The organism is Alteromonas sp. 14N.309.X.WAT.G.H12 (assembly GCF_036697315.1).
Lineage (GTDB): Bacteria > Pseudomonadota > Gammaproteobacteria > Enterobacterales > Alteromonadaceae > Alteromonas.
Genome location: NZ_JBAHZB010000002.1, coordinates 195,055 through 252,725, shown reverse-complemented (window position 1 = coordinate 252,725; position 57,671 = coordinate 195,055). Strand labels below are relative to the sequence as shown.

Here is a 57,671-nt window from a genome sequence, read left to right as displayed (position 1 = left end):
TTCATCCATGATGGCACCATGAAAACTGTGTTCGAGAAAAATCTCCACAGCCTGTTGCAGTATGTTATCTATATCGTACTGAGCGCTTCTGGGCATAATAAAAGTGTGCGTAGTTATTACTCATTAGCCTAGCGTAAACCTAGTAAGTATCAAGGCTTATGTTATACACCTTGCTTAAATGAGTGTCTGGGGTAACATGCCTGTGATTTATTAGCCTAACGAAGATAGTTATGATAAGAAAAATAATATTTTGCAGCTTATTGGCTGTTTTTGCATCAGGGGCGTTCGCTCAAAACGAGACAACCTCCCGCAGTCAGTTTTCCCCGGATACTAATCGTATAAAATCCCATCTGTTTTTCCTTGCCGATGACTTACTTGAGGGGCGGGATACCGGTTCTCGAGGTCATGATATTGCGGCGCTGTATATCGCTACAGAGTTTGCAAAATATGGCCTGACCCCGATGGGAACGGAAGGTTTCTATCAGAAGGTGCCATTCCGTAAAGCGAGCTTGGTGCAGGACTCTCCCAAACTTTCTTTTCAGTTTGATGGTGACACAGTCACCCTTGATTACCCAAAAGATTATATTACTGGGCCGGATCTTTTATCCGCCATGTCCTCGGTTAAAGGGGAAATGGTCTTTGCTGGTTACGGAATTGTAGCTGACGAGCTAAATCACAATGACTATAAAAATCTGGATGTGTCAGGCAAAGTGGTGGTGATTTTATCTGGCAAGCCATCGTCATTCCCCAGTGAAGAAGGGGCACATTTTGCCTCGAGCTACCAAAAGCAAAAATATGCGGCGGAGCATGGAGCCACGGGAATGATCACTATTTCAACTCCCGTAGCAGAAAAAGTCAGACCGTATCAAAACCTGCTTAATTATATTCATACGCCACGTATGGCATGGTTAAACAGTAAAGGAAAGCCAGCCAATACCTTTAGTGAGATTAAAAATTCGGCATATCTTAGCCGGCCTGCCGCAGAGAAACTTTTTGCTCATGGGCCGCAATCTCTCGACAGTATTTATAAAATGCTTGAAGAAGATAAAGTGCCTGTTGGATTTCCTCTTCCTGGCACCGTAGAAATGTCAAAGCAGAGTTTGCACTCTCAAATCACCAGTCCCAACGTGGTGGCCATGATTGAAGGGAGTGATCCCAAATTAAAAAATGAATATGTGGTGTTTTCTGCGCACTCTGATCACATCGGTTTTGCCAAAACGGTGAAAAAAGACAATATCAATAATGGTGCAATGGATAATGCTTCAGGCACGGCAGTGATGCTGGAGACCGCGCGGTTGTTTAGTGAATTACCTGAAAAACCCAAACGATCGGTGTTATTTGTTTCTGTTACCGGCGAAGAGAAAGGCCTGCTAGGGGCGGATTACTTTGTTCACAACCCCACCGTCCCAGTAAAATCTATGGTGGCGAACGTGAATCTTGATATGCCTATTTTGACTTATCCTTTTGCGGATGTTATTGCCTTTGGTGCCAGTCACAGTGACATGAAAGCCTCGGTAGAAAAAGCGGCGGGTAATGCAGGTATTTCCCTAAGTCCTGATCCTTGGCCGCAGCAGGCTTTGTTTACTCGTTCTGATCACTATGCTTTTGTAAAACAGGGGATCCCCGCTGTGTTTATGGTACCTGGCCTGAAATCGAAAGATCCAAACATTGATGGAAGTAAGGCATTTGGTGAGTTCCTCGCATCCCATTACCATAAACCTAGTGATGATACGAGTCAGCCATTTAACTGGGAAGCGGCGAAAACGTTCACTCAGGTGAATGCCGAAATCGGGTTTACGCTGGCCACCCAGGATAAAGCGCCTCAGTGGAACGAAGGTGATTTTTTCGGTGATACATTTGGGCAGTAAGCTCATATAGAAAGGTAAGGGCATTGTTACCCTTACCTTTCATGAAGTTGCACCCATGGCGAGGTTATATAAAAACCTGCTTTAGCAGATGCCACTGTTCGTTGAATTGTTCAGTGGGTTTTCGGGTAAACCCGCTTCGAATAAATTGGTTTATTCGCCCATCAACATAGCAAACCATAAGATTGGCGATAACGCCTTCCTCCGCAGCGAGAGACTTACCTTCTCGTAACTTACGCTCTCGCAATATTTGCTTAAGCTGGGTTTCCAAACGTTCAAATAGCTTGGCTATTCGTGCCCGTAGGCGATCTTGTTCACCCATTAATGCATCCCCATTTAATATGCGGGTAATGCCTGGGTTTTTTTCTGCAAAACCCAGTAATAGATGCAGGATGAGTTGGCAGCGTGCCGCCGCATCCTTTTCTTCGTTCAGAATCTTATTGATACGGGAAAACAACGTTTCTTCAATGAATTCTATCAGACCTTCAAACATACGGGCTTTACTGGGAAAGTGCCGGTAAAGTGCCGCTTCTGATACTCCCACTGTTTCTGCGAGTTTAGCTGTTGTTATTCTTTGGCCCTGGTGAGATTCCAGCATGCCAGCCAACGCTTGCAATATTTGCGCGCGGCGATTTGTTTTTTTAACTGCAGGCATAACGCGAGTAATTCCTCCGTTTCAGGGCGTCAAAGCTACCCCATTCCATATAAAAGTGGTTGGTGTACGGTTTTTATCTCAAGTAAATAAGGTTATCGACACCATAACCATTATGTTGACAGTTTATTGTACTGTTCTGTTATTAGTGTAATCAGCGACCTGGCAATATTGACTTTGCTGTCGGGTGGCAGGTGCCTATCACCATCGTGCCAAATAACATGAAGGGCATTCTCTTCACTGTTAAACCCTAAGCCTTCTCGGGTTATATCATTGGCCGCAATCATATCGAGCTTTTTGTTTTTTAATTTTGCTCTGGCGTACGTCTCCACGTCTTGGCTTTCGGCTGCAAAACCAACTGTAAATGGTGCTTGGGGTAATGCGGCGACGCTCTTAAGGATATCAGGGTTCTTAATAAAAGTAAGTGTTAACTCATCATTGGATTTCTTTATTTTATTTGGGGCTATCTCGGCCACCTTATAATCGGCCACTGCGGCAGCGGCAATGAAAATATCCGCATCTTTTATTTCTTCCATTACTGCGCTGAGCATTTCTGCGGCAGTGTTGACGTAACGACAACGAATGTTTGGCAATGGCGATATCGTCACAGGGCCAGAGACGATAATGACCTCGGCGCCGGCCTGATAGGCAGCCTGAGCCACTGCATAACCCATTTTCCCTGAGCTATGATTGGACAAGTATCGCACCGGGTCAATGGGCTCGCGGGTAGGGCCTGCGGTAATAACGACCTTTTTGCCTGATAAATGGCCGACGGATTCTTGATTGATTAGGGTGTGCACAATGTCTTGAGGTTCTGACATTCTGCCTGGGCCAGTATCGCCGCAGGCTTGTTCGCCTTCAGCCGGACCAATAAGCTGCACGCCGTGAAGTTGCAACCGGTTAAGGTTATTCTGGGTGGCTGGCGCATGCCACATTTGTTGATTCATCGCGGGTGCTAACAAGACTTTTGCGGCGGTGGCCAAATAAAGAGTTGATAATAAATCGTCTGCCAGCCCATTAGCTAATTTGGCTATACAGTGCGCCGTCGCTGGGGCAATAAGTAAGATATCTGCCCATTTTGCCAGTTCAATGTGTCCCATCCCGGCTTCGGCTTGCTCATCTAGCAGTTTGCTGTGCACCACGTTGCCCGATACGGCCTGCAAGGATAGCGGGCTAACAAATTCTGCTGCACCATGGGTGAGGACGACGCGTACATCGGCCCCTTGGGCTTTTAATTTACGTACTAAATCAGGTGTTTTATAGGCCGCGATCCCTCCTGTTACACCCAATAGAATCTTTTTATTGAACAGTTGCATAGGCTAGTATTTGAGCAATTTGATAATAATAAGATTACCAGATGTTTAGGTTCACTGATAGCCGCAACAACAGATCTGGTAATCAAGACAGTAGAGACGGGCTAGTGATATTTGTAATCTGCCAGCAGTGTAAAAGGAGATGCTATGACAGAGTCACATTGTTGGCCTTTATCTGAGCGGCCGCGGGAAAAACTACTCACTAAAGGCCCGGAAAGCCTGTCCGATGCAGAAGTGCTGGCCGTTTTGTTCGGCAATAGTGTGGGCAGTCAAGGGGCGCAAGCTTTGGCCAATACCCTTGTTGATCGGTTTGGTTCTTTGCGCCAGGTGATTCATGCTACCCGGGTTCAACTGTGCGATATTCCGGGTATAGGTGAAGCCCGTTACGCACAAATTGCTGTGGTTTGGGAAATTGCAAAGCGCGTGTTAGAGAGTCCGCTAAAGCGCCAACCGGTTTTTCAGCAAGTCAGTGAGGTAAAGTCTTTTTTACAAAGTACGTTGCGGCATGAGAAAAAAGAACATTTTGGCATTTTGTGTTTGAACAGTCAGCATCACCTCATTGCCTTTAGGTTGTTGTTTTCTGGTACCATTAACGCCGCGGCGGTTTATCCTAGGGAAATTGTGCGGCAGGTTATCGATGATAATGCCGCGGCGATTATTTTGGTCCATAATCATCCTTCTGGCGTACCAGATCCGAGTGATGCCGATATTCGGCTAACTAAAGATGTTTCACAAGCACTGGCATTGATTGATGTCAGTGTGCTCGATCATTTTATCGTTGGTGATGCAGGCGTTGTATCTTTAGCACAGAAAGGATTGATGTAATTGTCAACCTTGCTATACTGGCTTAGCGATCCTTGAAGATAGATCGTCGGCGATCCATGTGATGAGCATGTGAAACGTATTCATTTTACGACCTATTTATACCTAGAGAGTAGTCTATTTTGGACAAATGCTTTAGGATAGTGCGTCGGTGGATTTTATAGAAAGGACAATTATGAAACAGTCATTAATTTCATTAGTCATCGGTGCCACTATGGCATTTGGTGCAGCTGCGCAAGATGTATCTGGCGGAGAAAATTCAGGTTCCTCAGCTCTTGGTGGCCTAACCGCAGGTACAGTTGCAACTGGCGTCGTAGGTATTGGCGTACTGGCTGCTGTAATCAGCAATAACCGTGGCTCATCAAGCATTGACGATGAGGACGATGGTGATGAAGCGTCTTGTAGTGGTGATGATGGTTTAGTCGACGGCGTTTGTGTCGGTACTACCACCACAGTAACAGATACAGTTACAGTTTCAGGTACTAACACTATTACTGTTACTACGCCTATTACTGTGACTTATACGTACTCACCAACTGTACAATAAAAATTTTGCAGCATTCTGAAAGCCGCCCTTCTATGGAGCGGCTTTTTTATTTCTATGGTTCCTTCCGGTGATCTCACTTCTAAATCGTATGATGCTAATAAGTAATTTTCGACGTATTTTTTTCGCGCTTGTTATGGGCTTGCTGGTATCCAGCTGTTCAAGTACCAACCAAGCTTATTATGAAACTCTTAAACTGGCCTTCACCCAATCGGATAATACCGTTTCTTTAGAGCAGATAAGGCAAAGCAGAGCGGATTTGCTTGGGGTGAAACATGGTGATCGCGGCCAAGTGATCATGGCGCTGGCATTTATTGAAGATAATGCATATAAGTGGGTATCTGCCGACCACGCTATCTTGATCATGCATCATGGGTTAATCACCCACACTCACGGCTTTGAAAACGACAGCTTGTACCATCAGGGACAGGGGGCCAATCCGTTAGCGAGTGACGTAAATAGCCCTGTGAAATGGACTTATACAACAGATATCGAAAACTACGGATATGGACTGCCAGTAGAAACCCAATGGCAGCGTATAGGCGATACCACACTAAACATATTGGATCATGATTTTGATGTTTATCTTGTGGAAGAATCGGTGGCCTATCCTCAGGTGACGCCTTATATCGAGATAAACCGTCGTTGGACCAACCGTTTTTGGTTCAGTAAAGAAAATGGTGAATTATTGAAATCTGAACAACAGCTCTCGCCGGTGGGCGACCCCCTTAAGATGGTTTATTTAAGTCGGGCGCAGCGATTGATTGACGAGGTGGCACAATGATAAAACGTGCATTGATTTTTTGTTGTCTGATAGCAACGATATCGTCTGTACAGGCGTCAGTGAATGTTACGGTAAACGGGCAGCAATTTCGTTATTTAAACCCGGTTCGTTTGTCAATTGTGTTACATACCGTAGGCCAGAATGGGCAATGGTACTGGCCTGCTTGTGTGATCTACAGTGCCAAATCTGACGAGGTGGAAGCCCAGCGCCAAGAGATCCTTCAGGATATCGATGCCTTGGCATTTGCCCTTGAGCCTTCCGATGAAAAAGCCATTGCACTGAGTGCCTTACGCCAGCAAGTTGAAAATTGGAAACTGGCTAAACGGTTACCGGTGGATATCGATTATGATGTTGCTCGCCTTAATACGGCTGAAAACCCCATGCTACAGCCGGGTGATTACATTTTGACATTGCGGGGACGCCCCCAGGAAGTGTGGTTAAGTGGTTTGGTAAAGACGCCGGGTGCGTATGAATTCCAAGGTATGCTGACGCCCTCTGAGTATGCAGAAGGCATTGCACGCCGCGCAGATGCCGACCCCGATTATGTTTATGTTATTTCACCCCGAGGGGAAGTGGTTAAGCAAAATATTGCGTACTGGGGTAAATCCTTTTCTAAGGTCATGCCAGGCAGTCAGATTTACGTCCCCCTCTTTAGCTGGTTGTTATCACCAGATGTGGATGAACTAAACAGAAAGATAGCCGAGTTAGCGGTTCACAGGGTACTACCATGATGTTGTTGAATATGTCGCGCACCCGATGCGCACTGGCGGTTGCGGCTGCAATTTTTAGTCAAGCAGCCCGTAGTGAAGAGCCGGTAACACAGACGGTTCAATCTTCACAGATGGTTCAGGGCGGAACCGGTTTGATCCAAACGCCTACCTCGCGTATGGAGGAAGCAGGCGATCTCTATATTAACTATACAGATAATGAAGAATATCGATTCTGGTCGGTAAATTTACAGTTATTTGATTGGATGCAGGTGACGGCACGTTATACCGATGTTCGTACCCAGTTGTACAGTGATGTTGAGTCGTTCAGTGGCGATCAAACACTAAAAGATAAAGGACTAGACGTTAAGTTTAGGCTTTGGCAGGAAAGCTATTATTTGCCTGAAGTGTCGGTGGGCTTTCGTGATTTTGGTGGCACAGGCTTTTTCGAAAGCGAATATGTCACGGCCTCTAAAGCCTATGGTCCCTTGGATTTTCACTTAGGTCTTGGTTGGGGATATTTGGGGACCTCTGACGATCTTACCAATCCCTTTTGTAAAATTTCAGACAGTTACTGCGAGCGTCCTACGGGTTATTCCGGGGAAGGCGGTAAAATTGATTATGATCAAACGCCTTGGAAACCCCTACGCTTAAAACTGGAATTTGAAGGCAATGATTATTCCCAAGATCGGGCCGGTGTACTTGAACAGGATTCCCGTTGGAATGTGGGCGCTGTGTATCAGTGGAAAGGCTTCGATTTTTCCATGAACTATCAGCGCGGGAATACCTTTGGTTTTGGCGTATCCTATCGCTTTAACATGAATACGTACAAGCAGGTTAAAATAGATAAGCCCCCTAAGGATATAGTGAATGCCACGCCACCAGAAAGTGTGGTGAAGATGGATAAGAAGCAACTGTATCGTGAGTTGGCCTATGACTCAGGGTTTATACTTTCCGATGCTGATATTACCGATGATCGGGCTGTCTTCTATGGCAACCAGATTGCCTATCGAGACAAAGATGAGGCCACTCAGCGTATAGGCCGAATTGCGGCTTCTGCGTTGCCAGATTCTGTGACTTCCTATCATATTGTGGAAAATGCCGGCAGATTACCTATTGTGGACACGGTCATTGATGCTGAGCGTTTCAAAGTAGCAGCAAAATATGAAGATATTGAAGCGGATATTACCGATACCTATACCCGACAGGCACCGGATAGCGATATCTTAGCGGCCTATGACCCGGCTAAAACCAGCGGCTTTTTCCATTCTACGGATTTCTTCTATACCCAGACATTTGGTAGTGCAGAAGAATTTTACTTTTATCAAGGTGGTTTACTGCTAAGCGGCGGTTATGCCTTTGATGAAAATTGGTCGGCGATTTCTACCATACGGGCGACCTTGTTTGATAACTTCGATAAATTTACCTACACGGTGGATCATGAAGATTCGAGCCTACCGCGGGTCCGTACCTATGTTCGTGAGTACGTTACCCATGATGTTTGGCTAGACAGTGCGTTTCTGCAGTGGAATGAACAGTTGGACAATGACTGGTTTGTGCAAGCCTACGGCGGCTATCTGGAAACCATGTACGGTGGTGTGGGCGGCGAGGTGTTATGGCGCCCGGTAGACAGTAACATTGCATTTGGGGTGGATATTAACTACGCCAAGCAACGGGACTACGACAGCCAGACAGACTTTTTCGATTATGACGTTATTACCGGCTTTGCCAGTGTTTATTGGGAACCTGAATTTTTGCCCGATACCCTGCTTACCATAAGCGCAGGACAGTTTTTGGCGAAAGACAAAGGGGTGAATATCGATTTTGCTAAACGTTTCGACAGCGGCATTGTGGTAGGCGCCTATGCGGCCATCACCGATGCTACGTCAGAAGAATACGGAGAGGGAAGCTTCACCAAAGGGTTCTATATTTCCGTACCTTTAGATCTGTTTACATTGAAACCGTCGAAAGGACGGGGCACATTCCCATGGGTGCCTATTTCCAGAGATGGCGGACAAATGTTAAGTCGTCCTGTTCGGCTCTTTGATTTTACTAATACGCGATCCTCTTTTTACGATTGATCTGCAAGATTTATGAAAGATCTGCGATCAGATCGTTACAGGATCGTTTTTAGGTGCTATCATGCGCCCCCAATTGTGCTCGGTGCATGCAAAGTAGGTTGCCTGAGCACGTAGACATATAGTGGGCAATGCAAAAAAGTGAGTTCAATAAAGCTTTTTAGCCTTTTTTATTGAATTACGCTTCGTTTTGCTGTATAAAATGCGCCCTCTTATTTATCGTAATATCGTCAACTGACCCAGAAGACTTATTAGGTGGGATCGATTGGCGCGACAGTTTTGTAGTTCTGGAGACAAATACAATGTCAAGAGTATGCCAAGTTACTGGTAAGCGTCCAGCGGTAGGTAACAACCGTTCGCACGCGCGCAATGCGACTCGTCGTCGCTTTTTGCCAAACCTTCAATCTCACCGTTTTTGGGTTGAGAGCGAAAACCGTTTCGTTAAACTGCGTTTGTCTGCTAAAGGCATGCGTATTATCGACAAAAAGGGTATCGAATCAGTATTAACTGATATGCGTGCCCGTGGTGAGAAAATCTAAGGAAGCCTTACAATGCGTGATAAAATTAAATTAGTTTCTTCTGCAGGTACTGGCTTTTTCTACACTACCGATAAGAACAAACGTAACATGCCTGGTAAAATGGAAATCAAAAAATTTGATCCCGTTGTACGTAAGCACGTTATGTTCAAAGAGGCAAAAATCAAGTAATAAAACTTGCTTTTGTCTCCATGAAAACCCAGCTTTGGCTGGGTTTTTTGCGTTTGCTGTTCAGGTAACTTCTGCGTTACTCTGGGCGTACTTATTGAATAGAACTCAACACTTAAGTTATGGCCAGAATTTCTCAACGGGCAATGAATAACGTCGTGATCTTTGCCATGTTAATCATGATCGCCTTGTTCAACATCGATCAATTTTTGCCTCAGGAAGAAGGCAACGCCATTATCCCCCTTGTGCCCGAAGATGCGTATATCCTGAAAATTGAGCAAGGCCAGAACCAACTGGTGCGGCAAGGGCAGGGCTGGCAGCAGGTGGTTACCTCAGACGATGTAAACGTCACCCCACAGGCACAACTACAAGCATGGCAACAGGCAGCTTTAGAACGCACAAAAATGGCTCAGGAGCCTACTGGTGAGCCGCTGGTGGTCGTGGTATGGTTAGCGGGCCAATCTGATGGCTTAGTGTTTGCTTTTTATCCCCACGTCGAAGCCACGTATGTAAAACATAAAAACAAGTGGTTTATTCTTTCTAATGCCACCTTGGCGCAGCTGTTGCCTTGGAACACCGAGTAAGAGAACGCGCATGCCTGAGTTACCGGAAGTCGAGGTTAGCCGTTTAGGGATCACCCCTTGGCTTAAAGATCAAACCATTACCCGTGTTATCGTTAGAGATAAACGGTTGCGCTGGCCGGTCCCCGAAGAGATCCATTTAGCCTCGGGGCAGGTGGTCACACACATTCACCGCCGCGCTAAATACCTGCTGTTGGAAACAAAAATAGGCAGTATCGTTTTACATTTGGGGATGTCGGGGAAGCTGCGGGTGATAGATGCGGATTATCCGGCAGTTAAACATGATCATATTGACATTGTGCTGGCCTCTGGAAAGTGTTTGCGCTTTAACGATCCTCGCCGCTTTGGCGCCTGTTTATGGCAACCTTATGGCGATACCTTACCCCTCTTAACAAAATTAGGCCCAGAACCCCTTACCGATGCCTTTAATGTGGCGCATTTGGCCACGCTGGCAAAAGGGAAAAAGTCGCCCATCAAGTCATTGATTATGGATAACGCTGTGGTGGTCGGCGTGGGAAATATCTATGCTAACGAAGCGTTATTTTTAGCTGGCATCGATCCGCGCCGGGCGGCGGGACGAGTTAGCCTAAAACGTCTACAAGTACTTACTGAGGCCATTAAAACTGTGTTGGCTAAAGCCATTGAGCAAGGGGGAACCACGTTAAAAGATTTCGCCCAAAGTGATGGTCGCCCTGGCTACTTTGCTCAGCAACTACGCGTTTATGGGCGAACCGGTGAAACATGCCAGCAGTGCGATACCGACATTAAAAGTGTGGTGATCGGGCAACGAAATACTTTCTTCTGCCCGTCATGCCAGCGGTAAACTACTTTCCTTTCTTTTTGTGTAACCGTTCGATAAGGGCTTGTTCTACCACCGGATGACAAAATTCGCTGACTTTGCCATTGTGTAAGGCAACTTCTTTAACCAATGTGGATGAAATAAACGAGTTTTCTTCCGAAGGGGTTAAAAATACGCTTTCTAATTTGGGGTTCAGTCGCCGATTCATATTTGCCAGCTGAAACTCATATTCGAAATCTGAAACCGCCCTTAATCCACGAATGAGTATGGTGGCGTCAATTTCATCGGCAAATGCCGCCAGCAAGCCGGTAAAGCCCTGCACTTCCACATTGGGTAATTTACGGGTAACTTCGGTAATCATTGCCACTCTTTCTGCTAATGAAAAGAGGGGTTTTTTACTGGGGTTAGCTGCAATGGCGACGATTACGTGCGAGAACATTTGTGAAGCACGTTCAATGAGATCGGCGTGACCATTAGTGATAGGATCAAAGGTGCCGGGATAAATTGCTCTGGTGTGCATAGTCATAGGCTTACTCATGGATTCCAAATTGGCCATTGCCATTATCTAAATTGCTCTTCATCATGCCTCGTTGAGACCTTCCAGAAAAGACGCCCAATGGGCATTTTGCCAGAAAAATTGTGCATACTTGGCTTTTTCTTTTTCAAGGGAACGTAAAAAGCGCGCTATGTTCTGACTTTTCCATTTATCACCTTGGCGAAAACGGCAACGATCAAAGTCGATGATCCATACCTTCCCTGATGTATCCACCATGATATTTCTCACATTGAGATCGTGGTGATAAACGCCCGCTTTGTGCATGCGTGCAACCGCTTTGCCGACGGCGTGCCATTGTTTAGATGACAGGGGCTGACGGCATAACACGGCATGTAAATCTTCACTGTGAGGGATCATCGCGGTGATTAAGTCACCCCGGTACACACAGCCCTGACGCTTTACATGTACAGCAATGGGGTGGGGCACACAGAGACCTTGCTCTCTCATGGCCCACAATAACCGAAATTCTCTAAAGGCGCGGGTTTTTTCTAAGCCAGCATACAGGTATTGGTCAGATAACACTTTTCCCGGTAAGCCGCCCCTTTTGTAATGACGTAACACCAATGCCTGATTATCTACCTGGATAAAAAGGGTGGTACCTCTGCCTTTCGCTTGTCCGGTCACCGCATTGAGATTTGCCCAATAGACAGGATCAAACCAATCAAGGGTCAAATTTGGCGCCGCCTTACTATCCATCATGACATAATGGCCGTTGCCCATTGAGATTTGTTTTATCGTCATGCTAAATCATTAATGTGGTAAATTGTCCATTGTAATGAAAATTTCATAGTTTTCAGCCTTAGAGGTGATTCCTTGAAGAAAAAGATTTGTTTGATGAGGTTGTCTGCCATTGGTGATTGTTGTCATGCAGCCGCGTTAGTCCATCGGATAAAAACACACTGGCCCGATGCTCAGCTTACCTGGATTATAGGTAAGGTCGAGTATCAATTAATGAAAACCCTGCCAGATGTACGGTTTATTGTGTTTGATAAAAAGCAGGGGAAAGCGGCCACACGTCAGCTGCAAGCGGCGGTAAAGGACGAGTATTTTGATGCCTTACTGATGATGCAGGTGGCACTAAGAGCCAACCTCGCATCCCGGGTAATTAAAGCAAAAGAACGTATTGGTTTTGATTGGGCCCGGAGCAAAGAGTTGCACTGGCTTTTTGCCAATAAACGGGTAAAACCCCATGGGCATGCCCATGTGCTTGACGGTTTTATGGATTTCGGTGATGCCTTGGGCGTGCCGCCGCTCATGCCGCCTCAGTGGCATATTCCGGTGCCGGATGCCTCGGAAGAAAAAGCCAAGGCGCTACTGGAACGCGTGGGACCTTATGCGGTGATCAGCCCCGCGGCCAGTAAAGATGAGCGCAACTGGCTTCCTGAGCGCTACGCCCAAGTGGCAGAGCACATACGTTCGAAGAATAAGGCGGTGATCTTATGCGGCGGGCCAGGCAGTATGGACAAAACGCTGGCAGAGGCGATTTTATCTCATACTGACAAGATCACGGAAAATCTAGTGGGGAAAACGTCGTTACACGATATGTTGGCGATTTTGCGCTATGCTTCTTTAGTTGTGGCACCCGACACCGGCCCGGCTCATATGGCAACCACAGTAGGTACTCCGGTTATCGGTTTGTATGCCCATTCTAACCCGCGACGAACAGGGCCTTACAATAGCCTTTCTTATGTCGCCTCGGTATATGACCAGTGCATTGAAGAACAAAAAGGTAAAAGTTGGGAAAAATTACCGTGGGGAGCAAGAGCGAAAGGAAAAACATTAATGTCTCGGATTTCAACACACAGTGTAGTAGCATTGGTTGACCAGTTGCTAGATTAAACAACGTAAAGATTTTATTGCGATAAAAATCGCAAAAAATACACTGTTTATCTACACTTACCCTAAACAAGCGTCACCAAGACACATTTCTTTAAAATGAGGTGTCAATTGTTCAACCTGATTAGGCAATGGTTTTCCACCGTATGTTGCGCCACTATGCTGCGTTTTGGCGCAGCAAGCGTTGTCATATGTATTGCCTTTCCTGCTATGGCAACTGATGTCAAAGTGATCTTGAATCCTGAGTTAGACCAGTCAACGTTTTCACGTACCCAAATCCGACAAATCTTTTCTGCACGGCAGCAATATTGGAGTGATGGCACAAAGATTACTGTGTATGTCCTAGATTCCAATACGCCGGGTCATCAAATGTTTTGTCGGGAAATCCTGCAGATTTTTCCCTATCAGTTAGAACGGCTGTGGAATCAAATTATCTATTCCGGGCAAGGTGACAGGCCCATCACCGTAGATTCAGAAGCTGAAATGATTGATGCTGTTGCTCGTACTCCCGGCGCCATAGGCTACGCTTATCGTGGTGTCATCCATTCCGGTGTTCAGGAGGTTTCGATACAATGAAGATCTATAAATTGTTAGCGGTTCCTTTTCTTGTTTATGTGAATGGGTGTTTGGCCGACTCCTCTTTTAGTTGGCATGGATTTATTGCCCAAGGGGTAAACCAGTCCATCGGTAGTGATTTTATCGGCGAAGATGACGAGGTGAGTTTCGATCTAACGGAAGTGGGATTGAATATGCGGTATGACATTAATTCGTCATTGGCCGTGGTAGGACAAGCGGTCTATTTAAACGGTGGTAATCGTTATGAGCGCGGCGCTCGGCTCGATTATCTGTTTGTCGACTGGCATCTACCTGAGATGGGTAACTGGGATACGCATTTGCAGCTTGGCCGTTTTAAAAGTCCCCATTGGTTATACTCGGCAACCCGTGATGTTCCCCAAACCCGTTCAACTATTGTTCTGCCGCAGTCGATTTACTTTGATAATTTTCGTGATGTTGCTCTAGGCAGTGATGGTGTGCTTTTACAGCTTAGCCGACCTACAGAGGATGGGAATCTTCGTATTAACTGGAGCTACGGAAGAATACCGCTGAGTAATTATCAAACCAAGGCGTTGTTGGGACAATTTACGGAAGGAGAAGTTAAACAGGACTTTGTGCATCAAATCAGTGTGTATTGGCAACCGCCCTCGTTAAACTGGCAAATAGGTGCAAGCTGGCTAGATTCAGACTTTATTTATAATGCCGCGCCCGATGAGTTCTTAGTAGACGGTGGCCGCTCGGTACAGTTTTATACCTTATCGGCGGTGTATTATTCAGAAAACTGGGAGTTTACCACTGAACTTTTGGGCAGCAAAAAACGGGATTTCGGTGGTTTTAGCCCGTCCTATTACGTCAAACAAAGTGGCGAGGGTGGCTACGGGCAGTTCAGATATATGCTAAATAACAATATCAGTGTGCTGGTGGGGCTTGATTATTTCGTGGCCGATAGGAGTGATAGTAACGGTAAAGCTTTAGAAGCACGATCTGAAGGCGTTATCCCGGCTTATTTCGGTTACATGAAAACCGCCACGGTGGGTATGCAGTGGGAACCGTATCCCCAATGGCGGATCCAGGCGGAGCACCATTGGGTACATGGTGCCGGAAGGCTGACAAGTATTCCCAGCCCAGGTAACACGCCAGATACCGAGGAGTATTGGCAAATGTGGGCTATCCAAGCAATGTACAGGTTCTGAAATGAAAGTCAGACTGTCAATTACCACCAAGTTGATCACAGTCGTCATTGTTATGATGTTGTCAGTGACGGTGGCTATTGCTGTTATGCTTATTGCTGAATCTCAATCAACCATGGAACAGCAACACAAAGATTTTCAGCTTAAAAACCAGCGCCAGTTGGGGTTAATGGACGAGCTGTTGTCCGAACGATTGCTGGTCTGGATTGAGACCTTTTCCCGCTGGGGAAAAACCGAAACACTGTCCCAAGAACAGTTGGTAAAAGCACTGGAAGATTCGAAAGATGCCTTGAATGTCAGCCTGCAAATTCGTGACATGTGGTTGTTTGGCGCGAACGGCTCTTTGCTGATGGGCGATACCCGCGATATGCCCGATTTTGTGCCAGCTATGGAACGGGAAACCAGTAATTCTATGCGCCCTCAAGACCGATTTGAATGTGATGTTTGGTGTTCAAGGTACGTCTCTGCGCCTATTATGATCGCAGGGCAAGAGGTGGCGGTACTCGTGTTAAGTTCAAGCTTTAATGAACTCCTCGCAGCCTTGTCCCAGTTTTCCAGCGCCTATCGCATTGCCGTGGTCGAACATACGGGCTATACCACCAATCACATCAAACTGAATATTGTTAGCCGGCTATCAGAAGAAAATTATGATCTTGTTGATAGTGTCTTGTCCAACATTCCTGCCACCGCGACCACTCGAAGCATGATTGAAAAAGGCGCATTAGTAAAAAACGATAACCAATACTTATTGGTAAGTTTATTGCCAATGTCGGAAGTGGTGACCCAAGATTATTATATTGTCTTTATTCGGGATATTTCCGATCGCATCGCCTCAGCAAATAAATATCAAAATCAGGTTGTGGGTACGGCTATTGGCTTGTTTTCGTTATTTACCATCCTGCTGTTACTCATTATTCAGCAATATAAACGAAAGCTACTGCGACTGGCTGAACGTCTTCCCTTGTTAGCCGAGCAAAATTATCAAGAATTCAAATATCTTAGCCCTAAACAAAACCGACGCACCAAACAACGTTTTCCAGATGAAATCGATTTATTAGAAGATACCGCAACGGATTTGGCCAGGCAGCTGGAAGAGCAGGATACCAAGCTTGCTGCATCTAACGCCCAACTTGAAAATATGGCCATGTTTGACGGCCTGACGGGATTGCCAAACCGCACCATGATGACCTTTCAAATTGAGAAGCAGGTGGCGGCTATTACCCGAGAGCGGGGTTTAGCGGCAATTTTATTTTTAGATCTTGATGACTTTAAAAAAGTCAACGACAGTCACGGGCATGATGTTGGTGACCATTTAATTTTCGCCGCTGCCGAGCGCATAACCCATGCGGCAGGCGAACATCATCTGGTGGGACGCTTTGGTGGTGATGAATTTGTTGTATTAATTGGTGACGCCAAAGATAAAGAGGAAGTGGAACGGATCGCAGAGCGGTTACTGAATGCCTTTACGAAGCCTTTAGATGTGGATCACCTCACGTTTTATATTTCTACCAGTATCGGTGTGGCCATTACCAATCAGCCGGAAACCTCGGCAATGGAGTTATTGCGTCACGCCGATATTGCCATGTATGAAGCAAAAGCTCAGAAAGGGGCGGTATTTAAACTCTACGATGCATCAATGAATATTAAAGTGATGCGTAAAGTGGAGCTGGAGCAAGAAGCACGGATTGCACTGCGAGAAAACCAGTTCAGCCTGGCATTGCAGCCGCAAGTGAATATTGCTACCTCCCAACTAGAAGGGTTTGAAGCCTTAATTCGCTGGTATCACCCGGTCAAAGGCTATATTTCGCCGGGGGTGTTTATTCCCCTGTTAGAAAATACCCCGTTTATGCTGGAGTTGGATTATTGGGTATTAACCCGGTCTTTGCGCATTTTAAATGAGCTAAGTACCAGTGGTTATTCTCATTTGAAAATGGCCATTAATATTTCCGCGGCACAATTTACCGATGCCACCTTACCGCACTTTTTGCGGCAACAGTTGTCACTATATGAACTGGCACCAGAAAAAGTGGAACTGGAATTAACGGAAACCGCACTGGTCTCGGATATGGATTCTGCTATAGATGTGTGTAAAGCCTTGCAAGATATGGGGTGCTTGGTTGCCATAGATGATTTTGGTACGGGTTATTCATCATTCAGTTATCTTAAATCGTTGCCAGTGGATTATGTGAAAATCGATCAGTCTTTTATTGCAGGCATGATGGATAATCCCGAAGACAGTAACATTGTTAAATCGACGATTTCTCTGGTACGTAGTCTAGGGCGCACGGTGATTGCTGAAGGGGTGGAAACCAAAGAACAATTAGACCGACTAAATGAGTATAAATGCCATCAGGCCCAAGGATATTTGATTAGCCCTCCTATACCTGAATCGCAGCTATGGGAACGACTGGATAAAAATGTCACCAATGGTCTGTGGAAGGCGGTAGGCCAGAATAGCCGTGCAGATGGCCAACATCAATTTGAGTTCTAGTCCTTCTTGTATAAGGGATATTACACTTTGACTAAAAGGGTGTACCCTCACACTGTCTTTCATTAGAATACCTTTTTTTTTCCTGGAGAGCGTCATGTCAGAGGCATTTATCGCCCATTTACGTGGGCAGTTAGCTGAATTGAAACAAGACGGGCTGTTTAAAGAAGAGCGCGTTATCACATCGCAGCAACAGGCCGATATAGCGGTTGGTGATGGCAACGAGGTTATCAACTTCTGTGCGAACAATTACTTAGGTTTGGCCAATCATGACTCGCTCATTGCGGCTGCAAAAGAAGGGCTCGACAGTCACGGCTTTGGCATGGCGTCTGTTCGGTTTATCTGTGGTACCCAAGATATTCATAAAGCACTGGAAGAAAAAATCAGTGGTTTTCTGGGGACCGAAGATACTATTCTCTACCCTTCCTGCTTTGATGCAAATGGCGGTTTATTCGAAACCTTACTTGGTCCCGGCGACGCTATTATCTCCGATGCGTTAAACCATGCCAGTATCATTGACGGCGTACGTTTGTCGAAAGCCAAACGCTATCGTTATCTTAATAACGACATGAGCTCGCTGGAAGATCAACTGGTGCAAGCAAAAGCAGACGGTGCCCGTTTTAAGGTTATTGCCACCGACGGCGTGTTCTCTATGGACGGCGTTATTGCTAACTTAAAAGGCATTTGCGATCTAGCGGAAAAATATGATGCCATGGTGATGGTGGACGATTGTCATGCCACGGGCTTTCTGGGTGAGAATGGCCGAGGCAGCCATGAATACTGTGATGTGATGGGGCGGGTGGATATTATCACCGGTACCTTGGGTAAAGCCATGGGGGGCGCATCCGGCGGCTATACTTCAGGCAAAAAAGAAGTGGTGGAATGGCTGCGTCAACGCTCCCGTCCTTATTTGTTCTCTAATTCGGTGGCGCCGCCCATTGTTGCGGCGTCATTAAAAGTGTTTGATATGATGGCCGACGGTCATGCATTACGGGAACAGTTATGGCGCAATGCGGCCCATTTTAGAACCCGTATGGAAGAGGCCGGTTTTACCTTGGCGGGAAAAGATCACCCCATTATTCCTGTTATGTTGGGCGATGCCAAATTGGCCAGTGAAATGGCGAATAAACTGCTAAGTAAAGGTATTTATGTCATTGGCTTTTCTTATCCGGTAGTGCCAAAAGGTGAGGCCCGTATTCGTACGCAGATGTCAGCAGGTCACACCTTAGCCCATGTTGATAAAGCCGTAGATGCCTTCATTGAAGTAGGCAAAGAGCTAGGAGTTATTTGATGAAGTCTTTGGTTAAAGCACACCGGGAGCCGGGAATATGGATGCAAGACACGCCCAAACCGGAAGTGGGACATAACGATCTACTGATTAAAATTCGCAAAACCGCTATCTGTGGAACAGATATGCATATCTACAACTGGGATGACTGGTCACAAAAAACCATTCCCGTGCCGATGGTTGTGGGTCACGAGTACATAGGTGAAGTGGTGGGCATGGGCCAGGAAGTGGCCGGCTTCAAACTGGGTGACCGGGTGTCCGGTGAGGGGCATATTACTTGTGGTCATTGTCGAAATTGCCGCGCGGGACGTCGTCACCTATGTCGTAATACCGAGGGCGTTGGGGTGAATCGCGCGGGCGCATTTGCTGAATATTTAGTGATCCCTGCGTTTAATGCATTTCGTATTCCCGATAATATTAGCGACGATATGGCCGCCATTTTTGACCCTTTCGGCAATGCCGTACATACCGCTTTATCTTACGATCTGGTGGGTGAAGATGTGCTGATCACCGGTGCCGGCCCCATAGGCATTATGGCTGCGGCTGTGGCTAAACATGTGGGTGCTCGTCATGTGGTTATTACTGACGTGAATCCGTATCGTCTGGCGCTGGCGGAAAAAATGGGCGTTACTCGCGCGGTAAATGTAAGCACCACGGCGTTGTCTGATGTCATGGATGAGCTGGGCATGAGTGAAGGCTTTGATGTGGGCTTGGAAATGTCTGGTGTGCCGGTGGCATTTCGGGATATGCTCAATAAAATGAACCACGGTGGCAAGGTGGCCATGTTGGGCATTCCGCCCAGTGATGTTTCCGTAGACTGGAATCAGGTTATTTTTAAAGGTTTAATCATTAAAGGCATTTATGGTCGCGAGATGTTTGAAACCTGGTATAAAATGGCCAGCTTGTTACAAAGTGGCTTAGATCTTTCCCCTATTATCACCCATCAGTTTGACATAGATGACTTTCAGCGAGGGTTTGATACTATGGGCTCAGGCCAGTCCGGCAAAGTCATTCTTAATTGGTAAATCACATGTCAGTATTTCAGCATATTAGTATTCAAGATGCCGCAGAGCGCCTGGAAGAGTTTGTCGTTGTAGACATTCGCGATCCTCAGTCTTTTGCCCTAGGGCATGTACCTGAATCCCTAAATTTGAATAACGATAATTTTGCTGATTTTCTGGCGGCAACACCTAAAGATAAGCCCGTGCTGGTGGTGTGTTATCACGGCTTAAGCAGTCAACAGGCTGCAAACGTGATTGTCCAGCAGGGCTATGAAAGCGTGTACAGCTTAGACGGCGGCTTTGAAGGCTGGAAACTGGGCCAACCGGTAGCGACAGCGTAAACGTGAGCGTGCCGTTAATCGCCATTCGCAATGAAGGTTACGCCCATCTGTTGGCGAATTACCTTACCAGTCAGCACATGCCTGCCCATGTTGCCCCCTATTCAGAAGACGGTGAATATCTTGTTGTTTTAGAACAAGAAGCCCATCTGGCAAACGCACGAAATATCTGCGAAGAATTTGTTAGACAACCTCAGCATCCTAAATATCAACAAGCGGCCTGGGAAAACGGTGAAAGGGTAAACCTTCATCCTTCCAAAGCCAGTAACCTCAATCTATCATCGCTGCTAGCATGGGCGAAAGACGCTCCTTTTACGGCGACCATTCTGGCGGTGTGTACCCTAGTGTATGTGTTGTCTGTGTTAGGGTTTTTCAGCTCGGTGGGGCATCTGTTGAAAATGGAGCCCTTTGCGCAGCTGGGGCAAAACCATGAATACTGGCGCTTGATCACTCCCGCCTTTCTTCATTTTTCGGCGGTACATTTTATTTTTAACGTCCTTTGGTGGAGCATGCTTGGCGCCCAAATAGAGCGGAAGCTTGGCATGTCGATGCTGATGGTGCTTTTTGTGGTCTCGGCCCTGTGTTCCAACGTGGCGCAAGCTATCGTTAGCGGGCCAGCGTTTGGTGGCTTATCTGGCGTGGTGTACGCGGTGTTAGGTTTTGTCTGGTGGACCGGATGGCTAAAGCCCGCTTGGGGCCTTTTTATACCCCGTTCTATCGTGGGCTTTATGCTGGTTTGGCTGGTATTAGGTTATGCGGACGTTTTGTGGGTGAGTATGGCAAATACTGCGCACACCGTTGGCTTAATTAGCGGGTGCGCCATGGCAGCACTATTGGTGTTGGGCTCGAATCGAAAAAAATCCCCTTAGCCGCCTTGGGCCAAATATTTGGTAAAAATAACGTCTTTAATGATGGTCGCCCCGGTTTCCTTGCGCATATGATCCTGCAAGGCTTTTAATATCGCCTGACGTATATCTTCTCTACCGGTTAACGATTTTACTTTTTCTTCCGGTTGCTGGCCAAAGATCTCAATGGTTGTTGCTCGTAGCAAGGGCATGTGATGCTCGGCAATTTCCAACATATCCACATTTTCAATCATCAATTCCACCGAAACCCGTACATAGCCTAATTTTCGCGAGGAAGGGCTGATGTAGTTGGTAATAATATCGGGTTCAAGACCTAAGAACGCATATTCTTGTGGAGGCGTTTGACCATAAGCGTTAATACTGCCTAGCCCAGCAAGCAGGCTAAGTAACAACAGAAAACGAGCAGATAACTTTTTCATAAAGCCACAACTATAATAAAAGCGTAAGAAAACAAGTGAATATAGAGTTTAGCAAAAGCCCAAGAATAAACACGAATTAATCGAAAACTATGAGTATGTAAACGCGGACATGTGGGCGTGGCACAATACCAATGGTAATATACGCCCTTCTAAATTATTGGTGTAGGTATTTTTGGAACTCGCGCATTCATTTCCCATTGGCATAGACACACAATGGCAGGCTGTTTCTGCATTTAGGCCACTGTCTGATAAAGCCCAATCCTGGCTGCTTGATACGGGCTCGTTGACCGAGCGTATTGAGGGCGTGTCGAATCATTTTTCTTTGCAGCTTGTGGGGGAGGGGGTTGCCCCGTTACATGCCGATGAAACCCGCTTATTGAAAGGGGAAGCCAACGAGTACCGAGTACGGGAAGTCTTTTTAAAGGATGGCACGTCACCTTGGGTGTTTGCCCGTTCTGTGATCCCCGCAGCTTTGGTGAGCTCTGAATTTGCAGGGTTAGGCACCGAACCGCTGGGTAAACGTTTATTTAATGATGCGCGTTTTCGCCGGGGCGACTTTGAACTTTGTCGTATTCGTCTTCCCTCGTTGTGCTCCGATGCTACTGATTTGTTGTGGGGACGGCGTTCGTGTTTTCATTTTCAAAATCTGGAACTGCTGGTGGCGGAAATTTTCCTGCCGGCTTCTCCGCTTTACTAAAAGGCACGTTGAGTATGGCAATAGCGCTGTCGTTATCAAACTGGCGATCCTACGTACAACTAACGCGACTGGATAAACCTATTGGCATCTATCTGTTGCTCTGGCCCACTGTTTGGGCTTTGGTGATTGCCGCGGATGGGCTGCCTAATATGGGTCTTCTCGCCATCTTTATCGCCGGTGTGGTTTTGATGCGTTCAGCCGGATGTATCATTAACGATTACGCTGACAGAAAAGTAGACGGCAGTGTTAAACGCACGGCTTCCCGCCCTCTGGTGAGCGGCGCCGTGAGCGAAAAAGAGGCCCTGCAATTGTTTGGCCTGCTGGTGTTCATTTCGTTTTTACTGGTTTTAATGCTGAACTGGCAAACCATCGCACTGTCGGTGGTGGCGTTACTGTTGGCAGCCTGTTATCCATTTATGAAGCGCTACACTCATCTGCCTCAGGCGGTACTTGGGGCCGCATTTGGCTGGAGTATTCCCATGGCGTTTGCCGCCGTTACCGGTACGGTGTCATTAGAAGGCTGGCTGCTTTTCATCGCCAATCTTTCCTGGACCATTGCCTATGATACTTACTATGCCATGGTAGACCGGGACGACGATGTGAAGATTGGCGTAAAATCCACGGCCATTTTGTTTGGTCACTTTGACCGGATCATCATCGGGGGATTGCAGGCTATTACCCTGCTATTGGTGATGATAATCGCCATGCGTCTACACTATAGTTGGGTCGTTTATGCCGGGCTAGGCGTGTGTGGTGGATTGTTTTTACTGCAGTGGTATCAAACCCGAGAGCGGGAGCGTATGGCGTGCTTCAAAGCGTTTTTAGATAACCATTATGTGGGGCTGGTACTGGCGGTGGCGCTCATACTCGACCGGGTTATACTTGCTGGATAAAGTCCAATGTATTGGCAAACATAACCCGTATTTTGTGGGCGCGAAACTACTTAAGTTTTGCGCTTTTTTCTGCTTCTAGGGCCGCCAAACGGCTTTCCATGGCTTCCAGCTTTTCTCGGGTACGTATTAATACCTGGCTTTGAATATCAAATTCCTCGCGGCTGACTAAGTCTAATTTGCCCAGTTGGGTTTGTAGTACCTGCTTTATCCGCGTCTCTGCACTTTCAGCCATGGAGCGTACTCCCGGGGGGACAGCGTCAGAAATTTGTTTCGCAATTTCTTCGAGTTTTTTCGGATCAAGCATGGGATTTCCTTTATAATGCGCGTCATCATGTAGTTGCTACGTATTTTAAAGAGATGCGGAGCACATGCAACGAAAACTATCTTTCTCATAACCGAATTACGTCATTCCCGCTGCTTATGAAACTCAATGATGCACAACAATCTGCTGTGACGTTTGTCTCCGGTCCTTGTCTGGTACTGGCGGGAGCCGGCAGTGGCAAAACCCGGGTGATCACCAATAAAATTGCCTATCTGGTAAGAGAGTGTGATATGCCGGCTCGACAAATCGCCGCGGTCACCTTTACCAATAAAGCCGCCCGGGAAATGAAAGAGCGGGTAGGGCAAACGTTAGGGAAAAAAGAAGCCCGTGGCTTGAAAGTGTCGACCTTTCATACTTTGGGACTGTCGATTATTAAGGCTCATGTCAGAGAGCTGGGACTAAAACCGGGCTTTTCTTTGTTTGATGATAAAGACTCGCTGGCGCTGTTAAATGATCTTACGGCTGAGACCATTGACGGCGATAAAGATCAGCTAAAAATGCTGCAAAGCTGTATTTCGAACTGGAAAAACGATCTTATCCTTCCTGATGCCCTTTCCCGGCAAGCAAAAAGTGCCGGGGAGAGCGAATTTGCCGAAGCGTACCGTCAATATCAGAACCATCTGCGTGCGTACAATGCCCTGGATTTTGATGATTTGATTTTACTGCCCACCTTGCTGCTACGCACCAATGAAACGGTACGCCAGAAATGGCAAAACAAAATTCGCTATTTGCTGGTGGATGAATATCAAGATACCAATACCAGTCAGTACGAACTGGTGAAACTCCTGGTGGGCGAACGGGCACGATTTACCGTGGTGGGTGATGATGATCAGTCGATTTACTCTTGGCGTGGGGCGCGTCCACAAAACTTGCATCTGTTAAAACAGGACTTTCCACGTCTTAATGTGGTGAAGTTAGAGCAGAACTATCGCTCCTCAGGGCGGATCCTGCATAGTGCGAATATTCTTATCCAGAATAACCCACATATATTTGAAAAAACCCTGTTTTCAGAAATGGGTTATGGTGAGCCACTGCGGGTTATCACCGCTAAAAATGAAGAGCATGAAGCAGAACGGGTGGTCGCAGAACTTATTGCTCATAAGTTTATGAACCGCACTGGGTACAAGGATTATGCGATCTTGTATCGGGGCAATCATCAAAGCCGGTTATTCGAAAAGCTACTTATGAGCAACCGTATTCCCTATCGCATCAATGGCGGTATGTCTTTCTTTGGCCGAACCGAAGTCAAAGACATCATGGCGTACCTGCGGTTATTGGTGAATCAGGATGACGACAATGCCTTTTTGCGGGTGGTCAATACCCCTAACCGGGGCATTGGGCGAGCGACATTGGAAAAGCTGGGTAACTTTGCCAATGAACTGAAAGTTTCCTTGTTTGCTGCGGCAACCCATTCGGGATTGTCGGGGGTGCTACCCGATGCGGCCTACCGGCGCGTAGCTGGATTTGGCCGTTGGGTGGTGGAAACCGCCGATAACATCAACCGTGGTGACAGCAAAGCCGTCTTGCGGGATATGATCCGCTCGATGCAGTACGAAGAATACCTTTATGAGCAAAGCCCAAGCCCGAAAGCCGCAGAAATGGGTATGGCCAACGTAAGTACCTTATTTGGCTGGGTAACGGACATGCTTGAAGGCAGCGATATAGATCCGCCCATGACCATGCAGGAAGTGGTTAACCGGCTGATCTTGCGGGATATGATGGAGCGAGCCGAGGAAGACGGTGAAGCAGATCAAGTTCAGCTAATGACATTACATGCGTCTAAAGGACTGGAGTTTCCGGTGGTCTTTTTAGTGGGCATGGAAGAAGGCTTACTGCCCCATCAAAGCAGTATTGACGAAGACAATGTTGAAGAAGAGCGCCGACTGGCCTATGTGGGGATTACCCGCGCCCAACGAGAACTGATTTTCAGCTTAGCAAAAGAGCGCCGTCAGTTTGGTGAAATTATTAACCCTGAGCCTAGCCGTTTTCTGTATGAACTACCCAGTGATGATTTGCAATGGGACGATAAAAAGGTAAAACCGTCGGCAGAACAGAGAAAGAAAACCAATGAAGCGGGGTTAGCAAGCTTAAAAGCGATGCTGGGAAAAACGGATTAATCTGGCTTTTTTAAGTGAACAGGGCTCGGTGCGCTAAGGGCTTTACCTTGTCCATAATGACACTCTATTTCATTGAGGGCTTCTAGCTGGAGAGTTGAATCTATTCCTTCTGCAATGACGTCAAAATGCAGATGTTCTGATACCAGCATGACCGATTGGATCAACTTAAGGTTGCGCTGAGAACGGGGAAGGGATTTTACAAATCGGTGATCGATTTTGATAAAGTCGAAAGGATAGGCAAATAAATAGCTTAGTGAAGCAAGCCCACTGCCAAAGTTATCCAATACCAATGTTACCCCCGCCCGTTTTAGCTTTTTAATGGCCGGTAAAATAGCCTGGGAACGTCGGTTTAAATCATTTTCGTCAAATTCAAACACCAACTGCTTCGGCGGTACATTCAAATCTCTAATAAGCTTGAGTATTTTCGATACCAAAGAAGCTTGAAGTAGATGATTGATAGAAATATTCACCGCGATTCGTTTAATGTCGCCATGGTTATTTTCGCTGTCTTTCAATAACAAGCAGGCATGCCGCAATTGGTAAAGATCCAGATCGAGGGTAAGGCCACTTTGCTCGGCGACCAGACGAAACTGCTCTCTATTTATTTTTCCGAAGTGGGGATCGACCCAGCGAACATATAATTCGTGGTAAAGTTTTTGACGTGTCTTTAAATCGAGCACCGGTTGTAAAAAGCACTCAAACTCTTCATCCCGTAGGGCCCGGCGAAACTCGTTTTCCAGTTCTAACTCTTCTAACAGGCGCTCGCGCATTGATTTGTCGAACATCACAAAGCGGCCACGTCCCATGGTTTTTGCCTGGTACATGGCGGCATCGGCATCGCGCAGGATTTCATCTGCTGAGCGGTAATAGGGCTCGAGGTGAGCAATACCAATGCTGGCGCCAGAGTACATTTCTTTTTCGTCTAAAATGAATGGCTCTGAAATGGATTCGATAATACGTGAGGCAACGTCTTCCACATCTTTGGTGGTGGCGAAGTTATCCAGCAATACCACAAATTCGTCGCCACCCAAGCGGGCCAGCAAATCATGACCGCGAATACACAGTGAGATGCGCCTAGCCACTTCAATTAAGAATTCATCACCAGCATGGTGGCCGAGGGTATCGTTGATGGTTTTAAAGCGATCGAGATCGATAAAGAGTACAGCGAACAGGTTGTCTGCATAGCGCTGTTTACTGGCAATGGCTAATTCTAAGCGATTGGTAAACATAGCGCGGTTGGGTAAATCCGTTAAATTGTCGTGATGAGCATCGTGGATCAGTTTGAGCTCAATTTCTTTCCGCTCTTCAATTTGCTGAGTTAAGAATGCATTGGTACGGTCGAGTTCGCGGGTACGTTCTTTTACCCGCTCTTCCAATTGGGCGTTATAGCGCTGAATGGCTTCGGTGCTGCGTTTTCGCTCCATGGCCGTGGCAATATGGTGTGAAACAAAGCGTAATAATTCTAAGTCTTTGGCAGTGTATTTTGCCAGTTTGCCGTAGGTTTGTACTGCAATTACCCCTGAAATGGTGCCATCAACAATAAGCGGGGAGCCTAGCCACGAGTTAGCACTTTTTAACATTCGCTGGGCGATGGTGACATCCAGTTCACCAGCTTCCGCCAGCTCCAATACGCGCGGCGGGTTAATGAGTTCAGTTTGCCCTGTGCGTAATACCAGTTCCGTAAGGCCCAAACCTAAGGGGCGGCGGGTGGGGTTTTCGTTGTTGGTATCGTTATAGTAGGGAAAATCGAGAAATTCACCGGATTGATCCAAGGTGGCAACAAAACAGTTGGGCGCACTAATAAGGCGGGTCAGTATTTTATGAATAGTGGCATAAAAGGCTTCCATATCACCTTCTGAATTAGCGGCCAATTCGGAGATTTCAAACAGCGCCTGTTTTAGGGTTTCCATTTTCTGGCGCTCCAAGATCTCCTCTTGAAGTTCATCGTTAATTTTTCTTAATTGACTGGTGCGGTCGCGAATGGTGCGCTCGGTTAATTCACGGTTTTTTACCCGATCCACCGCGGTAACAATATGTTGGGATACAAACAGCAGTACTTCTAAATCTTCTCGGGAATAGGAGACAGTGGTGTCGTAGGTTTGTACGACCATGGCCCCAATCACTTGCGAGCTGCGCTTTAATGGGACGCCTAAAAATTGGTGGGGCTTTGCGCCAACCAGTTTTATACTGTCGCGCTCAAAGAAGGCGTTATAGTCTTTTTCGTCGTGTATAAAAAGGTGTTTGCCAGAGCGAAGAATATAACCTGTGAGCCCATCCATAAGGGTTTCAGCGGGAATTTGCTTAATGGTTTGTTCGTCGAATTCATCGACAAAATAAGCAAAATTGACCAAGTTTGCGTCAGGCTCGTAAAAAGCCACGAAAAAGTTATCGGCATTCATAAAGTCGCCGATGATTTCATGTATAGCAGGATAAAGGCGACTGAGATTACTCACAGAGCTTGCTAACTCTGAGATATCAAATAACGCCTTTTGTACCCGTTCTGAACGTTTGTACTTTTCCGTAAGCTTTTGTAATTGCGGGATGAGTTCTCGAAGCTCTTCCTCTGACAACTCGTACTGCGTCGACCCTGAAGTCATACTGATATGCCGTATTATTATTTTAAGTATTATTCAGTACTAAATTACCCGATTTGTGAAAATAACGCCACTTATTGCAGTAAATTTGAACTAAGAATTTAAAAAGTGCAGAAGAGTATGTGAGGATATACGTAATGGCCAGCAGAGGAATACTGGCCATAAAAGGCGATTAGATCCCTTCGACCATGTATTCGATAGCCGCTTTAATTTCGTCATCGCTACAGTTGCCACAGGTTCCCCGAGGTGGCATGGCGTTTAAGCCATTTAACGCATTATTCCATACGCCATCTAAACCCCGTTCGTCTAAACGTGGTTGCCAGTCTTCTGCGTTATGCACACGTGGTGCACCTAAAACACCAGAACCGTGGCATGCCACACAGGCGCCGTTATACACGTCTTCACCTGAACGGGCGGCAGCAGCCCCCGCATCAGCAGCCTGAGCACCGGCGACATTTAGGCTTCCATAGGGTTTTATGCGTTCTTTTATCGCTTCGTCTGTCATTTCCTGCGCGTGGGCTGTGGTTACACCCATTGCCACTACTACTACACCTAACAATGCATTTAGTTTCACATCTGTCTCCAGGCTACGGTCTTGTTAATCGTTATTCGCTCGATTATAGCGGTTAAAAAGTCTCCGACAACATTTTGAACAACAAATACCTATAAAAAGTGTGTGAAATGTTGATTTAACGTTTATCTGGTGGGAATAATGACAAAGAGGTTGAAGCGAGGGCGTTGCATCAGTATGATATCGCTCCCAATTAAGGCTGCTTGTCTTCGTGTCTTTGCATCGCCTTAAACGCAATATATCCGCCCCTAGCTCAGCTGGATAGAGCGCAGCCCTCCGGAGGCTGAGGTCAGAGGTTCGAATCCTCTGGGGCGGGCCATTTTCTCCCTTCCTCAAACGAACATCAGTTTTTGGCATTCATAATAATTTTATTAGATCTCGACGATAAATTTAAAAAAACGAGGCATCTCGATATCACCTGTTAATTTGTTAGTGAGTTTACATCGACGTCGGTAAACGATGCATCAGAATCGGCGTGTGGGATGGGTTAGCAAAGCTAAAATTACAGTTCATTTTTCACTATTTAAATTATTCTACACGTTAAAGTTCAATCGATCACTTTGTAGTGGCGGACTTACACATTTGAATTTAGTTGTAATTAAAGATTTATTTAATGCTAAGCCGGCAGATGGCTAGCAACGGAAAAGCAATAGGCAACTTATATGTTGTTAAAACAAAGTAAATCAATATATACATATGATGTTTTATTATGTAGTATCATTCGGATGTTAACAATTCGATAAATTGATGTGCATTGGAGACTATTGCCAAAAAGGACTCTGAACCAGTGTGCATACTAGCTTGGGACTACATTATGAAACGCCAATTTAAGATTGTCGCTCTGGCTCCACTTATGATGATTAGTGCCGCGTGCACGCAAATAGACACTAGAGAAAGCAGTGCTTCTACAAGTGATCCAAGTCAGCAAGTCAGTGTCAAGAGCCCGCTCGAAATAGCAGCGCGAAGAAAAATTGAAAAGCTTCAAACTATAATGGAAGAAGCAAAGTCAAAACAGATAGACGTGACGCGTGAGGAAGCCGTTGTTTGGTATGCAAATGAGTTTTTAAAATTCGCAAATTGGGACGAAGCCAACCCAGACGCTATCGAAGCTGCCTTTGGTTACGAGCGGCACTTCGCCCCTAATAAAAAACAACTTGCCGCTGAACTCCCTAACTTTGAACGTAATAAAGTGATAGACATCCTAGATGAGGGGATCGAAAAACTAGGTAAAGAGCTTCGCGGCGAAATAAAGCGTCGTCCTGTTGTTAAAGTCGACTGGCAGAACACCAAAGCCGTCGATGGTATGTTTGTGAGCAACGGCAAGCCTGTTTTCCTGTATGACTACTTTTCAAAGTCGGTAGGGCAGCCTCTAGGGCAGCCCGACATTTATAATGACTACTTAGGCGCACTTTATCATGGTGGCGCAGATCTTTACCCAGTTGATCACGACCGAGCTATTAATTCTTTCTTAGTTAAAGAAGACGGTACATTCGATGAAGAATTACTCAAAAAGCTCACAGCAATTCCTAATGACAATATTGGCTATTTGGTGGCATGGCTGATGGGCATTCCTAAGTGGGTTGAAGAGAAGGAGCCTGAAATTAGAAAAGGGCGTTCGCTTTTCCAAGGTTTTGATATAGACAATCCACTTGCCCGTGAAGTATGGGGCAATATACTGCGCAAAGCCGCTGAAGTAACAAAAGGTAAGAAAGTTATTGAGCTAGGTTTTGTACTGGCCAATGAACCACACTGGTACTCTGAAGCGGGCCACTGGACGGGTAATTATGAAGAGATGCAAGGGATTTCGTCTTATACATTAGCTGAATTCCAAAAATGGCTGAATAATAAATACAAGGGCAACTTAGCGCGGCTGAATGAAAACTGGGGCACTAAGTTTGCTAGCTTCGACGATGTAGAAATAGAAATTCCCATTAGTAAAGCGTTACGCGGAAAGCCAATCTGGTTCGATTGGAATCGCTATAACATGTATCGTGCGACCTCTTGGTTTACCTTCATGCAGAATGAACTACATGCAGTAAACCCAGATGCTGATACACACATCAAGATATTTCCACGTACATTCTATGAAGATTCACGCTCTCACGGTATCGACGTAGAAGCATTAACTGAACTGACAACCATGATAGGCCATGATGCGAAAGCCATGGGTAGCCCAAGTATACGGTCTCATATTTCGTCTGATTGGTGGAAAAAGTATACTTATAAATGGGACGGCATGAGCATGCTCCATGATTTCACTAAGTCAGTCGCGCCTAATAAAATCATGGTTAACTCGGAATCTCACTTCTTGTCTTCTGGCCAGTGGAAAGTAATGGATCCGCGTGAAAGTTACGTACGAAACGTATATTGGTTAGCTACGCTTCAAGGAATGGATGCAAACATGGCTTGGTTCTGGATGCGCGATCCAGATGGTTCACCCGAAGACCGTTTAGAAGGGGAACTTAACTTCTTTGACCCTGGTTTAGCCGGTGCCTTTGCTGGCTCGAATAATATGCAACCACATGTTTCGAACGAAGTGACGCAAGTTATGTTCGATTTAAATACCTATTCTGAAGAAATTATGGCGCTACGAAAGCAGCCTAGACCTATACGTTTATTCTATTCAGAAACGTCAGCCATTGATTTAAATGATTACATGACAACGCAGGGTAAGTTATATCGATCTATGTTTTTCGAAGGCTTCCCGCTTGGATACGCGACGCGTAATATTATCACTAAGCAGGATAATTTAACGTGGGATACCATTGTGGTATACAAAACGCCTAACGTTACCGATAGCGAGTTTGAAGCGTTACAAAATTACCTCGATTCAGGTGGATCTGTTGTGATGGACAAGCAATCCCTTCGTTTTAACGAATATGGACAGTTGCGTGAAAATACCTTACGGGCTAACCAAGGAAATCTCATCGTACTTGCTAAAGATTCTGACTTAAATAGGTTCCGCCAAGCGGCACTCGGTGCAGTAAACCCTAATAACCTACCTGATATCGAATTCGATATTGATAGTCCATTACCGTTTAAGACTACTATTACCAGAGTGGCCAAAACGGGCGATAATAAGTATCTTGTTAACTTATTAAGTGTGGGGCACGAACCTGTCCAGGTTAATCTTTCTTATAAAAATGGTGGTCAGTTGAAGATAACAGACTTGATGACGAGCAATCGTATGGACAGTTCTTTTGAGCTTGCCTCAGAAGAAGTCCTATTACTCGAAGTAGAGGTAAAGTAACAACCTAACTTCCCTTCCAAAAGCCGGTTAATAGATCCACTTGGCCGGCTTTCCTCTAGCCACGGCTATATAGCTGCGGCAGGTTATCGCGCAGAATCACTGCAGCGCACGCCTAGCGGGAACGAATTTGTCTCATTAATTGGTTTAATACAAAGGTAGATTTGGCGGTATTGAAGACCCTGGTGCTCCATATGTTCTCGGAGCAAGCGCAATTTCCTAAAAGCGAAAGTGTTTATGCAAAAGCCCGGTTCATCGGATTCTTTTGTTTATAAAAGTCGGATATTCCAAATAACGATGAGATCAGAGTGTTAACTTTGGGAAGCTCAAGGTAGAGATCAAATGGTTTCCGAAACCGACAACGGTGATCTTGTGAGTGTTCTAGCGTCTCATTGTTTATAGCGCATTGATCACTCCATAGGCTGCAAAGTCGTTTCAACAAAAAATGAAACGTTAATAAAACGTATACTTGGGGTTGCAGAAACATAAATTTAAACATAGTATGTTTGCATTAATAGTACATTGGATTGATAGCGTGTTGAGACTACCTGTTAGATTTAGCTCTTCGAGCCGAAACGTATCATTTTTCGCCCTTGTTGCCGCGTTCGGGGGCTTCGTGTTTGGATTGGACGCCGCAAATATATCAGGTGCACTTCGGTTCGTAAGTGCAGAATTCGAACTGGACTCAATTCAGCAAGGCACGCTAGTAGGTTGTGCGCTTCTCGGCGTTATTCTAGCGCTTTTCTTTACAGGCTCATTTTGTGAAAAATGCGGAAGGGCTAGAGTATTACTTGCTATCGGCTTCATTTACTCTTTGTCTTCTCTTTTGTCTGCGTTTGCGGTGAGTTATGGAATGCTTCTCGTCGGCCGCTTTATTGGAGGGGTGGCATTTGCTTCGATTACGGTTTCGGCCATGTATATTGGTGAAATTGCGCCTGCCCATCAGCGAGGCAAGTTTGTTTCTATAAACCAATTTATGATTGGGCTAGGACTGTTGTGCGCTTTTGTAATTAACTATTTTCTCGTTAAATCGCTTCCTACCGCTACCTGGTTAACCAACGACAATATTTGGCGCGTAATGTTAGGTGCGGAACTCATTGCGAATGCGATATGGGTTGGCCTTATCTTATGCATTCCAGAATCCCCTAGATGGTTGGCTAAAAAAGGACGAGATGAGGAGGCGTTATTTGTTTTTGAAATTATTGCTCCTGTAGAAAAGGCGAAATTGTTGCTAGAAGATGTAAAAAACTCACTTTCTAGCGACAACGAACTCAATTCGTTGTCCCAACTAAAAGCGTTGTTTGGACCCGGCTTACGCTTTGTATTATTCATTGCTGTTGCCTATGCGTTCGTTCAAGGTGCAACGGGAATGAATGCGGTGTTGTTTTTCGCGCCGATGGTGTTTGAGCAAGTAGGTATGAGCGTTGAAGATACGTTCATGCAAACCATTTCGACAGGCGCGGTTGGGCTTGCGGCAACTTTTGTAGCTATCGGTTTTGTAGAAAAGCTCGGCCGAAGAACACTGACTATAGCTGGGCTTTTGCTTGTTGTTATTGCGCACGGCTCTACTTTTTTAGGTTTTAAGCAAGCAAGCTACGAATTTAATGATACTGCAATAAAGCAGCTAACCGCGTATTTTCAACAAAACGATCTGCCGGTAGCCTCGTTAGCCTCATTCGCAGGTAAAAGTTTCGATACAGATGTGGCACTAAAAACTGAGCTAACCAAACATTTTGACAAAAAAACACTTCCACTGGTGAGTGGAACGATTATTGAAAAAACAATAATCGATGTTAATGCGTCACTGGTCTTGTTTGGTATTTTCGCATTCTTAGCGGCATTTAATTTGTCAATTGGTCCTATCATGTGGGTGATATTCTCTGAAATATTCCCCAACAAAGTACGTAGCGTAGCTCTGCCTTTCGCCGCACTCGTTCAAACTATTTCATCGTGGTCAATACAACAGTTTTTCCCTTGGCAGCTCGACAATATGGGGGTCGCCAATATCTTTTTGCTCTACGCAGGTATCGGTCTGTTTGGGTTAGTAATTATGTATCTTTATTTACCTGAAACAAAAGGGAAAACTATTGAGGAACTGGAGCTCGAGTTAACCAACCAAAATTCGATGGAGGCTAAGTAATTAACATGAGTAACAATAGCATAGCCACGTTCGTCGTCGACTGGGGAACCAGTAACTTTCGTCTTTTTGGTTTGGATAGCGAAGGCGTTTTGCTAAATACAATAGAGGCATCACTAGGGCTTCTTAAAATAAAAGATGGTAAATTTGCCGAAGCATTAGAGCAGAAGCTAGAAATGATGACGGCGAATTACCGCCATATACCGGTTATAATGGCGGGTATGGTTGGCTCGGCTTCTGGATGGAAAGAAGTGCCTTATGTCTCGGCACCCGCTTCGGTTTCAGATATTGCTAATAATGCAGTTTGTTTCGAACTTCCATGGGGCGCGCTAGCTAGAATCTTACCTGGCGTGAGTTATCGTGCTGCAGCGCTTTATTGTGATGTAATGCGAGGCGAGGAAGTGCAAGTGTTTGGTTTGCCACTGCTAACCGAATCAAACAATTTGCACATTGTGTTGCCAGGTACGCACAGTAAACATGTCAATATAGAAAGCGGTGCTATTTCGCGCTTTTCGACTTATTTTACAGGCGAACTTTACGCATTGCTAAGTCGCTATTCATCAGTGAAACCCCCTATGCCGGCACAAGAAATTGTCGATAGAAGTGCGTTTTTAAAGGGGGTTGAAAGAACCGCAGAGGGTGCGTTACTCAACGACATTTTTTCGGCGAGAGCATTAAAGCTGTTTGGAGTGCTTGCCGATCATGAAGTGGCTGACTATCTGTCAGGCATTTTGATTGGCAACGAATTACAAAACTCGATGAACAAAAATATCTATTTAGTCGGCGGAGAGTCTTTATGCGCTCGCTACGCACTAGCCGCTGAAGCGTTACACATAAAAACGCATACATTTTCAGGTAATACCTGTTTTCTCAATGGTATAGCAAGAATTATCAAGGAGATTGAAAGTGAGTCGTGATACCAATTCTGAAATACCTCTTATTGCTATTTTGAGGGGCGTAACACCTCAAACTATTTTGGATGTGGCTAGCGTACTAGTTGAAGCGGGGTTTACAAAATTAGAAGTGCCTTTAAATAGTCCTAATGCTATTGAAAGCATACGCATGCTTGTGAAGGAGTTTGGGACTGAGAGCTTTGAGCTAGGTGCAGGAACAGTGACAAGGTTGGATTTAGCAGAACAAGTATTGGAAACCGGCGCAAACCTTGTGGTAACACCGAACTGTAATATAGAGGTCATTAAAACAGCCGTAGATGCGGGGTGTGTAACCTATCCTGGTGTTGTAACACCAACAGAAGCTTTTAATGCTGTACACGCAGGTGCTACTAATCTGAAACTATTCCCAATTTCTATGGTAGGCGTAAGTGGCATGAGCGCGATGAAAAGCGTGTTGCCATCTAATATTGATCTGTTTCCAGTAGGAGGTATCGACGCCACTATCGATTCAATGTCTCCGTATCTCAATAAGGGAGCAAAAGGCTTTGGCTTAGGCTCACAGCTCTACACGCCGTTTATGACTGTGAGTGAAGTAGGCCAGAAAGCTAAGGCGTTTGTGAAAACATACAACAATATTATTGCCCAATAACGATTGCTGAACGGCAATGTAAAGTAGGCATATTACGGCAGCTACATTTAATACAAGTCTTGGTGTTTTTAGTCTCTTAATCTATTGTATGAGTACATACTCTGCCCGTTACCATTTGGGGTTTCGTTGTAGTGGTGAGTGTAAGGTGGCCATAACAAACCTCTAGCCTTGAAACTTGGCCAGTTAGCGTCATTAACTTAAAGGTGGTATGATTAAAACTATCGTATGTTTAACGCAATCGGATTCGATTAAATGAATGAGTTAGTTTATTACGACTTGAAACGCTCCGCCAAAATGACGCCAAGTTTGTCTGTTCAAGTAGCGAAAGAAATTGGCCGTCGCATTGTCGCGGGTTCCTTAGAACCTGGCACTTTGTTAGAAGAGGAAAACTCGTTAGCCGAACGTTATCAAGTTAGCCGTGTGGTTATTCGCGATGCCGTTAAAATTCTAGTAGGCAAAGGTTTACTGGATGTACGACGGGGTATTGGAACCAAAGTTCGCCCTCGTAGTGAGTGGATTTTATTAGATGACGATGTGCTTGCATGGCATGTTACTGCCCCGCCTAATGAACATTTTATCAGCCAACTAATGGATGTCAGGTTAGCTTTCGAGCCCAAAGCAGCGAGATGGGCGGCAGAGCGAGCAGATCCTGAAGCGCTAAAAGAAATAGAGAAAGCCGTTATCCGTATGGAACAGGAGTCTGGCTCTTTAGAAAAGTTTATCGTTGCTGATGCGCTGTTTCACCGCGCGGTGCTGCGGGCAGCGCATAATGAATTTTTAACTTCTATGGAAGGCATGATTTACTCTGCACTTCTGGTAAGTGTTCGTATCACTAACCAAGATCCACGCAAAAATAGCGACTCCGTTAAATTTCATCGGGACGTTTATGAAAAGATAGCGAGTGGTGATGGCGAGGGAGCGGAAACTCTAACTGCGAAACTTCTCAATGATGCCATTAGAAGGCTGAAAGAAGCCTTTGGCGACAACTTCAGACAAGAATAAATATTTTCTTAGTTTAGTACCAGTGACTGTTATCGCAGTCGCTGGCTTTTTAATGTTACTTTAAGTCGAACGCGTCAGATAACTTTGCTAGTCAATATCTATTCCAGTTCGTTTTGGGTGATGCAGTATACATATCCACCTCAACGACTTCCCAATCTTATCGTGATAGCATTAGGTTGACGGTGCATATTTCTTAGTTCAAAAAAAGGAATTAAGTCAACAACCCCCAGTTTCTTCCTCATCATTCGGGGAGTTCGTATCCTAGTTTACGAATAACGCTATGTTACTTATCTTATAAAATTCTCTATTTAATCAACTTGTCGTTAACAAATGTTACAGTGAGCTTTACATTTAAACATGATATGTTTAAATATGTAGTACCAATTGTTGGTATATACGCAACAATAGTGAGAGCATCTGTTTTTGTCTCACGTAAGTGAAGCAATCAGGTTGGGAACCTTTAAAGTAACAAAAATGCAGGAAGGCGCAGTGTTACCAAACACAATTTCCGAGTGAGATAACAAGGTTATTGAAAAGGTCATTTTCAATTGATAACAGCATTAAAAGGTGAGTTGAATGCCACTATCAACATTTTTTAAAAAACCGGTATGCGTGGTACTTAGCAGCATACTCATGCTTGGTTTTAGCCAGGGGACAATCGGAGCAGACTTGTCTCAGGAATCGTCTTCTAACGGGGTTGAGACAAATAAAGAGGGCAAGCCTGCAAACGTGCTTATCTTAATGTTCGACGATATGCGCTTTGACTCGTTTTCCTATAGAGGTGGGCCTGTCAATACGCCGAATATTGATGCGTTGGCAGCGGAAAGTACACGCTTTGATAATGCGATGACGACAACCGGTTTATGTTCACCTTCTCGTGCTGCATTTTATACGGGTAAATGGGGACATAAAACCGGCCTTGATGATAATGTTGAGCTTTATCACACCCGTTTAGCAGAGCTAGATTTAAGTGAAGGCACGCTAATTAAAAAAGCGGCTGACGCCGGGTATTTAGTGGGGCACGTAGGTAAATGGCATCTTGGCGCGCGAGGCACTGAGCTTCGTGGTGCAGAAATAGACTTAGCGCAGGGGCACGAGCCAAGAGTACGCTTTTCACGGGTGTACACCCCCACTGATAAAGTTACCAAAGTTAAGGGATACTACGAAGGAAAATTAGACGCGAATAACGAAAAACATGAGTACTACAATACCCTTCCTGGCTCTTATGAAGATACAGAAGCCTATAAAAAGGTTATTGCTGGTAAGCAAATGCTCTCACAAATGGCAAAAGACGATAGGCCATTTTTTGGTGTGATCAGCTTTAACCAACCTCACCCCGCATATCGAGTGCCTGAACCTTATGCAAGTATGTTTGATCCCTCAGAACTTGAATTGCCTAGCAACTACCTTTCTAAGCGTATCAACAAGCCCCTGTCCCAAGGCGGCATTTGGTGGCCGTGGCATGATGTTGGTCACATGACCGATATGGATTGGCGTAAAGCCCGTGCGCACTATTATGGCGCTATAGCTATGGTAGACCGGATTGTTGGTGAGTTAATTCAATATGCCAAAGATGAAGGCATATACGACGACTTACACATTGTACTGTTTGGGGATCAAGGTTCAATGCTGGGCGAGCACACGCTTTATGATAAAGGGCCATATGCCTATGATGAGCTGATGCGCATGCCGCTTCTCATTAGAGATCCTGACATAGCCCCTCGGATTGTTAACCGCCAAGTATCGCTAATTGACGTGACGCCCACCTTAACGGGCATGATGCACTTAGAGGCGGATAAAGATTTCGACGGCCATAGCTTACTTCCCCTAATGAAAGATGGTGATAAAGCAGAAGAGGGACAGGTAGACAAAGCACTTTATGCTTATGAATGGTACAACGGCTCATGGTTCGGTATTCGTGCAATTCGCACTCCTGAATACAAATTTGTATGGAATCCAGGTGAAGACTTAGACGAACTTTATGATCTTAAGAAAGACCCCGGTGAGGTAACTAACCTCATAGACAATAGAGATTATCTAGATGTTCGAAGGAAAATGATTGAGCTGCTTATGTCAGAGCTGAAGCGCACAGAAGACCCTGCTCTAACAAAATTACAACACCACGCCAAATTTTATTTAAAGGAGTCTCAAAATGAAAAAAAAGCTCATTAAGCTTTTAGCGGTACTAAGCTTTTTGTCGGCGATACCTGCTTTTGCAACAGAGGTGGAAAGGCCCAACATTCTGGTTATCTTAACCGACGATCACGGCTATGCCGATGTTGGTTTTCAGGGCTTAAATAATGATGTTAAAACACCTAATCTAGATAAACTTGCCAATGAGGGGGTTCGCTTTAGTTCAGGTTACGTTGCTCACCCTTTTTGTGGGCCAAGCCGAACCGCCTTGATGACAGGGCGCTACCCCCATAAAATCGGTGCCGATTTTAATCTTCCTGTAGACGGTTCAACTACTGGCATTGATACCAATGAAATTTTTATTAGTAAAGCGCTTCAACGGGCTGGTTATCATACTGGTGCTATTGGTAAATGGCATTTGGGAGAAGAAAAACCTTATCAACCGACTAGTCGAGGTTTCGATGAGTTCTTTGGGTTCTTAGGTGGAGGCCATAAGTATTTCCCTGAGCAATATCAGGCCCAATATGCGAAAGCGAAAGCCGCCGGTATTAAACGTTTTAATGATTACATTACACCGTTAATGCGAAACACTGAAGAAGTGACAGAAACGGAATACCTCACTGATGCATTTAGTCGAGAAGCGGTAGATTTTATCTCCAGAGCTGGAGAGAACAAGCAACAGCCATTCTTTTTGTATTTAGCTTACAACGCCCCCCACGTGCCTTTAGAAGCAAAAAAAGAAGATCTTGCGTTGTTTTCCCATATTAAAGATAAAAAACGTCGTACTTATTTAGCAATGGTATATGCGGTAGATCGCGGTGTCGGTAAAGTAGTGGATGCACTTAAAAAGACGAACCAGTTTGATAATACGCTTATCGTATTTCTTAGCGATAATGGCGGCAAGCGCAAATGGGGTGCGATAAATCTACCATTGAAGGAAGGAAAAGGTAGTGCGCGAGAGGGAGGACACCGTGTGCCCATGTTTTTCCACTGGCCCAAAGGCCTGAAAGGCGGTAGACAGTACGATTATCCTGTTTCATCCTTAGATTATTACCCTACGTTTCTAGCCCTAGCTAAAAGCGATATTCCTGATGGAAAAGTGCTTGATGGCAAAAACATCATTCCGCATATCATCGATAACACGAGTGCGCGGAAAGGCGAGAGCTTGTTCATTATGCGGCATCGCAAAGGGGCGCACGATGTTTCTGTCCGTCGTGACGATTTTAAAGCCGTGCGCACTACCACCACAGGAGGCTGGAGGCTATACAATGTTGCGAAAGACATAGGCGAAACAAAAGACTTAAGTAAACAGTACCCACAACTTCTTGCAGACATGGTGAAAGACGCGAGTCACTGGGCATGGTCAAATAAACCGCCTCAATGGTTCCACATTCACAAAGAAGGCGATGAGTGGCGAAGTGATAATATGCCACGCTATGGTGAAACCTTTTCGTTAGATAACTAACTTAGCATTCACTTCGAACAACGAAAACCGACGTCAAATGATGTCGGTTTTTTTTTGCCTGGGTTGCAACCTGATCTGTCAAAGTGTTGCACATACAGACTAACACACGGGGTTTGATAGCTAAGTTTGAGCAATAGACGTTAAATGACGATGGTTACACTAGGAAATCTGCCCAAAACTAGGTATTAAAGCGAATATTTAAAAGACCTATTGGGGCGAAGGAGGGCATTTGATAGATATAAAAAAGCCTGCTTCATCTAATAGAAGCAGGCTTTTGGGGGAGGGCTATTGTTGCCAGATGATGGGCAAAAATACACTCATTTCTGCTTCGCCGCGGTTACTCCAAGCAAAGTAAGGAACAAATTGCGTAGAAAAACTTTCAAATGCAGGCTGTGACACATCGCGATACATACCATTGCCTTTGTCTTTACGCAGCAGAATTTCGCCATGTACCGTGCAAACACCGCCTAAGAAAGTTGGCTGTTTTTGTACGGTTAGTTTTGACTTACTTGGCAGATAAACATCGGTGATACTGGCCCATTCTGGTAAATCAATAGACTCAACGCAGTAAACAATAGGGCCGCGTTTCACGGCGACTTGGTTGCGTACTTCTTCAATGCGCTCGTGCCCTTCAACCAATTTAACATGCATGGGCATATCTAGTTCGATAGTATCGCCAGCTTTCCACTCACGAGTGATCGTTGTAAACCTTCCAGGCGTAAGTTCGGTATCAACCGCTTTACCGTTAATCTTCAACGAATTTTCTTTAGACCATTCTGGAATGCGCAGCATGATATCGAAGGCTTCGTCTTTGCATGCGTCAATAGTGATTTTTACTAAGCCTTCCCATGGGTATTCAGTACTTTGAGTAAGTTTTAATACTGAGCCATCAAGTAAGGTAGTCTCTAGAGTATTTGCCCCATAAAGGTTTACTGAGATCCCGTTGTCCGAGCGGTTGTACGCCCAAAGAGACGATTTGGCCACTGTTCGAACGAGGTTTGGCGGGCAGCAGAAACAGAATAGATAAGGTTCGCGATCAGGTGATTCGGTGTTCATATTTTCGTAATCACGGGCATCGTTGATTTTACGCAAAGGGTTGGCATAGTAGTACTTGGTACCACATACGCTAATACCAGACATCATAGAATTGTGCATGACGAGTTCCATAATATCTGCATACTTAGATTCACCGTGAATACCTAGCAATCGTTGGCTAAACATAGCGTTACAGATATTGGCACATGTCTCATTGTAGGCCGTTAGATTAGGCATCATATACTCGTCAATGAAGCCCTCTTCAATCATGTCTCTGCGCGGAGATGCACCGTAGTGGGTTTGACCTACTGCGCCTGTAACGTACATTTTCTTCTTTGTTACGTTTTCCCACAGGCGGTCAAGTGCATCAATAAGTGCCTTTTCGCCAGTCTCTGCGTATACGTCAGCAGCCCCTGCGTAATAGTAGAGTGCCAATACCGCATGACCTGCCGCTTCTGTTTCTTCGCGAAGTGGCACGCGCTCTTGTACCATATCTCCAATAGGGTAGCCAATGGTGGTCGAGTCGTGCACTATTTCAGATTGTCCGCGATTGTTGATGAACTGCTCTGCCAGTTTGAGGTAACTCTCGTTACCGACCGTGCGATAAAGTTCCACAAGCCCCATAATTTGGGTTTGATTAAAACCAAATCGACGTAACTCAGGCGGGTTAGGGCCGAATGTTGACACAAGCAAATCTGCGTTTTTAAGCGCGATATCTAAAAAGTTAGTTTTACCGGTCATTCGATAATGTATGCATGCTGCGGTGTAAAGATGACCACAGTTGTACATTTCGTGATATTTTCGATTAGAGAAATGCTCAATGCCATGAATCTGAATATAAGCGTGAAGATAACCGTCGTTTTCCTGCGCTTTAGCAATGATCGCTATGATCTCATCTAATTCTTGAAAAAGTTTCTGATCATTGTTTAGCCCATACATGTAGCATGCGGCTTCCATCCATTTAAAGAAATCTGCGTCATGCCAATACTCGCCATCAAATTTCCCATCAAAATCACCCGTAATGATTTTAAAGTTATTTAATGCATGGCCAATCTCTCCGGTGAGTAGACTTCCCATGTAAGGAATCATAGACTCTTCACAGAGCTTCGTTTTTTCAGCCCAAAACCCGTCTGTCCATTTACATTCGCCCATCGCGATAGGTCTTAGTTTTACGTTAGGGCTTTTCGACGTATCAACCTCTGTCCTGTTGCGAGTAAAATTTTCTGGCATGGAAAACCTCATTACCGATAATTTATTTTATTTAAAATAAATAGCTTAGCTAAAGCGATAGATTTCGCGTTGGCAAGGGACACTATTTATTTGCATATTGATGGTGTCATTTCGAGCCTATCATCCCAATAAACGCTTTTTACTAACGTAACCGCCAGACTTAGAACGCATTCTCTAAACACTTCACGTTCATTGCCAAATAAAAAAAGCGAATCAATTATTGACAAGATAGTATACAATTGCGATCAATATAAACATATGATGTTTATGGGTTCAAGAAAATTTAACAATTATAGCTTTAGCATTTTCGAACTCCATTTCTTGACGTTTACCCCAAATCGAAGTGTCACATTGATTCAAAAACTTTGAATCAATTGTTATACAAATGTTAATTTTAGTTGAAATGCAAACATCATATGTATATGTTTATGGTATTATTTGGTGGTTATATATGAATTGCCACTAGTGGCTGTCGTGAAAGTTGAGTCTTAAAATGAAAATTGAATGTATTAAAACCTACCATCTTCGGTGTCATCTCGAACAGCCTTTTGGGTTTTCTCAATGGTTTTACAATCAGCGTAATGTACTTGTTGTTCAAGTTATTGCAGACAACGGAATTAGTGGGTGGGGTGAGTGTTATGGCCCTGCAGACGTTATTCAGGCGGCTGTAGAGAAGTTTTACGCTCCACGTATTATTGGTCATGAAGCCCTTTCCACTGATGCACTATGGCATTTTATGTGGCGATCGTCGCTGGATTTCGCAAGAGCCGGAGTCATGACTGCCGCGATGTCCGGTATCGATATGGCGCTATGGGACTTAAAAGGTAAAGCTCTTGGGCAAAGCGTTAGTACCCTTATGGGCGGTAAATGTCGCGATACTGTGCCTTGTTATGCAACAGGTATGTATTACATCGACTTGCCTGAAGAGAAATTATTACCGCATTTGCTTGATGAAGCACAAGGTTATGTGGATGAAGGGTATAAAGCCTTAAAAATTAAAGTGGGTAAAAACCCTGCATTTGATATTGCTTTAATTCGCGCACTTCGTAAGCGCTTCCCAGACACAATTTTAGCAGCAGACTCCAATCACGCGTTTGATTTAAGTGAAGCTATCAAAGTGGGGCAAGTGTTAGATGAATGTAATTATGCGTGGTTTGAAGAACCTTTGTCACCTGAACACGCGGCGCAATTCAGACAGCTTAGCGATAAATGTGTAACGCCTATCGCCACCGGCGAGTGTGAACAGACTCGGTTTGGTTTTCAAAAATTACTCAGTGCCGGAGGCGTGCAATTAGTACAAGCCGATTTAGCTTACTGTGGCGGGCCTAGTGAAGCACTGAAAATCAGAACATTAGCCTCTTCACAAGGGCTTAACATGATCCCCCATGTTTGGGGTACACAATTTAATTTGGCCAGTGCTTGCCACTTCTTAGCAACCGCTTATCACGAGCCTGGTCGAGCGGAAGAAAAGCCACTTTACTTAGAGTACGACCGTACTGAAAACCCTTTACGTGACAAGATATTTTCCCAAAAAGTAATTGTGGAAAAAGGGAATGCCCACGTGCCTTCAGGAAATGGACTGGGTGTAGAAATTAATCTAGACGCAATGAAGCCTTACGTGTTTTGCGAAACGGAGACAAAATGAACCATACATTTAAGATGCTAATCAATGGCGAATTAACAGGCGCAGATAAATCTTTCCCGGTATTTAATCCTTCTACGGGGGATGTGATTACCGAAGTCCCGGATATTTCAGAGCCTCAAGTTGTAGAAGCATTAGGTGCCGCAAATGAAGGATTTAAACAGTGGTCCTCTACACCTCTTACTAAGCGAGCCGAACTTATTTTGGAATACGCAGCGCTTCTTGAAGATAACGCGCAAGACATTACCGCATTACTTATCGAAGAAACAGGCAAGCCTCGTGATAATGCGGAATACGACTTCGGCATGTTGATTAATTGTTTACGTTTTTTCGTTGAAGAAGCAAAGCGTATTGAGCAGCCAGTTATCGTTGACCCTGACGAGCGTTTTCACCATTTTATCCAGCGTCAATCGTTGGGCGTAGTGGTGGGGTATTTAGCATGGAATTTCCCACTTCTTAATTTAGGTTACAAATTAGCCCCGTCTTTGGCATCGGGTTGTAGCTGTATCATTAAACCGTCACAGGTAACACCGCTAGCTACACTTAAATGTGCGGAACTTGCTCATCAAGTCGGCTTCCCTGCGGGCGTTATCAATATTATCACTAGCAATAATTACGATAATACTAACCCGTTATTAACAAGTGATACCACAGCGTTATTTACGATGATCGGTTCTACCCGAGCTGGCGTGAATGCAATGAAAACAGCATGTACGAGCGTTAAACACTTCTCGGTTGAACTAGGTGGGAATGCCCCTGTTATTGTTTATGACGATGCTGATTTAGATAAAGCCGTGACCGATATTGTTAATCTTAAGTACGGAAATTCTGGTCAAGTCTGCGTATCGCCAAACCGCTGTTTTGTTCATGAATCCCGTGTAGCTGAATTTATTGATAAGGCAGTTGCTCACGCTAGGGGTATTCAATTAGGTACTGGCGATGACGCTGAACGTCTTATGGGGCCACTTAGTAGTGAAAAAGAACGTGGTCGCATATTAAAGCTCATTGACGATGCAGTTAAAAACGGTGCTGAAATTGCGCTAGGTGGCGGTATCCCTAGTGACAGAAAAGACGGTTTTTATTTAGAGCCGACCATTCTTACTAAGGTAAACGAGGAAATGGAAGTCGCACGCACTGAAGTGTTTGGCCCCGTTCTTTCCATAATTTCTTTCTCTGACTCTGATGACATCATTGCTAAAGCTAATGACACTGAATTTGGCTTGTCAGCATACGTTTACACTACGAATTTAAGTAGAGCATTTAAAGCCGCCAAAGGGATCAAGGCCGGCAGTGTGTGTATTAACGAAGCTCACTATTCTGTGCAACTTCCTCATGGCGGCCTTAAACAGAGCGGCGTGGGTAAAGATTGTTCGAAATACAGCTTACAAGAGTTTTATACCAATAAACGAGTATCAGTACTCATTGAGTAATTCGGGAAACGCGTTCAGCAAGTCATTTCATGAAGCTTGATTAAGAAGAAGTACAGAGCAATTGATTTTCGTACGTGCATAGGAACGCACAATAGATGTTTATGCGCAAATGGCTTGAGCATAAATACTAATATAAAAGTGGAGAAAGCACATGAAACGAAAGTTTAAACTCACCGCAGTCTCTTTCGGTGTATTGATGTCATTAGGTGGAGTGACAGCAAATGCCCAGGAAGACATAGAAGAACAAATTGAAAGGCGCGTGAACGAAACTGAAAAATCTACTCATGATGTACGTAAAAAGGAAGACGAGATTGAGATTATCGAAGTGCAAGGCTTTAAAAGAAGTCTACAAAAATCGATAAATGCAAAGCGATTTTCTGAAGGTGTTACCGATTCCATTCATGCTGAGGATGTAGGTAAATCCACAGACCAGAATATAGCTGACGCGCTTTCTCGTGTGACAGGGGTTACTGTTCAAGAGGAAGCTGGCGAGGGCTCACGTATTTCTATTCGTGGGGCTGGGCCTTCTTTGAACCAAATCTCTATGAATGGCGTGGTATTAACAGGGGGATTAAGTTCAGGTGGTAGCAGTGCCACAGCCACGAACGATAACTCTGTCGATTTAAGTACTTTCTCTTCTGACATTCTTTCATCTATCGATGTGGTTAAAACGGCATCGGCAGACCAAGATGAAGGTTCATTGGGTGGTACTGTGATACTTAATACTGTAAAGCCGCTGCAGTTGAACAAACCACGGCGCTCTTTTACTGCCGAAGGACGGTATAATGATTTCTCCAGCGAAAACGATTATAGACTGAATGTTAGTTTTTCAGACAAGTTTTTAGATGATACGTTGGGTATTGTCGTTACCGCGACCAAAGACAAACAGAAAACTCGTACTGACCGTATTAATACAGATTGGGTGTCAGCTATCCCAATAGACGATTTTGAAAATGCAAATGGCCGTACCGCCTACGATCTTGATACAGGTAACCCAATTCGTGTTTTAGGCTATCAGCGTAATGGTGACGGCTCGCTTATCTTAGGTCAAGACGGCAATCCGCTATTAAATCCAATCGAGTCATTAGTGAATTATGACCCACAAAATCAAACCCTTCATGAAGGGGATTTGTTTGTACTAGCGCGTAATTTTACTGACTTTAGCCTAAATACAAGTGACCGAGAGCGATTCTCTATCTCAACTGGAATTCAATATGCACCAACCGCAGATTTAGATATTCAGCTAGATGTTACACACACCTCACAAAAGGTAACGACTGATAACCATCAACTACGGCTGAACATGGCGCCACTATCCGCCATTAGTCATCCTGCTGATTACCTTGGGGTAGATATTGACACTAATACGCTAGAGGTCTCTCGTACTAAATCTACCGCGGGTAACTTTATTCGTACAACCGGTCAACGTGAAATTGATACTGACGTTGTTTCATTGAAAGTTGATTACATAATCACTGATAACCTTTCTATGGATTTAACCTTAGGTTATTCAAAAACCACTGATGAAACGCCTGACGATGATGACGATGGTCGTTATGTTCGGATTGCTACACAAACATGGGGAACGGCTGGACGTGACGTGGTAATGGGCATGCCTGATGAGATTTGGGAGCCCGTTGGTTATGATTGTTCAGGGGATGATCCTTCACAATGTAGCTACTTTACCGGCGTTACCCCCGCAGTATTTGATGGATTAGACGGATCTGCAAATTTCGTTACTAGTCGGTTTAATCCATTCGATCTGCAGCATAATCACTTAGGCTCGCTGACGTTACGCAAGAATAAAGCCGAGGATGAAAACAAGTCAGTTTTCGTAAACTTCGAATACCAATTAGATACTGACTATCTCACATCGGTAGAATTTGGTGGTAAATGGGCAAGTAGAACAAGAAATGTCAACATTCAAAACCGAATCACAACGAATGGAGAGGATTTAATTGCCTTAGACGACCCTAACGCCGATTTTGAAATAAGAGGAATGGCATCGATAAGGCTCGCTGATATGCTTTCAGGAGAGCCATTTCCTTACGATAACTTTGGCGAGAAAATTCAATCTGATCGTTCGGCTGCTTTTTTTGGCGGTTGGCCTATGTTGGATGCTGAAAAAGCGATTGAATTGCTGGCGGGTAAAGATGCAAGTGAAATTGGTTTACGGGAAAATAATTTAGGAACACGGCAAATAGAGACGGACACCATTGCTGCCTATTTCAAAGCAAACTTCGAAGGTTTCAATGGGCGTCTAACTGGTAATATTGGCGTACGTTATGTTAAAGACGATACCACTGCTACAGGTGTTGGAGGAATAAACTTTATTCGGGCGCCTCAAGTGGTTGATCCGTATAACCTATTGGTTGAGCGAGGCTTGGCCAATATGAATTTAGATGCGTGTCCAGATGCGATCATGGGCAATTCGCCAAGTGGTACTCCTGATGTGCGATATACGCCTCAAAACGCTTCGGAACTATCAAATTGCTGGGCATGGCAAGTTACCCATGCCTATAATCGCCAAGTTGATAGTACCATTCCTTGGGATAACGAAACCGATTCTTTCTTGATTCCTGGCGCTGATGGTAAGATCAGTCCCGATGTGAATAGACTTGTTTTTACTGATGAAAATGGCAACATCACACAAATTAATGCGCTACCTGATCAAATCTTCGATCAAGAAGGTAATTTAGTAGACGTTAATGCAGATTTGTGGGCGCGTTTTGGTATTGTAGGGCATATTTGGCCATTCTTGGATAGAACCACCACGTTCACAGGCCCTCAAGGGAGCGGTGATGAAGTTCAACATCGCACTGCGTATGTGACCAACAAAGGTTCTAACGACGTATTTCTTCCAAGCCTTAACTTAAATTACGCCATTAACGATGAGATGATTGGTCGGTTCGCTGTTAGTCGAACAATGACACGACCGCGTTTTGATTCGTTAAACCCCCGTACTCAGATCACTGAAAATCAATGGGGCACTTCATATGGCTCCAGCGGTAACACGCAGCTTAAACCGTTAACTTCAACCAACTTTGACATATCGTACGAATGGTATTTTAACCAGTCTGGTATGTTGTCTGCAGCGTTGTTTTACAAAGACATGAAGGATTTTGAAGAGCAAGTGGTTATACCATTCCACTATCGCGATGTTCGAACGGAGTATGAACTTGAAAGTGCAGATTTACTATTGCCATTTGACTCTAACAGAAAGCCAGGTGGTCCTGACAAATGTATGCCACGCAGATATACGGCAGGCTTTTTCGATGAATGGAAGATTGAGTGTGATGTCGTCAATGTATCAACGGTAATAAATAGTAAAGGCGCTGATATTAGAGGCATAGAGTTGGGCTATACGCAAAACTATGATTTCTTACCAGGTATTTGGTCAGGCCTTGGTGCAAGTATCAATTTTACCTATCAGGATTCCAAACGAGATGTCCAAGAAATTGGTACTACGGGTTTGTTGTTTAAACCTCTTCCTCAACCTTATACGCCTAAATATTCAGCCAACTCGACGATATTTTGGGAGAGGGATGGAATTAGCTTGCGCCTTGCACACCGCTTTAATGATGTGCAGCTAGTCAGTCAAGGCGGGCAGGGAAGCGCTACATGGCAGGATGCTACGCGCCGGTTAGATTTCAGTTCTAACTTCAAAATTACTGAAAACCTCACACTTACGTTCCAGGCGCTAAACATCACCGACGATTTACGTCGAATATTTTTAGCGAGTTCAAATACTACTGATTTGACCAATCCCAACGATCAAACCGTGGTGTTGGACGAAGGTAATGTAATTGAAGACAGCAGCATACCAAGGAGTAGAACGGCTTCTACATTTAGAACAGGTCGTCAATTCCGTTTAGGTATTCGCGGTACGTTCTAATTTTAATAGGTTTTTAGAGGTGTACTTGAAAGGAGTATGCCTTTCAAATTTTGGAGAAGTAAGATGAAAACTAACTTGCTACATACTTTACTGCTGTCTTCTGCATCATGTTTATTATTAAGCGGATGTGGGGGTAGCGATGAAGGCTTTAATCCTAAATTTTCTTCTGACGAACCAGTTTCTTTTAGCGATGCGCCTATAGTTGCTAACTTAGAAGAAAATAATGGTGTGGTGGCTATTGATCTCTTGGATGGAGCGACTATTGATGGCAAACCCGCATCAGAGTTTGATGGACTCATTGTTATTAGCCAGTTAAATATTGAGGCACAAAACAACTTTGTTACTCCACAAGCGCCATCAAATACGGTGGCGAACCAGACGATATCACCCTTTAGATTATCTGATGATGGTTTGTCACTACTGGTAGATACTGATGCGTTTTCAGATAGCTTGCGCCAATGTGATACCACGGATAAAAAAGGGGCCAAGGACGAAGAGGGGAATACCATTGCCGATGGCATACGCGATTTTCCTCAGTCGGCATCATATAATGTAAGCTATATCATCGATGATGGCTATGATTATGAAGCAGGGCAAAATCCTCCAAAACGAACAGCGACTATTACCGTTGTAGCGCAAGATGATGCAGTGACACAAGTGGCGGCATCGGACGTTGAAGTTCCAGCTGGAGGGCAAGCGCAAGTTATCGCGAGTACCTTACCCGCTTTTGCTTGTGATAGTTCTTTGCAGTTCACGGTAGAGGACGAGTCGATTGCAACTATAGATGCAAATGGCGTAGTAACTGCAAAATCTGTGGGGCAGACACGCTTTACTGCAACAAGCCTAGATAATCCAGATGCATCGGCGACAGCGACCATTACAGTAACCGCAGCGTTTAGTTTATCGATGACTAATGATGATAAAGATGAATTAGGGGCTTCTTTGGGAACGAAAGAAGTACCTGCGTGTGTAGCAGCAGGTATTAATGTACAACCTATTGTTGTTAATCACGAGCTTAACGGCAGTTATACCTACAAATGGCAGTCAACAAATGACGTAGACTTTCCCGTCGTAGGTAGTGAGGCTTCGGGCTTTGGCGCATTTGGTGTCATTGCTACACCGACACAAATCGGTGAAGTCTCTACCGTTTCCGTCCGTCTCGAAAGTGGTGATACTGGCGCAACGCCATTGTCTGAGGTTACCGAAAAGACAGTGGATCTAACAACGGTTGCAAACGCAATGTGCAACCCGGGAGAATCTGCACACGCTGCTGGGTTTAATACCGATTTTATGCTTAATGGTGAAGGTGCTCCCTACAAAGGGAATGCGAGTGCGACTGCCGTAGCTACAAGTGTATCCGGTAGCGGAAAGGCCGTTGAAATTACCGCCGGAACGGTAGTGAATGATGACGGTGTTGCATACTCTCGCGTCGCTCAGGAAGTATGGAATAAGCAGCGCAATTGGTACAGTGCCACCTACGGACGAGGTTTAGATTCTATTGGGAAATCCTTTAAATTCGCTGTTTGGGTGAAGTTAGAAGAGGTACCGAGCGAACCGGTGTCGATATCTCATGTCATTGTACCTTGGGTATATGACGGTATCCCTGATGGTGCAACAGGATACGGCGGAAGAATGACTGAAGGTGGGGGCGTGTCATTCACTCAAGAACTGGCTTCTACGACTGAGTGGCAATATGTAGAGTTTGTAGACGACTCCACTGGTGCCCGCATATGGACAGTGCCAGATACTTGGAGCCAAGTGACCGATGTATTTACGCTATGGGAGTTTTACGGGCTACCGGCTGGTGCTAAAGTACTTATTGACGATTATAGTGTCGTTCCTGTGGAATAAACATTATATAGTTAAGCCACCGTTTACTCGGGCCAAAATCAGACCGCTGTATGTTGAACGCATGCAGCGGTGTGTATCTAACTCTTATAAATAATATCGCGCCACATCTTTGTATATCGCATTATTTCTCTTCAGCCTAAACGCTTTCCCAAGCTTAAATCACCCACACCTATCTACCATGTTATGCATTTGTAAACAAAGTTGACCTTTCTCTAATTTGTGATTAATGTAAACATGATATGTTCGCATTAATCATTTTTGTGGGCTCGTTATTATGTTTATTAGATACCTTTTCATCGGTGCTCTTCTTGGTAGTGGTTTTTCGCGTAAATATCTATTTAACGCGATTGTGATAGCTCTTGGCGTTAGTTCCTTTGCGTGTGCAAACGTTTCGGACATGGATGATACGCCATTAAGTGGTGAAAGCGCTGTTCAGCAAAAGGCCATTCATAACTCCGTTGTTGGTAACGACAGTGTTTTTTTCGAGGAAGCGACAAGCGATCTTCCAATAGTAAATAGTAATTTACGTAAATGGGATGTAGCTACAGTGGCAGACCTTGACCAAGATGGTTTTCCTGACCTGTTACTCAATGATCATGGTTTTAGCTTAAAAATTTTGTGGAATAACAAAGGGCGCTTTACTAAACCTTACGACCTCATAATGGGCGATATGCACGGTATTACCGTTGGGGATTTTGATAAAGACGGCAATGTAGAAATAGCTGTGTCAAGAGGCGGAGGTTCAGGGAGTAATGCTAGAAATACCAAATTTTTTAGCATAACAAAAACGCGAGAAATATCTATTGTGCCAGACTTTGATCAGCCTATGCCCTTTATGCGTGGGCGCACGGTGAAATTTGTAGACTTAAATAAAGATGGTTGGTTAGATTTGCTTAATTTTGCCTTTCCCTCACGGGAAATGGAGGGGGAAAGTGAAAGCTACGTATTTAATAATACACAAAATGGGCAATTTGCTGAGGAAACTAAACTACCAGCCGTAAGAAGGGATGGCCAGAAAACCCTCGTAACAGATTTTAATCAAGATGGGTTACCAGATTTAATCATTTACGGTAATGATAAAGCAAGGGCCTATCAAGCAACGAAAGCGTTCGAATATGAAGACGTGACGAGTAGTGTTTTCCCTACTCCTTTGAAAGATGTCACGAGTATCAATGAAATTGATTTTGATAACGATGGAGACTTTGACTTATTCGTCACGCGATCTGTAGAGTATCAAGCAGGGCAAACTTTCTACGATAAAAGCCTGCAATTATTAGGATATTACTGGTTAAGGGGGGTTCATACCTTTCCTGCGTTTTATGCTGGTCCCGTCATAGAATTCATTAATTTTCAAAGTCAGTGGCCTACAAAAGACTTATTTATCGGTGAGTCAGCTTATCCCTATGCGTTTGAAGGAGAGACACACATTGGACGAGATGTTCGTCTTGTTAATAGCGATGCACTAGGATTCCCCGATAAGTTAGATAAAAAGGGCGCTTATATTGGCTATATAGGGAATGGGCAATGGCAATTTGCCACGGCAACCTTTTCAATTTCCACCGGAGTGATAAAGGGTGTTACGGCATTTCCTCAAATGCAAAAACCTGATGCGTTGAGCGATGTGTTGCTGGTAAATAACGGCGGAACATTTAAGGATGCTTCAACCCAAACGGGGATCACCTATCGAGCAAATACGGTCTCTTCAGCCGTAGCGGATATTAATAGCGATGGCTACTCCGACCTTGTCGTCGCGCAAAAAGGCGATCTCATTCATCCTAATAACGCACTGGTTTTTTTGAATGACAAGGGTAAGCGTTTTAAAGCCAGTACATCTCATGGCGTAACGAGTGAAGAGCTGGGGGCTTTAGGGCTTGGTATTGAACCGATAGATTATGATTTAGATGGCGCCGTTGATTTACTTATAGGCAATGAACGCGGTAAGTGGCATCTGTTCCACAACACGATGACACAGAATAACTTTATCGGCATTCACGTACCATCATCACCAAAGACTAACGCGAGTCCAGTAGGTGCTGTGGTAGAAATTAACGCATGTGGCAAGAAGCAGAAAAAGAAAGTGGGACAAACCTCGGCGGCCTACTCTTCAAGTTCGAATACGGCGTTACATTTCGGTTTAGGCACGTGTACCGATCCGGTTACGGCAACGATTTCTTGGAGCAATAATGAACAAGCGACACAAACATTTACCAACTTAAACACCTACCTTCATTGGTAAATCCTAAATGCGCTTATCGCAGATCAGTAAAAAGAGGATGTTATGGCTGACAAAAAGCAGCACATTGTAATTACAGGTGCCTCTTCGGGGGTTGGTCAGGCCCTAGCCCGATTTGTAGCAAATGAAGCTTTCTCGGTAAGTGTATGTGGTCGTACCGAAGAAAAGTTGAAGCAAACGTTAGCGGATTTGCCTAGTAACTCCGTTTACGGTGAAAGTTTTTGCGTAACAGATGCAAAGCATACAACTGACTTTATCAAACGCGCTACCCAAAAATATGGAAATATAGATATTTTGGTTAACTGCGCCGGACTAAACAATGTAAGAAAGACCGGAATCGATACCTGCCATTCAGAGCTAAGTTGGTTGATGGAGGTCAATTTTTACGCGCCTATCCGTTTTATGAAAGCCGTGGTCCCTTCTATGCAATCCCGTAAGCATGGCGTAGTGATTAATATCCTTTCTACGGCCTGCCTTTTTTCAAATCCGAGCATAGCTGCTTATACAGCAAGCAAAGCCGCGCTCGATGCCTACACCAAGGTGATGCGTAAAGAGCTTAGACAAGACAACATTAAAATGTTGTCTGTCTATCCAGGTGGTATTGATACTCCCTTCAGAGAAGCTGACCGCCCTGAATACTTGCAAGCCAGCGATGTAGCAAAAGCCGTTTTTAATCTATTGCAAACGGCTCAATACGCTCATGTTCATGAGCTCGTTATTCGCCCGCAATCAGAAGAGAATTTTTGCTAACGTTTTGTAAATAGATACGCCCGGCATCTGCGCACTAAAAATTCAAAATATTTAGCATTTTGTTAATTAAATGTTTTTTTAAGTTGACGCAAAGCAAGCTGAAAGTATAACATCTGCAAACATAATATGTTTGTGTATATGGGATGTTGTGCTTTTTTGTTTTGTCCTATATAGCAAACCTGTCTTCTCTTTTGTAATGAAGTTAAGGAAAGCGTATGTTTCAAAAAGCAAAACTAGCGTCGGCTATCGTTGCTATCCTATCTTGTGCCGTTACTCATTCATCACTAGCGAAAACTGACGCAGAGGCTACTCAAGACAATACGGAAACGATTATCGTTAAAGGTATTAGAGGCAGCCAGTTAAGAGCGCTTGATTTGAAAAAAAGCAGCGATGATTTAGTAGACAGTATTGTAGCCGAAGACATTGGTAAGTTTCCTGATACTAACGTAGCTGAGTCCCTACAACGCATTTCCGGTGTTTCCATCAGTCGTGACGGCGGTGAAGGATCGCAAGTGACTGTGCGTGGTTTCGGTCCACAATTTAATACTGTGTTGGTGAACGGTCGTCGCTTAGCCTCAGAAACTGCAGGTCGTGGCTTTGACTTCTCGTTACTCCCGGCAGACTTGATTGGTGGCGCTGATGTGTTTAAGTCATCATCTGCAGAGCTTCAGGAAGGTGGTATCGGCTCAACCATTAATTTAAGAACACAACGCCCTCTAGAGATTGGCAAATTCTCAGCTGTAGCAAGTGCCCGTGGGCTTTACGACGATAAATCGGAGGAGTCGGCACCTCAAGTGTTTGGACTCATTACGAACACGTTTGCTGATGATACAGTAGGCTTGTTGTTTTCTGCATCCTATCAAGGGCGTAAAACGGGTAACGATCAAGTTGAAGGGGCAAATTACCTAAGCCGAACTTACGACGATGCACGTAAAAAGACATTGTTTGCTAATGGTGTAGGCAATGAAGGTGTGAATACATACGCGCACCAACAACAAACCCGGTATATTCGTGCAAACGAAGACAGAGAACGGTTCGGTATGACCAGCTCATTTCAGTATCGACCCAGTGAAGATATCAGGCTTACTATTGACGGTCTGTACAGTAAATTTCGCGTAGAAGCGCAGTCTATTGCATCACTTCAATACAACGAAATTCCAACCTTCCATAATGCCGTGGCCGATGAAAATAACGTTATTGTTCGTTACGATCAAATAGGTCGCCCTTTTAATACATTTATTGCCCAAAATAGAGACTCTGATGTGTTTCAACTTGGTGCAAAATTTGAGTGGGACATAACGGATTCATTATCTGGCACTTTTGACTGGTCAAATTCTCGTGCAAAAGACGACAACGCGGGAAAAAATTATTTTGTTGTGGTGGCAAGTGCTCCTGCGATACAACGCTATGACAATACCGGAGGTTTTGCTGCACCTATTATCACGAACTACCAGTTTACACCGAGTTCGACAGACGTGAATGGGGATGGTGTCGTTGATCAATTCGACTATGTACTAGGTGATGAAATTACTCAGCCAGATCCAAATGAACAATTTTCTTGGGCATCTACCCGTGAAGGTGCAGGTGAACAAGACCATATCCAAGAGTTTAAAACCGACTTTGAATGGTTTGTAGACGGCGATTTTCTCACAAAGGTTGATTTTGGCGCTTACTATGGTGAGCAGGAAAAAATACATACCGATGCACATACCAGTAACTCACGTACACTTTACGCCAACAGACCCGTTCCAATTCCTTCTGACTTGTTAACGTTAAAATTCCGTGATGGTTATTTAGATGGCGTACCCGGAAACTATCCAAACAGCTATATCGATTATGACGTTGAAGAGCTTTTAGATTTTCTTGAAGACCCAGCAACACTCGCTCTGCGTGATGAGATGTATGGTTTGCCAGCTGGCTCTTCCGCCGAAACGTTAGGGCCAGATGGCTTTGATGCTCTCATTGACCCAAGCCGAGGTTACACCATTGAAGAAGATATTACATCATTGTACGTAAACGCGCAGTTTTCTCAGTATTTCAATGATATGGAGTTAACGGTTAATACGGGGTTACGCTACACCGAGACTGAAACTACCTCTACGGGTTTTGCGGCTCAATATATTGATTTCGCGCCAAATCCATTAAGAGATGACGTGTTAGATTTTACTGAGTCTGAACCAAGCGAACTATCTCAAACGAATAAATATGACAATTGGCTACCTAATATTACGGCTAAGCTTCGTGTTAACGATATTGTTATTTTGCGTGGAGCCTTTTCTAAAACACTGACTCGACCCGACTTGAGCTCGTTAAATCCAGGTATTCAAATTAATCCGGGTTTACGTTTATCTGATTTGCGCGGTGTGGGCGGAAACCCAGATTTAGAACCTTATGAATCAACCAATTTTGATTTCAGTAGTGAATTCTATATTAACGAAACGACGCTGTTCTCATTAGGTCTATTTCATAAGAAGATTGATGGTTACATAGTGCGTGGTGAGCAACGGGAGGCGATTACTGTACCAGAGCCAAATCACTTAGACCAAATTACAGAAGACAGAACCAATATTGAAGGTAATAATATTTTCTTTACTATCACGCGCCCGCGAAACTTAGAAAGTACAGAAGTCTATGGTGCTGAAATAGCGTTTCAGCATACCTTCGATTACTTGCCAGGTCTATTGCAGTACGTGGGGGTAAATGCAAACCTTACTTACGTTAATTCGTCAGATGAATTCGATAGCAGTGATGCGCAAAATAATGTTGTGTTACCAGGTCTTTCCGATTCTCAAAACTTAGTATTGTTTTATGACGATAATACGTTTGAAGCACGTATTGCTTACAACAAGCGTCAGAGTTATTTTGAGCGTTTAAATGGTGTAGAGCCAATTTTTGTTGAAGATTATGATCAGTTAGATGCGCGTATTGCGTGGAATATACAAGAAAATCTTCAGGTGTTCCTTGAAGGAACTAATCTAACGAATTCTTACTCGCGCCAGGGCGGACGATTTGATAGTCGTTTTGCTTTCGTTGAATCAACCGGTACGCGCTACGCAATTGGTGTAAGAGCAAACTTTTAGTTTGACGGAGTATTGAAAGGCGCGCTCGAAGTATTAAATCGGCTCGCCTTTTTCTCTATGCTTCAATTCAACGATTTAATGAGAATACAAATGAAACCAGTAGAAAAATTGCACATCGCGTGTTGTGTTCTGTTGATATCAACGTCTATTCTTAGCGGGTGCGCGAATAAAGTGGCACCCTCAGCTAGTGAAGAAACAACGCCTATGAGCAATATGTTCAAACGAACGAATGGCGTAATACCTTTTACTCAGTCACTCCAACGAAAATGGGGGGCAGCAGTTACCGCAGATGTTGATCAGGACGGATGGGACGACGTCATAACCACGCAGCATGGCACTAACGCACTTATTTATTGGAACAACGAAGGGGTATTTTCTGAACCTGTTGTGATAACTACGGGAGATACCCACGGACTAGG

The 57,671-nt window shown here is 44.7% G+C and carries 46 protein-coding genes and 1 tRNA gene (2 of these 47 only partly in view); 37 read left to right on the top strand and 10 right to left on the bottom strand.

Translation table 11 applies throughout. From position 1 onward, the window contains the following. Positions 1-96: the beginning of a TetR/AcrR family transcriptional regulator gene (locus V5298_RS02485; RefSeq protein WP_332929880.1), read on the bottom strand. 474 nt of this gene lie to the left of the window's left edge; 96 of the gene's 570 nt are visible here — the first part of the coding sequence; it begins with the start codon at positions 94-96; its stop codon lies off the left edge, out of view. A gap of 134 nt (positions 97-230) precedes the next feature. On the opposite strand from V5298_RS02485, the gene V5298_RS02480 reads away from it, so the two are divergent. Beyond that, entirely contained in the window at positions 231-1,868 is a 1,638-nt protein-coding gene (locus V5298_RS02480; protein ID WP_332929879.1) for a M28 family metallopeptidase, read from the top strand. 64 nt (positions 1,869-1,932) lie between these two features. Here V5298_RS02480 and slmA read toward each other — a convergent pair whose 3' ends face one another. Beyond that, positions 1,933-2,520 carry a nucleoid occlusion factor SlmA gene (slmA, locus tag V5298_RS02475; RefSeq protein ID WP_216030797.1) on the bottom strand — a complete coding sequence of 196 codons (588 nt, stop codon included), beginning with the start codon at positions 2,518-2,520 and terminating at the stop codon, positions 1,933-1,935. A 110-nt stretch (positions 2,521-2,630) separates the two neighbouring features. Next, complete coding sequence (gene coaBC, locus V5298_RS02470; RefSeq protein WP_332929878.1) at positions 2,631-3,833, bottom strand: bifunctional phosphopantothenoylcysteine decarboxylase/phosphopantothenate--cysteine ligase CoaBC; 1,203 nt, start codon at positions 3,831-3,833, stop codon at positions 2,631-2,633. A gap of 144 nt (positions 3,834-3,977) precedes the next feature. Between coaBC and radC the strand changes: the two genes are divergently transcribed. The 9 genes from radC to mutM all read left to right on the top strand — a co-directional run bounded on the left by radC (position 3,978) and on the right by mutM (position 10,873). After that, positions 3,978-4,655 (top strand): RadC family protein, encoded by a 678-nt coding sequence (gene radC / locus V5298_RS02465; RefSeq protein ID WP_332929877.1) that lies wholly within the window; start codon positions 3,978-3,980, stop codon positions 4,653-4,655. A gap of 172 nt (positions 4,656-4,827) precedes the next feature. After that, complete coding sequence (locus tag V5298_RS02460; protein WP_332929876.1) at positions 4,828-5,199, top strand: hypothetical protein; 372 nt, start codon at positions 4,828-4,830, stop codon at positions 5,197-5,199. A gap of 67 nt (positions 5,200-5,266) precedes the next feature. Then, entirely contained in the window at positions 5,267-5,980 is a 714-nt protein-coding gene (locus V5298_RS02455) for a YjbF family lipoprotein (RefSeq protein ID WP_332929875.1), read from the top strand. Next, positions 5,977-6,711, top strand: a complete 735-nt coding sequence (locus V5298_RS02450) for a capsule biosynthesis GfcC D2 domain-containing protein (protein ID WP_332929874.1) — start codon at positions 5,977-5,979, stop codon at positions 6,709-6,711. Before V5298_RS02455 ends, V5298_RS02450 begins: the two co-directional genes overlap by 4 nt. Further along, a complete protein-coding gene (locus V5298_RS02445) occupies positions 6,708-8,768 on the top strand; it encodes a YjbH domain-containing protein (protein WP_332929873.1) in 2,061 nt (686 codons plus the stop codon). Before V5298_RS02450 ends, V5298_RS02445 begins: the two co-directional genes overlap by 4 nt. A 299-nt stretch (positions 8,769-9,067) precedes the next feature. Further along, entirely contained in the window at positions 9,068-9,304 is a 237-nt protein-coding gene (gene rpmB / locus V5298_RS02440) for a 50S ribosomal protein L28 (RefSeq protein ID WP_216030803.1), read from the top strand. A 12-nt stretch (positions 9,305-9,316) separates the two neighbouring features. Then, the gene (gene rpmG, locus V5298_RS02435; protein ID WP_013786148.1) at positions 9,317-9,472 is read left to right on the top strand and encodes a 50S ribosomal protein L33; all 156 of its coding nucleotides are present in this window, start codon (positions 9,317-9,319) and stop codon (positions 9,470-9,472) included. A gap of 119 nt (positions 9,473-9,591) precedes the next feature. Next, positions 9,592-10,053 (top strand): hypothetical protein, encoded by a 462-nt coding sequence (locus V5298_RS02430; RefSeq protein WP_332929872.1) that lies wholly within the window; start codon positions 9,592-9,594, stop codon positions 10,051-10,053. A 10-nt stretch (positions 10,054-10,063) separates the two neighbouring features. After that, positions 10,064-10,873 (top strand): bifunctional DNA-formamidopyrimidine glycosylase/DNA-(apurinic or apyrimidinic site) lyase, encoded by an 810-nt coding sequence (mutM, locus tag V5298_RS02425; protein WP_332929871.1) that lies wholly within the window; start codon positions 10,064-10,066, stop codon positions 10,871-10,873. Between the two features lies 1 nt (position 10,874). On the opposite strand, the gene coaD is transcribed toward mutM, so the two are convergent. Both coaD and V5298_RS02415 read right to left on the bottom strand, forming a co-directional pair. Beyond that, positions 10,875-11,369, bottom strand: coding sequence for a pantetheine-phosphate adenylyltransferase (gene coaD / locus V5298_RS02420; RefSeq protein ID WP_332929890.1), 495 nt, complete (start codon positions 11,367-11,369; stop codon positions 10,875-10,877). A 60-nt stretch (positions 11,370-11,429) separates the two neighbouring features. Further along, the gene (locus V5298_RS02415) at positions 11,430-12,146 is read right to left on the bottom strand and encodes a 3-deoxy-D-manno-octulosonic acid kinase (RefSeq protein ID WP_332929870.1); all 717 of its coding nucleotides are present in this window, start codon (positions 12,144-12,146) and stop codon (positions 11,430-11,432) included. 93 nt (positions 12,147-12,239) lie between these two features. Here V5298_RS02415 and V5298_RS02410 point away from each other — a divergent pair, with 93 nt between their 5' ends. The 8 genes from V5298_RS02410 (at position 12,240) to glpG (ending at position 20,970) form a co-directional block, all read left to right on the top strand. Further along, a complete protein-coding gene (locus tag V5298_RS02410) occupies positions 12,240-13,244 on the top strand; it encodes a glycosyltransferase family 9 protein (RefSeq protein ID WP_416351135.1) in 1,005 nt (334 codons plus the stop codon). A 108-nt stretch (positions 13,245-13,352) separates the two neighbouring features. Next, positions 13,353-13,817: a hypothetical protein gene (locus V5298_RS02405; protein WP_332929868.1), complete on the top strand. Its 465-nt coding sequence runs from the start codon at positions 13,353-13,355 to the stop codon at positions 13,815-13,817. Then, complete coding sequence (locus V5298_RS02400; protein ID WP_332929867.1) at positions 13,814-14,989, top strand: hypothetical protein; 1,176 nt, start codon at positions 13,814-13,816, stop codon at positions 14,987-14,989. The genes V5298_RS02405 and V5298_RS02400 overlap by 4 nt, the downstream gene beginning before the upstream one ends. A gap of 1 nt (position 14,990) precedes the next feature. Continuing rightward, positions 14,991-17,477: a putative bifunctional diguanylate cyclase/phosphodiesterase gene (locus V5298_RS02395; RefSeq protein ID WP_332929866.1), complete on the top strand. Its 2,487-nt coding sequence runs from the start codon at positions 14,991-14,993 to the stop codon at positions 17,475-17,477. Positions 17,478-17,571: 94 nt separating this feature from the next. Then, entirely contained in the window at positions 17,572-18,765 is a 1,194-nt protein-coding gene (locus V5298_RS02390) for a glycine C-acetyltransferase (RefSeq protein WP_332929865.1), read from the top strand. Continuing rightward, positions 18,765-19,787: an L-threonine 3-dehydrogenase gene (gene tdh, locus V5298_RS02385; protein WP_332929864.1), complete on the top strand. Its 1,023-nt coding sequence runs from the start codon at positions 18,765-18,767 to the stop codon at positions 19,785-19,787. The genes V5298_RS02390 and tdh overlap by 1 nt, the downstream gene beginning before the upstream one ends. Before the next feature lie 5 nt (positions 19,788-19,792). After that, a complete protein-coding gene (gene glpE / locus V5298_RS02380) occupies positions 19,793-20,104 on the top strand; it encodes a thiosulfate sulfurtransferase GlpE (protein ID WP_332929863.1) in 312 nt (103 codons plus the stop codon). A gap of 2 nt (positions 20,105-20,106) precedes the next feature. After that, entirely contained in the window at positions 20,107-20,970 is an 864-nt protein-coding gene (glpG, locus tag V5298_RS02375) for a rhomboid family intramembrane serine protease GlpG (protein WP_332929862.1), read from the top strand. Here the strand turns inward: glpG and V5298_RS02370 are convergent. Continuing rightward, positions 20,967-21,386 carry a flagellar basal body-associated protein FliL gene (locus V5298_RS02370; RefSeq protein ID WP_332929861.1) on the bottom strand — a complete coding sequence of 140 codons (420 nt, stop codon included), beginning with the start codon at positions 21,384-21,386 and terminating at the stop codon, positions 20,967-20,969. The genes glpG and V5298_RS02370 overlap by 4 nt on opposite strands. Positions 21,387-21,558: 172 nt before the next feature. On the opposite strand from V5298_RS02370, the gene V5298_RS02365 reads away from it, so the two are divergent. Further along, positions 21,559-22,083, top strand: a complete 525-nt coding sequence (locus tag V5298_RS02365; RefSeq protein ID WP_332929860.1) for a chorismate--pyruvate lyase family protein — start codon at positions 21,559-21,561, stop codon at positions 22,081-22,083. A 14-nt stretch (positions 22,084-22,097) separates the two neighbouring features. After that, entirely contained in the window at positions 22,098-22,976 is an 879-nt protein-coding gene (gene ubiA, locus V5298_RS02360) for a 4-hydroxybenzoate octaprenyltransferase (RefSeq protein WP_332929859.1), read from the top strand. Between the two features lie 46 nt (positions 22,977-23,022). On the opposite strand, the gene ubiK is transcribed toward ubiA, so the two are convergent. Beyond that, complete coding sequence (ubiK, locus tag V5298_RS02355) at positions 23,023-23,280, bottom strand: ubiquinone biosynthesis accessory factor UbiK (protein ID WP_332929858.1); 258 nt, start codon at positions 23,278-23,280, stop codon at positions 23,023-23,025. 116 nt (positions 23,281-23,396) lie between these two features. On the opposite strand from ubiK, the gene rep reads away from it, so the two are divergent. Continuing rightward, the gene (gene rep, locus V5298_RS02350) at positions 23,397-25,415 is read left to right on the top strand and encodes a DNA helicase Rep (RefSeq protein ID WP_332929857.1); all 2,019 of its coding nucleotides are present in this window, start codon (positions 23,397-23,399) and stop codon (positions 25,413-25,415) included. On the opposite strand, the gene V5298_RS02345 is transcribed toward rep, so the two are convergent. Together V5298_RS02345 and V5298_RS02340 are read right to left on the bottom strand one after the other, a co-directional pair. Next, positions 25,412-28,012 (bottom strand): sensor domain-containing phosphodiesterase, encoded by a 2,601-nt coding sequence (locus V5298_RS02345; protein ID WP_332929856.1) that lies wholly within the window; start codon positions 28,010-28,012, stop codon positions 25,412-25,414. The genes rep and V5298_RS02345 overlap by 4 nt on opposite strands. 169 nt (positions 28,013-28,181) lie before the next feature. Beyond that, positions 28,182-28,544 carry a c-type cytochrome gene (locus V5298_RS02340; protein WP_332929889.1) on the bottom strand — a complete coding sequence of 121 codons (363 nt, stop codon included), beginning with the start codon at positions 28,542-28,544 and terminating at the stop codon, positions 28,182-28,184. 278 nt (positions 28,545-28,822) lie between these two features. Here V5298_RS02340 and V5298_RS02335 point away from each other — a divergent pair. From V5298_RS02335 to V5298_RS02300, 8 genes are all read left to right on the top strand, one after another. Next, positions 28,823-28,899: transfer RNA gene (locus V5298_RS02335), tRNA-Arg, on the top strand. Positions 28,900-29,394: 495 nt separating this feature from the next. Continuing rightward, positions 29,395-31,830, top strand: a complete 2,436-nt coding sequence (locus V5298_RS02330; protein WP_332929855.1) for a glycoside hydrolase family 42 — start codon at positions 29,395-29,397, stop codon at positions 31,828-31,830. A gap of 499 nt (positions 31,831-32,329) precedes the next feature. After that, the gene (locus tag V5298_RS02325) at positions 32,330-33,967 is read left to right on the top strand and encodes an MFS transporter (protein ID WP_332929854.1); all 1,638 of its coding nucleotides are present in this window, start codon (positions 32,330-32,332) and stop codon (positions 33,965-33,967) included. A gap of 5 nt (positions 33,968-33,972) precedes the next feature. Next, entirely contained in the window at positions 33,973-34,881 is a 909-nt protein-coding gene (locus tag V5298_RS02320) for a 2-dehydro-3-deoxygalactonokinase (RefSeq protein WP_332929853.1), read from the top strand. Beyond that, positions 34,871-35,506: a 2-dehydro-3-deoxy-6-phosphogalactonate aldolase gene (locus V5298_RS02315; protein ID WP_332929852.1), complete on the top strand. Its 636-nt coding sequence runs from the start codon at positions 34,871-34,873 to the stop codon at positions 35,504-35,506. Before V5298_RS02320 ends, V5298_RS02315 begins: the two co-directional genes overlap by 11 nt. A gap of 252 nt (positions 35,507-35,758) precedes the next feature. After that, entirely contained in the window at positions 35,759-36,508 is a 750-nt protein-coding gene (locus V5298_RS02310) for a FadR/GntR family transcriptional regulator (protein ID WP_332929851.1), read from the top strand. A gap of 576 nt (positions 36,509-37,084) precedes the next feature. Then, positions 37,085-38,680: a sulfatase family protein gene (locus V5298_RS02305; RefSeq protein ID WP_332929850.1), complete on the top strand. Its 1,596-nt coding sequence runs from the start codon at positions 37,085-37,087 to the stop codon at positions 38,678-38,680. Beyond that, the gene (locus V5298_RS02300; RefSeq protein WP_332929849.1) at positions 38,661-40,106 is read left to right on the top strand and encodes a sulfatase-like hydrolase/transferase; all 1,446 of its coding nucleotides are present in this window, start codon (positions 38,661-38,663) and stop codon (positions 40,104-40,106) included. The genes V5298_RS02305 and V5298_RS02300 overlap by 20 nt, the downstream gene beginning before the upstream one ends. 285 nt (positions 40,107-40,391) lie before the next feature. On the opposite strand, the gene V5298_RS02295 is transcribed toward V5298_RS02300, so the two are convergent. After that, on the bottom strand, positions 40,392-42,371 hold the full coding sequence (locus tag V5298_RS02295) for a glycoside hydrolase family 127 protein (RefSeq protein ID WP_332929848.1): 1,980 nt from the start codon (positions 42,369-42,371) through the stop codon (positions 40,392-40,394). Positions 42,372-42,864: 493 nt separating this feature from the next. Between V5298_RS02295 and V5298_RS02290 the strand changes: the two genes are divergently transcribed. From V5298_RS02290 to V5298_RS02255, 8 genes are all read left to right on the top strand, one after another. Then, positions 42,865-44,016 carry a mandelate racemase/muconate lactonizing enzyme family protein gene (locus tag V5298_RS02290; RefSeq protein WP_332929847.1) on the top strand — a complete coding sequence of 384 codons (1,152 nt, stop codon included), beginning with the start codon at positions 42,865-42,867 and terminating at the stop codon, positions 44,014-44,016. Next, positions 44,013-45,443, top strand: a complete 1,431-nt coding sequence (locus V5298_RS02285; RefSeq protein WP_332929846.1) for an aldehyde dehydrogenase family protein — start codon at positions 44,013-44,015, stop codon at positions 45,441-45,443. Before V5298_RS02290 ends, V5298_RS02285 begins: the two co-directional genes overlap by 4 nt. Positions 45,444-45,594: 151 nt before the next feature. Beyond that, a complete protein-coding gene (locus V5298_RS02280; RefSeq protein ID WP_332929845.1) occupies positions 45,595-49,338 on the top strand; it encodes a TonB-dependent receptor domain-containing protein in 3,744 nt (1,247 codons plus the stop codon). A gap of 63 nt (positions 49,339-49,401) precedes the next feature. Further along, on the top strand, positions 49,402-51,189 hold the full coding sequence (locus tag V5298_RS02275; protein ID WP_332929844.1) for an Ig-like domain-containing protein: 1,788 nt from the start codon (positions 49,402-49,404) through the stop codon (positions 51,187-51,189). Positions 51,190-51,463: 274 nt separating this feature from the next. Then, positions 51,464-53,425 (top strand): CRTAC1 family protein, encoded by a 1,962-nt coding sequence (locus V5298_RS02270; RefSeq protein WP_332929843.1) that lies wholly within the window; start codon positions 51,464-51,466, stop codon positions 53,423-53,425. Between the two features lie 42 nt (positions 53,426-53,467). Continuing rightward, positions 53,468-54,172: an SDR family oxidoreductase gene (locus tag V5298_RS02265; protein ID WP_332929842.1), complete on the top strand. Its 705-nt coding sequence runs from the start codon at positions 53,468-53,470 to the stop codon at positions 54,170-54,172. Positions 54,173-54,387: 215 nt separating this feature from the next. Further along, the gene (locus V5298_RS02260; RefSeq protein WP_332929841.1) at positions 54,388-57,252 is read left to right on the top strand and encodes a TonB-dependent receptor; all 2,865 of its coding nucleotides are present in this window, start codon (positions 54,388-54,390) and stop codon (positions 57,250-57,252) included. A 57-nt stretch (positions 57,253-57,309) separates the two neighbouring features. Continuing rightward, positions 57,310-57,671, top strand: partial view of a CRTAC1 family protein gene (locus tag V5298_RS02255; protein ID WP_332929888.1) — the 5' portion only. 1,570 nt of this gene lie beyond the right edge of the window; only the first 362 of its 1,932 coding nucleotides appear in the window; its start codon is at positions 57,310-57,312; the stop codon falls past the right edge of the window.

Excerpts from the sequence above, each read along its gene's own strand:
- V5298_RS02480 (WP_332929879.1), top strand. The coding sequence starts at position 231 with ATGATAAGAAAAATAATATTTTGCAGCTTATTGGCTGTTTTTGCATCA.
- slmA (WP_216030797.1), bottom strand. The coding sequence starts at position 2,520 with ATGCCTGCAGTTAAAAAAACAAATCGCCGCGCGCAAATATTGCAAGCG.
- coaBC (WP_332929878.1), bottom strand. The coding sequence starts at position 3,833 with ATGCAACTGTTCAATAAAAAGATTCTATTGGGTGTAACAGGAGGGATC.
- radC (WP_332929877.1), top strand. The coding sequence starts at position 3,978 with ATGACAGAGTCACATTGTTGGCCTTTATCTGAGCGGCCGCGGGAAAAA.
- V5298_RS02460 (WP_332929876.1), top strand. The coding sequence starts at position 4,828 with ATGAAACAGTCATTAATTTCATTAGTCATCGGTGCCACTATGGCATTT.
- V5298_RS02450 (WP_332929874.1), top strand. The coding sequence starts at position 5,977 with ATGATAAAACGTGCATTGATTTTTTGTTGTCTGATAGCAACGATATCG.
- V5298_RS02445 (WP_332929873.1), top strand. The coding sequence starts at position 6,708 with ATGATGTTGTTGAATATGTCGCGCACCCGATGCGCACTGGCGGTTGCG.
- rpmB (WP_216030803.1), top strand. The coding sequence starts at position 9,068 with ATGTCAAGAGTATGCCAAGTTACTGGTAAGCGTCCAGCGGTAGGTAAC.
- rpmG (WP_013786148.1), top strand. The coding sequence starts at position 9,317 with ATGCGTGATAAAATTAAATTAGTTTCTTCTGCAGGTACTGGCTTTTTC.
- V5298_RS02430 (WP_332929872.1), top strand. The coding sequence starts at position 9,592 with ATGGCCAGAATTTCTCAACGGGCAATGAATAACGTCGTGATCTTTGCC.
- mutM (WP_332929871.1), top strand. The coding sequence starts at position 10,064 with ATGCCTGAGTTACCGGAAGTCGAGGTTAGCCGTTTAGGGATCACCCCT.
- coaD (WP_332929890.1), bottom strand. The coding sequence starts at position 11,369 with ATGCACACCAGAGCAATTTATCCCGGCACCTTTGATCCTATCACTAAT.
- V5298_RS02415 (WP_332929870.1), bottom strand. The coding sequence starts at position 12,146 with ATGACGATAAAACAAATCTCAATGGGCAACGGCCATTATGTCATGATG.
- V5298_RS02410 (WP_416351135.1), top strand. The coding sequence starts at position 12,240 with ATGAGGTTGTCTGCCATTGGTGATTGTTGTCATGCAGCCGCGTTAGTC.
- V5298_RS02400 (WP_332929867.1), top strand. The coding sequence starts at position 13,814 with ATGAAGATCTATAAATTGTTAGCGGTTCCTTTTCTTGTTTATGTGAAT.
- V5298_RS02395 (WP_332929866.1), top strand. The coding sequence starts at position 14,991 with ATGAAAGTCAGACTGTCAATTACCACCAAGTTGATCACAGTCGTCATT.
- V5298_RS02390 (WP_332929865.1), top strand. The coding sequence starts at position 17,572 with ATGTCAGAGGCATTTATCGCCCATTTACGTGGGCAGTTAGCTGAATTG.
- tdh (WP_332929864.1), top strand. The coding sequence starts at position 18,765 with ATGAAGTCTTTGGTTAAAGCACACCGGGAGCCGGGAATATGGATGCAA.
- glpE (WP_332929863.1), top strand. The coding sequence starts at position 19,793 with ATGTCAGTATTTCAGCATATTAGTATTCAAGATGCCGCAGAGCGCCTG.
- V5298_RS02370 (WP_332929861.1), bottom strand. The coding sequence starts at position 21,386 with ATGAAAAAGTTATCTGCTCGTTTTCTGTTGTTACTTAGCCTGCTTGCT.
- ubiA (WP_332929859.1), top strand. The coding sequence starts at position 22,098 with ATGGCAATAGCGCTGTCGTTATCAAACTGGCGATCCTACGTACAACTA.
- ubiK (WP_332929858.1), bottom strand. The coding sequence starts at position 23,280 with ATGCTTGATCCGAAAAAACTCGAAGAAATTGCGAAACAAATTTCTGAC.
- rep (WP_332929857.1), top strand. The coding sequence starts at position 23,397 with ATGAAACTCAATGATGCACAACAATCTGCTGTGACGTTTGTCTCCGGT.
- V5298_RS02345 (WP_332929856.1), bottom strand. The coding sequence starts at position 28,012 with ATGACTTCAGGGTCGACGCAGTACGAGTTGTCAGAGGAAGAGCTTCGA.
- V5298_RS02340 (WP_332929889.1), bottom strand. The coding sequence starts at position 28,544 with ATGGGTGTAACCACAGCCCACGCGCAGGAAATGACAGACGAAGCGATA.
- V5298_RS02330 (WP_332929855.1), top strand. The coding sequence starts at position 29,395 with ATGAAACGCCAATTTAAGATTGTCGCTCTGGCTCCACTTATGATGATT.
- V5298_RS02325 (WP_332929854.1), top strand. The coding sequence starts at position 32,330 with ATGTTTGCATTAATAGTACATTGGATTGATAGCGTGTTGAGACTACCT.
- V5298_RS02320 (WP_332929853.1), top strand. The coding sequence starts at position 33,973 with ATGAGTAACAATAGCATAGCCACGTTCGTCGTCGACTGGGGAACCAGT.
- V5298_RS02310 (WP_332929851.1), top strand. The coding sequence starts at position 35,759 with ATGAATGAGTTAGTTTATTACGACTTGAAACGCTCCGCCAAAATGACG.
- V5298_RS02305 (WP_332929850.1), top strand. The coding sequence starts at position 37,085 with ATGCCACTATCAACATTTTTTAAAAAACCGGTATGCGTGGTACTTAGC.
- V5298_RS02300 (WP_332929849.1), top strand. The coding sequence starts at position 38,661 with ATGAAAAAAAAGCTCATTAAGCTTTTAGCGGTACTAAGCTTTTTGTCG.
- V5298_RS02295 (WP_332929848.1), bottom strand. The coding sequence starts at position 42,371 with ATGCCAGAAAATTTTACTCGCAACAGGACAGAGGTTGATACGTCGAAA.
- V5298_RS02290 (WP_332929847.1), top strand. The coding sequence starts at position 42,865 with ATGAAAATTGAATGTATTAAAACCTACCATCTTCGGTGTCATCTCGAA.
- V5298_RS02285 (WP_332929846.1), top strand. The coding sequence starts at position 44,013 with ATGAACCATACATTTAAGATGCTAATCAATGGCGAATTAACAGGCGCA.
- V5298_RS02280 (WP_332929845.1), top strand. The coding sequence starts at position 45,595 with ATGAAACGAAAGTTTAAACTCACCGCAGTCTCTTTCGGTGTATTGATG.
- V5298_RS02275 (WP_332929844.1), top strand. The coding sequence starts at position 49,402 with ATGAAAACTAACTTGCTACATACTTTACTGCTGTCTTCTGCATCATGT.
- V5298_RS02270 (WP_332929843.1), top strand. The coding sequence starts at position 51,464 with ATGTTTATTAGATACCTTTTCATCGGTGCTCTTCTTGGTAGTGGTTTT.
- V5298_RS02265 (WP_332929842.1), top strand. The coding sequence starts at position 53,468 with ATGGCTGACAAAAAGCAGCACATTGTAATTACAGGTGCCTCTTCGGGG.
- V5298_RS02260 (WP_332929841.1), top strand. The coding sequence starts at position 54,388 with ATGTTTCAAAAAGCAAAACTAGCGTCGGCTATCGTTGCTATCCTATCT.